We start from the raw sequence: 57,671 nt of genomic DNA on the forward strand, positions 1-57,671 counted from the left end.
GCGGTTGCGCATCTGGTCGCGCGAAATCCCGAACCACTCCTCGTACGCCTTGTTGACGCGGCCGTAGCGCTCGTCCGCGTTGACGTACGAGACCAGGACGGGAATCGCGTCGAGCAGCAGGGACTGCTCCGCCTCGCTCGCGCGCAGCTGCTCCGTGAGCGCCTCGTTGCGCTGGCTCACCTGCATCTTCTCGGTGACGTCGCGGAAGATGAGCACGGCCCCGGAGGGAGCGCTCGGTCCCGTGCGAATCGGCGCGGCGCTGTCCTCGATGGGGACCTCCGTCCCATCCTTGCGCAGCAGCAGCGCGGGCCGCGTGAGGTGCTGGACCGACTCGAAGCCGAGCGCCCGCTCGACGGGATTGTCCAACGGCTCCCGGGTGACGGCGTCGACGACGCGGAAGACCTCTGCGACCGGAAGTTGCCACGCCTCGGACGTGCTCCAGCCGGTGAGCCGCTCGGCCACCGGGTTGAGGAAGAGGACGCGGCCGACCGGGTCCGTGGTGATGACCGCGTCGCTGATGGAGGAGAGCGTCGTGGACAGGTGGGCTTCGCGCTCCCTCAGTCGCTCCCCCTGCGCCCGCACGCGCAGGAGGCCGGCCACCCGGGCGAGCATCTCCGCGTCGTGGAAGGGCTTGACGACGTAGTCGTTGGCGCCCGCCTCCAGGCCCTCCGTGAAGTCCTCGTGGGTCCCCCGCGCGGAGAGCATGAGGATGGGGAGGGTGACCTCGTCGTAGCGCTCGCGCACGTAGCGGCACGCGTCCAGGCCGGAGACGCCCGGCAACCGCCAGTCCAGCACGAGCACGTCGGGCGGTGGCCCCGAGGAGAGCCGCTCGAGCGCCTGCTCGGCGTCCTCGAATGTCTCCACCGCGTGGTGCCTGGCCAGCAGCTCTCGGGCCCGCGCGCGCTGGAGCGGGCTGTCCTCGACCAGCCACACGCGGGCGGAGGGCGCGGTGCGCGAAGAGCGCTCCTTCAAGGCTGGAGGAAGACCCGGGGGCTTGTTCAAGGCAGGGGGACGTCGGTGGTGCGCGGGGGCGCTTGCTCACCCAAGTTAGGCAGGACCCGACGCGTCCGTCGAGGGCTTCACCCCGAGGCCAAGGTCCCCTCTCTCTTCCTCCCGGCGCCCGAGCGCACCCGTGCGCGCGCCCGGAAGGCCCGGACCGCCTGGCTGCCTGGTCCCAGCCGAGGCCACCGGTCGCCACGGGCTCAATCCGATGCATTCCACGACCCCGAGATGAAATCCCATCCAACCAGGTTGGGATTGGGCCTGTGTGTGGGGCGGAAGACGATGCATGGCGTCATGAGGTTGCGGCTTGACTGACAGACTTTATCTCGTTTCAATGATTACTCCGGGTCCGCCAGTTCTTCTCGTGGCGTGAACCGGTTGTCCGTATCACTCACACAGGAGCAACCCATGAAGATCAAGACGCGCGTTCGTGCGGGCCCCATGTCGGCTGATGACGGTATCGGCGGCGGCGGAGGTCGCGGCTGTGGCGGCGGCATCATCATCGCCACGCCCCTCGACATCTGAGCGGCTTCCCGTCGTAGCGACTCGGCCGTCGGCGGACCGTGCACGGTCCGTCGGCGGTCGTTGTCTTTCCGGCCCCCAGGGCACGGCCCGTCTCGGACACCCAGGTCCCGAGGTGATTTTGGGACACCTGTTAATTCTCGATATTCAAGTATTGGTGACTTTGTGGCTGGAATTCCAGCACGCAGGACAGTGATTGCGGGGCATCGCGTCACGCGTGTCCGCAACCGGTGCCTGGATGGCTGGTGCAACTTGACCTCAAGATTCGGATTGGTTCTGATTACGACTCCGGGTCCGCGAGGTTTGTGCTTCGCGTGAATCGGAAATCACGTCTCACTCACACGAGGAGCAGTCCATGAAGATCAAGACGCGCGTTCGTGCTGGGCCGATTGCCGCGGGCAGCGGTGGTCGTGGCTGTGGTGGTGGCGTCATCATCGCCGCGCCCCTCGACATCTGAGGTGGAGTTGGTGAGCTGATCCAGTCGCTGGTGGCCCGTGCACGGGTCGCTGGCGGCTGTTTTTCTTCCAGGATCCGTCAGGAGCATTCGCGTGAGCCAGGACTCGGTGCCGGTGTCGGTGGACCCTCACGAGACGCTGTACGTGCCGTTGAGGCGTCGCTTCATCAAGGAGTACCTGACCTCGCCCGAGGGCGTGCGCGAGCTGCACATCTATTACGGCACCCGGGAGATCTCCATCGAGGAGCAGGACCTGCACTCCTTCGGAGAGCAGCTGTGCCTGGAGGACTCCTTCATGGCGGGCAACGCCACGAAGTGGACGACCGGTGAGCCGTATCCCTGGGAGCGGGTGAAGGAGCTGCTGGAGGCGCTGCTGGAGGAGGGCGTCGTCACGCGCGAGGCCCCGACGCTCGCCTTCGAGAGCGAGTCCCACCGCAAGTACCTGGCGATGGAGGCCAGGCGCGTCGCGCCCACCGAGCCCCTGTGGTGGAACCCGGACGCCCCGGAGGTGATGCGCAGGCTGACGGGCCGGCCCCTGGAGCTGGGGTTCCTGGAGGCGGTGCTGCCGGTGTACCGCATCGCGCACCCCGCGCTCGACACCGAGGGGCGGCACATCGGGGAGAGCAACACCTTCCCCGAGCAGATGCGCATGAAGATGGACACCGAGTTCAAGGCCTGCCACTTCGCCGGCAGCCGCTATCGGAACAACGCGCCCATGAACGTGACGGCGCTCAAGTCGATGATGCGGCACTGGAAGCCGATGATGCACGCGGTGCGCGCGGTGCGGCAGGCGTTCCTGCGCCCCGACACGGTGCTCCCGGACGGGCGCTGGCGGATGGGGGACCTGCACGCGGCGGCGTGCGCGGTGCTCGCGGTGCCCTCGTACATGCTGATGCGCGCCAACGACCCGGTGCCCAACGGGCAGCTGGACCCGGTGCTCTCCAACATCTACCGCGTGACGGACGGCGTGCGGATGGTGGCCGCGTACATGCTCTTCCTGCCGGAGGAGCCGCTCACCTACGACTCGCCCATCTCGTCCGCGGAGCTGTTGTACGTGACGGACCGCGACAACCACTACCTGTCCAACCGAGGCGTGTGCGCGGGGCCGCCGAACCTGGTGGACGAGTACTTCCAGACGCTGATGGACGGGCGGCCGGTGGCGAACGAGGAGCCCATGTCCTTCGCATGGGAGAAGGACATCGTCCCGGGCGTGGACTACGGGCAGCTGGGGCTGCAGCTCTACTCGCTCCAGTTCAACCTGTGGAGCTACATGTGCCGCGCGTACGAGCAGGTCCGCGCGGTGGCCGAGTCCGTCACGCCGACGGAGGGCGACTTCTGGAGCGGCCTGCGGGCGCGGCTGAAGAAGGACTTCGAGATGATGCGGCCCACGCGCCTGCACACGGCCACCCAGCGCGACTGGGCGGAGGCGCGCTACATCGAGATGTTCGACCGCGCGCAGCGGGGCATGAGCACCTTCAAGGAGGAGTCGCTGGTCCACCTCAAGGACATCTTCACGCCCGTGCACGACGCGGTGTTCGAGGCGACGCGCAAGCGGCTGCGCATGGTGGTGCGCGCGAAGGTGGGCGACGCGTTCGGGACGCAGGCGGACGCCATCGCGGACGCGGTGGCGGAGTACCTGACGCTGGAGCGCTCGGCGCTCCTGGCCCTGGAGAACGTGCAGCGGGAGACCAACGCGCTCCTGCGGCGGCCTCATCCGGAGCGGCGGTTCACCAACAAGGACCTGTCGCTCCACCACCGCATGCGCGCGGGCACCGTCGGCGTGCTGCCGTACCTGCTGGACGTGTTCCGGGACGAGTTCGGCGTGGACATCGACAACTCGCCGGAGGGGACGAAGCTGACGCCGGTGGGCGCCCCGCTGGCGGCCGAGGGCGCGGTGTGTCCGTTCACCGGGCGGACGGCGTCCGTCGCGTAGCCGCCCTGCTCAGTCCAGGAAGGGCTGGATGCCCCGGCTGCGCTTCGCGAGGCCGGAGGCGAAGAGCCCGCCGCAGTCCTCCCGGCGGGTGCAGCGCTCGCAGTCCTCGGCGTAGAGGTTCTTCCAGTCGGAGATGCTCTTGCGCGCGAAGGGGTGCAGCTCGCCGGGCAGGGTGCAGAGCGGGTGGTTGTAGAGGGACGTCTCCAGCCCCGCGAGGCTCAGCGTGCGGACCGCGGCGGTGAGCTGGGGCCGGTAGTCGAGCGGGTCCATCCAGAGCAGGCCGAGGTTCGCCTTGGCGAACCCCATCAGCTCCAGCCCCATCAGCGCGACGTGGTCGACGAAGGCCAGGTTGCGCGCGATGAACTCCGCCAGCTGGGGCAGGCGCGCGTACGTCTGCGCGTGGACCACGCAGCGCAGCTCCACGCGCACCCGGGCGCGCTTGAGGTGGAGGATGCCTCGGACGGTTTCATCGAAGGCGCCCAGGGCCTGGACGACGTAGTCATGCTCCTCGGGCAGGTCCGAGTAGAGCGGGATGCCCAGCATCAGGTCGGGGTGCTGGACGTCCGCCACCGCGCGCGCCAGCTCGGGGTTCGCGAAGCCGCGCCCGTTGGTCAGGAGGTGGACGGCGGTTGTTGGCAGGTGGTGCTTCATCTGCGCGAGCAGCGCGATGAGGCGGCCCTTGAGCAGGCTCGGCTCGCCGCCGGTGATGCCGAGCTCGCGCGTCTCCGGGGAGATGAGCGGGAGCGCCTGCATCAGCTCGTCCAGCAGCCAGGAGTCATCCTGCTTGCGGGGTGGCTGGGAGCACATCAGGCAGTGGTTGTCGCAGCGCTCCGTCACCAGGAACGTGTTCGACGGCGAGGCGCGGCGGTACAGCGTCGACAGGGCGTCGCGCTCGGGGTGGATGCGCACCACGTCCCCCTCCGCGAGGTAGCGCAGGTTCGGAGGCAGGACGTAGGTGTCCCCCGGGGCCGGGCTGCTCTTCACGAGGCCCTCGTCCCACAGGAGGTATCCCCGGAAGCCCGGGGGCAGTGACGCCGTGGGACGTCGGACGAGGAGCACCTCCCGCTCATGGGCGAGGGGCGCGTCGTCCAGGTGCTCACGGACGCGGGCGATGAACGGCTCAATGGAGCGCATGGAGAGCGCCTTCAGTCCGGCCGAGGAGAGGTCCAGGGCGGGCATGGCTCAGCGCCACCCCATGAGGATGTCACGCGCGCGGGCGTCATCCTCGAGCAGGCCGATGAGGTGGCGCAGCACGCTCATCTGCTTCTGGCAGAAGGCGCTGAAAGCCTTGTGTCCGACGGCGTCCTTCATCGTCGCCTGGTGGAAGACGGGGTCGGCGCCACAGTAGGGGAGGAAGGCGCAGTCGCCGCACATGGGCACGCCCTCCGGCATGGTGTCGCTCAGGTGGGCGAGGAGCGTGTCGGACGTCATGATGGACTCGTAGGAGTCGTGTGAGAGGTGCCCGAGCCGGAAGGAGAAGTCACCCATCTCCGCGAGCATCCGCCCCTCGTCGGAGGCGTACACCGCGCCGTCGTAGTTGTAGACGAGCGCGCCGATGCCGATGCCCGCGGGCGACTGGAGGTCGACGTACGTCGAGCCCCGGGGCGAGAAGAGCTTCTGCAACAGGATGGCGGTGTACTCCTCCTGGAGCGGATAGCCCTGCTCGTTGATGCGGAGGATGTGCGCGAGCCCGCGCCGGTAGAACTCCACCCACGCCCCGACGTCGTACTGGCGAGAGGCTCGCTGGCGGACGGCGAACCCGTAGGGGCTGATGTTCCTGAGGAAGATGCCGTGGAAGCCCTGGCGCACGTACTCGTCGATGATGTCCTCGACGCGCGTGAGGCTCGCCTGCGTCGTCGTCATCAACGCGGAGACGGAGTCCGGTCCGAGCGCCTGTCGCGCCCGGTGAATCGCCTGGAGCGTGCGTCGGTGGCTGTCCCCGCCGCGCACGGGGCGCTGGGTGTTGTGCAGGTCCTCGGGGCCGTCCAGGGAGGTCGAGAGCAGCACGCCGTGCTCGCGGCAGAAGTCGAGCACCTCGTCGGTGAGGCGGGAGAGGTTGCTCGCGATGACGAACTGGAGGTCGCGGCGGTGCACCTGGTTGAGGGCCTTGGCGCGCTCGACGATGTACCGGATGCGCTCGAAGTGGAGCAGCGGCTCTCCGCCCTGGAACTCGACCTTGAGCGTGGGCGAGGGGCTGCGGAACATGAAGTCGAGCGCCCGGTCCGCGTGCTCCTGTGACATGTCGAACTCGCGGGCACCCTCTGCCTGACGGGACACCTGACAGTACGCGCAGGAGTGGTCGCAGCGCAGGGTGACCACGAAGATGTGCAGCCCGGTGAAGTTCGCGAGCTGCTCGGCGCGGGTGCGGTACTTCAGCGCGAGCAGCTCCAGCGCCACGCGGGAGTGCTCGTCGAACAGGAAGTGCTTCGACTTGAGCGTCTTGTAGGCCTCGCGGTGCGGGGGCAGCGCGTGACGGACGAAGTCGACCAGCTCGTGTCGGGGGAGCACGACGTATTCGCCCACGTCGTTCGTCACGACGTAGCGGGCGTCGTCCAGCCGGCTGAAGCGCAGGGGCGCGAGCTGGTAGCCCTTCGTGGACTGGTACCTGGCGCGGTCATGGAACATGGCGTGCGTCGACCTCAGTCCTGGCGAATCAGGCCGGTGCGTGAGAAGGCCTGCGCGACAATCAACGCGCGCAGGGCCCGGGTCTCGTCGCCCACCTGCTCTCGCAGCTCCTGGTCCAACAGCTCCTGGAAGAACAGGCGCACCGTCTCCAGCGCGTCGCGCTCGGTGACGGTGGGGGCGAAGAGGAAGCGGACGGGAAGCCGGTCCGCGTCGGGCGAGCCGAGCACCGCGGTGCACAGGTCGGCGAAGCGGTACGCGGACTTCTGAATCGCCGCGAGTCGATAGACGCGCAGGTCGAGGACGGCCTGCACGGCGCCGTCGCGGAAGGTGAGGTTGGTGTCCATGGTCACGTGTCTGCTCCTCACCACTCGATGGTGACGTCGCCCGTCTGGCCGGCGACCAGGTCCACCTCGACGGTGGTGGTGCCGAGGAAGCGGTTCTCGATGCGGACAATGTGCTTGCCCGCCGCCAGCCGCATGAGGGCCGTCACATCCTGACCCGCGGGCTTGTCGTCGACGAAGATGCGTCCGCCGGGGAAGGCGACGAAGGACACCGTCGCGGGCCTGGGTGGCGGCTCGGGCGCTTCGTCGGGAGCGGAGTAGCCGCCGTAGCTGCGGCTCCTGCTGCCGGAGTAGTGGCTGCGGTGCGAGGAGTGGGAGCGGTGCGAGCGATGACCCGCGAGCAGTATCTGCCCGTGGGTGGGAGGGACGACGAGGAGCAGCTCGTCGCGCGAGTCCTCTTCGTTGCGTCGCCGCCACGTGGGTTGGGCGACCTGGAGCTCGATGCCGGGCACGAGCAGCCCTGATGGGGCCGCGCCTCCGAGCAGTCCCATGAGCGCCGCGCTGACGGAGAGCAGCCGGGGAGGTTTCGGGTTCATGGCTTCACCTCACCGATGCGCAGCTCCATCAGGTAGATGCCGTTCCATCTCGCCACGAGCGTCACGCGGCCATCCTTCCAGGTCGTCTGCGTGGGGGGCTTGCCTCCGCGAGGCTGGGGCGGCGCGGGCAGCTCGACCGGATGTCCCAGGACACGGGAGAGCAGCTCCTTCGTCACGGGCGTACGCTTCAGGTTGTTGAGCACGCGGGACTCCTTGTCCGCGCCGGCCAGGTACGCGCCCACGCAGCGGCCGTCCCGCAGCTCGCACGAGAGGGCGACGGACTCCGTGGTCTTCGACAGGATGTTCGGGTGGCTGCTGGCTGTCAGTTGGAGCAGGGAGATGGCCACCTCGCGCTCCGCGCCGATGAGCGGAATCCGCTCCCGTTCCTCGCGGGCCCACGTGGCGGCCTGTTTCGCGAGGACCGCCACCTGTGGGTCGTGCGGAGTGTCCGCCAGCTCGGTGGCGAGCGCGGTCGTCTTGTGGAGGTGGAGGACCCAGTCCAGGGTGACGGCCTTGGGACGCGGCCTGGGCGTCAGTTGCTCCTGGAGCGCGGTGCTCAGTTGTCCGATGAGCCGCTCGCGGCTCGGCGTGGGCTGGGCGGTGTACGCGGCGAAGAGCGCCTTCCATCGGCAGGGGTCCGTGGTGCAGGCCGCGTGCGCCGCGTCATGGAGGCGCCCGCGCAGCTCTCCGAGGTCCCCCGGGAAGCTCCGCGCGAGCACGGGCTGGGCGGAGGCCAGCACCGTCGAGGCGGAGGACACGTCCTTGCGCTCGAGCGACGCGACGACCTGCTGACGTGTGAGGGACAGGAGGTGTTGTTCGACCTTCGCCCGCTCGGGAGCGTTCGGCGCCATCGCGAGGGCATCCTTGGCGACCTCGTCCACGTTCTGCTCACGGAGCGCATGGGCCAGGTGGAGGTCCGCCCAGGCCTGCTGGAGCTCGGGTGATTCAGGCTCACCCAGTGCCTGCAGCTCCGTCTGTGCGTCATCGAGGCGGCCCTCCGAAATGTCTCGCCGTGCTTCGAACAGCCAGGGTTCGGCGAATAGCGCAACGACAATGGCGATGAGCGCATACACAGACATGCCAAATCGCCACTGGCGAATCTTCTGTCTCCTGCCCAGGGTCCAGTCCTGGACCAGGCGGTCAGTGACGACCGCGAAACCACCGAGGGAGAACAGCAGTGCCGCCAACCAGCCGTTCCAGAAGAAGGAGCCGCGGAGGATGTAAAGAAGTGGGATTCCCAAGGCCACGGCGATGAGGGGCAACCGTACCGCAAGGACCTTTCGCCCCCGAGCGGTGAGCTGCCGGTCCTCCTCGACCGGTGGCGCGAGCATTCGCCTTCCCTCGAACTGAACCGTGGTTGAGGGCGCGTTCATGATGCCGTAGGACACGCGCGCGGCGGGCACCTCGAACACCTGGAAGCGCTGGCGGGTGATGCGCTCGTTCACCTTCACGGGGACGCGGGTCTTTCCCCAATGCTCCTTGACCCAGTCTCCTGGGAGGTGCTGCGCGACCTTCTCCTGGGGGAGCACTCCATTCGCGCTGATCTCCCCCACGAGCTTTGCGTCCTGCTCCATGTCCTCATTCGTCCACACCAGTCGGCGCAGGTGCTCGTCCTCGGACATCACGAGGACGTCGGTGCGGACTGAGTCGACCAATTCGAGCCAGCGCTGTTCGCGACCGTGTCCCAGACAGGGTGCACAGGACACGCTCCCTGAGTTGCACCCACTACAGGAGACCCTCCCACTCGCACCGCACTGCCGGCAGTTCATGAGTCGTCGAGAATTGTCCTTGGCGTAGCCGTAGGCCTTCCGCGTGCCTCGACAGTTCCAGCATTGGACGTTCCCTCTCCCCTTGCACTTGGGGCAGGGGGTCGAGCCCACGCCTCCGCATGGGGAACAGGCGAGAACGGAGAGGCTGCTGTTACGAAGGCTCTCGGACGTTTCCGCCCAGAGGTCGACGCTGCTGGCTTGTCGCCTCAATCCTGTAACGGGCGGAGAGCCGTGAGTCGGACCTTCCTTCCACACGACCCTCCGCTCCGTGATGGTGGAGTAGATACGTGCGGCTCCGCGCGCCTTCGGCTCCACGGAGCGGATGAACTCTTGCGGATTCGGAGGCGGCACGGGCAGGCGCCGGGTCCACTCGACGAAGGCCTGGACGGCGGCCTTCTGGAGGGCCTCCGCGTCCGCGGGAGGCATCGGGTCGACAGCCTGGGGTTCCTGGGATGGAAGGCTCATGGGAGACAAGGCCTCGTCAGAAGACGCATCACTGCAACACCTGCCGGGCGACACGCCACGCACCCTCGACGTCCAGGTACCGGGCGGCGTAGTCGCGAGCGAGCAGGTCCTCCGGCACGAAGCCGTCATGTTTCTCGAGCGCCATGTTCTCCACGTGGCGCGTGAGGGACTCGGCCCGAGGTGGCCCCTCCGCCACGAGCGCACGCAGGGCGCCCTCCACGTCGGCCTGCTGTCCCGTCACGCTCAACACGGGACCCAGCGTCTGCACCGACAACCCACGGGCCTGGAGCGCGAGCGCCAGCGTGTGCACCACCGCGTCACCGGCCCACGGGAAGACATGGACCTCCATCCCCGAGGCCACGATGGAGCGCTCGCCGAGCCGCCATCGCTGGAACGTCGCCCGAGCCTCCGCGAGCAACTCCAGCGCCCGCGCATCCAGGTAGCGAGGCAGCCCCTCACCGGCATAGATGGCGCGCATCTGCTCCCGGACGCGGTCATGCACGCGGCCGACCCCGGTGGGCTCGAACACGGGCACGCGTCCGGCGGGCGCGGGCTCCAGCTCCACGACCTTCTCGTCGCCCCGCACGGCGAGCACGCGCCATCGTCGTCCACCGAAGATGAGGTACGTGCCGACGAAGAGCGGCTGGTCGATGGGCATCGTGCCCAACGTGCGACCCCCGGCCACCAGCCGGAACTCCTCCACCGAGGCGAAGGCCGCATAGAAGCCGTAGTGGTTGACGAGCCGCTCACCCACGCGGCCCAACAGCAGCGTCCCATCCGAGGACTGCGAGAGCAGCTCGCGCTGCCCCAGCCCGCGCAGGAAGCGCACGAAGTCCTCGCGTGACACCCGCGCGAAGGGACCTTCGTGGCACAGCGCCAGGAAGGCCTCGCCCGCCTTGACGCCGCCGTGCTGGGCGATGAGCGAGAGCAACTGCTGCACCAGCGTGGAGAAGTGGAAGGCGCCCGAGGCGGGGGGCTCGAACCAGTTCGTCAGCAGCAGCTCCAGCATCGCCACCGACTGGACCAGCCGCACCCGGAGCTGGTCCGGCAGGGGACTGGTGCTCGTCAGCTCCGCTTCTTGAAGATACAGCCGGAGCACGGAGGGGCCGCCCTTGCGCCCGCTGCGTCCCAATCGCTGACGGAGGCTGGACACCGAGGGAGGCACGCCCACCTGCGCGATGCTCTGCACGGAGCCCACGTCGATGCCCATCTCCAGTGTCGTCGTGCACACCAGGCTCACGGGCCGCTGCTTCGCCTTGAGCGCGGCCTCCGCCTCCTCGCGCAGCTCCTTGGACAGGTTGCCGTGGTGCGGGAAGAACTCGTTGGGCAGCCGCGCGTCTTCACACCTGCGACGCAGGAGGTCCGCGTACAGCTCGACGTTCGCGCGGCTGTTGGCGAACACCAGGTTGTGCGTCCCGCGCAGCGTCTTGAAGAGGTGCGCTCCCACGTCGTGCTCGTCCTCGGGCGGGCCGTCCGTGGGCTCCTCGTCTTCCTCCGGAGTGCGCGCATCGGGCGCGCGCTTGCGATAGCCCCGGAGCTGGAGGAGCAGCTCGCCGCCGCCCGAGTCGGAGTTGCACAGCCGCACCTTCGCGCCCGCGCCGGGACGGAGGAACTCCGCGGCCAGCGACATGTCGCCCAGGGTGGCGCTGAGGCCCACGCGGGGCACGGTGCGACGCAGGCTCAGCTCGACCCGATGCAGGAGCGACTGGAGCTGACAGCCCCGCTCGGTGCCGATGAAGGCGTGCAGCTCGTCGATGACGATGTGCTCCAGCCCGGAGAACAGCCCGGCGAGCGCGGAGCCCTGCCGGATGAAGAGCGCCTCGAGTGACTCGGGGGTGATGAGGAGGATGCCCGCGGGGGACTGGAGCAGCCGGGCCTTGTGGCCCTGGGACACATCGCCGTGCCACCGGTGCACGGGGATGTGGAGTCCGTCGCAGAGCCCGTCGAGCCGCTCGAACTGGTCGTTGATGAGCGCCTTGAGCGGGCCCACGTAGATGGCGCGCACGCTGCCGCCGGCGTCCTCCGCCAGTCGGCTGCAGATGGGCAGGAAGGCGGCCTCCGTCTTCCCGCTCGCGGTCGACGCGGAGAGGATGACGTCCTGGGTCCCTTCGAGGATGGGGACGATGGCAGCCTCCTGGATGCCGCGCAGCTCCTTCCACCCCTGGGTCCACACCCAGCGCCGCACCTGGGGGTGCAGCCGGTGGAAGGCGCTCGACGCGGCGCCGCCCGGGTCAGAGCTTGAAGGATGCGAGCTCATCATCCGCTCCGGCCGCGGGGGCTCCCGCCTCCGTCTCGCCCAGGGGCGCGAGGTCGGGATTGACGTCCGCGGCGAGCTCCACGCCGCCGAGCAGCTCCTTCCAATCCGCGCCCGGGTTCTGTTCGAGCACGGCCAGCAGGTTGATGAACGCCGTCACGGTGCTGCGGGGCGTGCGGAAGTACGCCTCTCCGATGCGCTCCGAGCAGTGGGTCATGAAGTCGTGGAGCCCCTCATCGGGCAGGCGCTGCGCGGACGCATCTCCCGCGGAGTAGACGTGCCGCAGCTTGGTGAGCAGGACGTAGAGGTCCTCGGGGGTGAGGTTCGCCAGCCGGAGGACCGGGGAGCTGTAGTCGACCAGGTGGCCCACGGCGAAGGTGTTCTGGGCGAGGCGCGACTGGAGGGCCTCGTAGCTGTAGAGACCGCGCCGGGTGTCCATGAGGAACTCGGGCGTTCCTCCCAGGATGAAGCCCAGGCCCTCGGCGCTGCCCTGGAGACAGTCATTGAGGATGCGGAGGATCTGCTCGTAGTTGGACGCGCGGGCCTTGGTGTTGGCCATCTTGTAGAGGTTGACCAGCTCATCCAGACACACCATCAACCCGTCGTAGCCGGACAGGCGGACGAAGCGGGCGAGGAGCTTCAACTGGTCGTAGACCTCCGCGTCGTCGATGATGGTGCGCACGCCGAGCGCCTTGCGGGCATCGGTGCGCGTGGAGAACTCGCCGCGCAGCCACTTCACGGCGTCGGCCTTGAGCACCTCGTTGCCCGTGTCATGGCCGCGCCAGTAGGCGGCGATGACCTCCGCGAAGTCGTAGCCTCCCACCAGCTCCGACAGCGCGGCGAGCTTCTCGCGGATGACCACCTCGGGGTTCAGCTCACGGCTCTTGGCGTCGGTGAGGGCGCTGGAGACGAAGCGCTCCACGACGCTGGCGAGCGCGCCGCCCTCGGGACGGGCCCGGGTGGACAGGTTGCGCATCAGCTCCGCGTAGAGGCTGCGGGCCTTGCCGTCCGTCGCGTGCAGGCGCCGGTCGGGGTTGAGGTCCGCGTGCAGGGTGACCAGCCGCTTCTCCAGCGCGATGGAGCGGATGAGGTTGAGGAAGAACGTCTTGCCGGAGCCGTACTCGCCGATGACGAAGCGGATGGCGCTGCCGCCCTCGGCGATGCGCTCCACGTCGCGGACCAGGGCGCGGACCTCTTCGGCCCGACCCACCTGGATGTGCTGCTGTCCCACGCGAGGCACGACGCCCGCGCGCAGCGACTGGACGATGGTGTCCCGGTCCTTCGGCCTGATGCGTCCCTGGGGCGTCGCGTCCGTCATGACATCATCTCCTTGACCGCTTGTTCATTGAGCTGAAGGGTTTCGTCGCCCTCGAGGATGGGCTCGCCGCACACCTCGAAGGCCGCGTCGTTGATGACATCCAGCGCGCCGTCCGGGAGCAGGCCGAGTCCGCTGGCCAGCTTCTCCACCTCCGCGCGAGGCCACTCGGGCTTCGCGACGAGCGCGCGCAGCAGCGACGTGTGAAGCGCATCGAGCCCCGCGACCCCTGGCTGCGCTGGCTGGGGCGCGGGAGGGACGGGTTCTTCGTCGGCGAAGATGCTCCCCAGGAGGCTGGAGACCGCGGCGGTCTCCGCGAGCTTCGCCTGGACGCTGCGCATGTCGAGCGCCACCCGCTCGCCCTTCCCTGGAGGTGGCGCGGGGATGGCGAAGCCCTGCTCGGGGGCGCCGGCCAGTCGCATGGAGACGGGCTCGGTCGCGGGTCGTGACGCGGTGGCGGCGTGGACGCGCGAGTAGACGGTGTCCTCGCCGAGCCCCAGCATGGCGTAGAGCTTCGACAGCGTCTTGAGCTCCTGGGGTGACACGTCGCCGTCGGCGACGGCGACCTCGACCAGGAGGTTGCCGAGCGACGTGCGGGCCTCGGGCGTCAGCGCCTCCACGCGCTTCTTGTGGCCCGCGCTGGAGGCGGGGCGCGCGAGCAGCCAGGACACGTGGGCGCGGAGCCGGACCTTCTCCGAGTCGAGCAGTCCCTGCGCGGCTTCGACGAGGGCCTCCATGCGGTGGACTTCATCCGTGGAGACGGTGCCATCGGCGGTGGCCACCGCGGCGGCGAGGTGCAGCATCGCGAGCGCGGACAGGTAGCTCGCGGAAGGGGCGCTGGGTGAATCGGGGGGCAGGGGGAAGAGCCACGCGGACTCGTCGGGGGAGAGCACGGCGCCGCCCATGCGAGGGTCGGGCTCCATGCCGTGGCCCAGCTTCTCGAGGGCCTGGGCGAGCCCCACGGCCTCCGCCTTGCTGAGCTTGCCGAGGGTCGCGGTGGGCCAGTGCCGCAGGAGTTCCGTCGCGGGCACGGGAGCGGAGGGGTTGTCCCCGAGGGATTGGCGCAAGAGGGCGCGGAGAGCCTGCACGTCCGAGCCTCCGTCGATGGACGCCGCGAGCTCGGGAGGAAGCAGGGCCAGGGCGCTCATGCTGTTGCGCGCGTCGGGGTTCTTGCCCACCCAGCGGCTGTAGGACTCGAGCGACTCGCAGCACTCCTCGATGAGCGCGCGCACGGGCTTGAGGGAGGTCTCGGAGGCCTCGTTGATGGAGGCTGAAGACAGCCGCACCGAGCCACCGAAGGATGCGCTCGCGGGGTTGTAGCGGGCCTCCACCTTCGCCTTCAGGGCGCGAGGGATGATGCCCGCGCCGTGGTCTCGCAGATAGCGTGCACGAAAGAGGGCCTGGAACTCCTCGGGACAACGCGTGGCGGGAGTTCGCAGCCGGGTGACATGGGTCTCCACGGCCCAGACAAGGGCCCAGTCCGCGGGGAGCGGAAGCGCGCGAGTGGCGGCGGTGCCCGCGGCCATGCGCACGTCGAACGAGGCGGAGCCGGCGCTGCGCAGCCAGAACTCGGGGGACTCCTTCAACAGTCCATCCTCGCCAGCGCGGTGCACGCGCAGGACGTCGAGGAAGGCCGAGGCGTAGCTGGCGAAGGAGCTGTTCTCGCCGTGGACGTCGAGGAGGCCTTGGACTTCGTCTTCGATGAGACGGGCCTCGGCGAGCGCGGCGGGCTCGGTGCCCAGGTCGTGGAGCACGCGCCGTTCCAGCCCGTAGAAGAACAGGAAGACGAAGCCGATATCGATTCCAGGCTGACGCCGTCCACCCGCGAGCCACGCGAGATAGCCCGCACGGGAGGCGGGCGAGAGGTCCGAGTACGAGGGCCAGTATCGCAAGCCCTGTCCACCGCGATTGGGGCGAGCGGCGACCTCGAGCCTGGGGTTGATGAGGGCCGGCTCGGTGTTTGGGGTCTTCACCGCGCGCAGGCGCGAGCCCACGTAGACCATTCCATCCTTGAGCGTATAACCGGCGACCTCGATGGACTGGCCCGGAGCAATCCAGGCCGTCTTCTGCGAAGCGGGAGTCGACGGCTCGGAATCATGCGCGGACGCAGGCTCAACGGACCGCGCGGGTACGATGCGCTGCACGGCCTCGGCGAGTGGCGCGGACGTGGGTTCGAGGGGTTGTGCAGGTGCGACGCGCTGCCCGTTCTCGACGGGCGGGGACTCAACGGGCTTCGGGGTTGGCGCGGGAGTCGACAGCACGCTGAGTTCGAGCGGCGTGGGCTCGACAGGCTTCGGGGTCGGAGCGGGAGAGGAAGGCGTGCGCGGTGCGGGCTCGACGGGCTTCTCGCTCGGGGTCGGCGGAGCGATGACGGCGCGCGCCGATTGCGCGGGCTCGACACGTGAAGCGGTCGGCGTGGAGGCGGCCTGTGCGAGCGGCTCGGCGGCGCTCTTCGCAATGGCCCGTGGCTCATCCGCGATACGGACCCTGAGCCCTTGTGAGAGCCGGGGCGCGCTCACGTTCTCGAAGCGCAGGGCGATGGTGGACGAATCGTGCGAGGCCGGGGACGAGACAGCCGCGAGCCCGACGCCAGCTCGCGCCTGCTGCGCGGCCTTCATCCGCGCATTGACCTTGTTGAGCCAGACGATGCCACCCCAGGCGCCCAGCCCGAGGACGACCACGCAGCACAGGGCGCCACGGGCTCCATCTGACTGAGCAGCGACCACGAGGGTCGGCAGCGCCCGAATCCATACCGCCATTGAGTTGCTCCCCGCCCGGCGCCAAAGGAAGGCGACCGCTCACGTCTGTCTCTACCCGTGAAGTGAATGGTAACGGGATACAGTCGCGAGCGTGAGGGAAAGGGCTCCCCGGAGTCTCACCCCGGAGTGGTATTTCCCTCGGGGCGGTCATGACCCAGCGTGGGTCTGAAGCGTGTCGCGGATTGCGACGCCTCGCTCATGGTTGGGTTTCATTGCCGAGGTGTGTGATGCCACTGCCGCTCATTCCCGCCGCGTTCCTCCTCGCGGGTCTCATGGGTTACGGCGCCAAGAAGGCGTACGACGGAATCGACAGTATGAAGGACGCCAAGGACCTTGGCGAAGAGGCCGAGGCGCGACATCGGGACGCGGTTCAGCGGTTGGACGGTGCTCGCGAGGTGCTGCAACAGCAGCTCGACGCCCAGGTCGCGTCCATCGACGCGGCCATCGCGCTGCTGGCACGGGCGTGCACGCGCGTGGAGGAGCTGAGCGGGGTGCTCGGCGCGCTCGATGAACGCGCGGGTCGAGCCCTCGACGCGCTGTGGGCGCTGGGAGGCCGGCTCGACGCGGAGGATGATGTCCATCTGGCCCGGTTCGCCACCGCGATGCAGCTGGTGAAGGCCCAGAGCGAGCTGATGCGGATGCCCCTCTTCGCCGCCGGCGGAGACCTGAACACCCAACTGGAGACCTTGCTGGAGCAGTCGCGTGGCCTGCTCCAAAGGGAGACGTCATGACGCTGAAGACAGAGCTGTCCCTGAAGGACGTACTGACGGGCATCCAGGTGGTGGCCGACTGCGTGCGCGACATCCAGAAGGAGCGCACGGAGCAGACCCGGCTGCGTGAGCAATCCCGGGTGGATGTCGAGCACATCCACGCCATGCGCGACGTGCTCATGGACTACCTGGACCGCAGCTTCGACGAGCGACGGGAGAACTTCCGCCAGCTCTTCGAGCGTCTGGACGGCGCCATCGCCAGCGACAACGTGGGGATGGCGGCCGCGGTCCTGGAGTCGGTCGTGAAGCTGGCCGACGCCTCGCCCTTCAAGGCGCTGCGGGATGTGGCGGCGACGCGCGCGGCGCTCGGCAAGCAGACGGAGTGGAAGTTCTGAGGCGCGAAGTCCACGTGGGGGAGGCATGCGCGCGGGGGGATGCCTGCCTGCCCCTGGACCTGTGAGGCCGGGGCGTGGGGACTCGGGGTTCTCGGCTGCCTGGAGCGTTCACATGTTGACGCGGAAGCAGCGGATGCGTCGGGTGTGTGGTTCCGGCTCTGGAACGACACGCATGGGGAGGCCGGGACGATGAACCGCAAACGCCGGGTCAGGGGGTGGGCGCTGGGGCTCCTGCTGGGCGTCTGGGGCGTGAGCTGCGAGCCTCACGAGGACACGGGAGGAGGCGGCGGCGAGGGCCTCCCCTCCGCGAAGAACCGTGAGCTGCGCTCGGCGTTCTGGCGGGACCTCATGGCCTCGCGTGAGAAGGCGCCGGACCCCGAGGCACTGAAAGGCCCGGATGCGCAGGGCGTGGGAGGCTCGGGGCGCGCCGAGCCCTCGGGCATCCTGCACGGCCGGGTGACGTGGGTGGGGGACAACGAGCTGCTCGTGCGCGACGGCGCGGGCGTGGAGCAGGACATCGAGGTCGTCCCCGATACACGGTTGAGGCTGAACGGGAACGCCGTGGGCCTGGCGTCGATGCGTGAAGGCGACACCGTCAAGGTGACCTACGACGACGGCCCTGGCGGCTGGGTCGCGCGCGAGGTGGACGTGGAGGTGAGCCCACCTCGGGACATCTCCACCGAGCGCGAGGGCCGCCGAGGACGAGCATCGGGCGAGCAGCGTGGAGGCGGCTCCTCCACGCCGTCTCGCTGAAGACGCTCACCCAGGGGCCGCAACGTCCGCTCAGAACGCCGAACCACTCGCGCGCCGTCCGGGGGACGCGCGGAGCGTGGGGTTGAGCTGGGGATGGCGGACGAAGGGCGCGCCGGCCTGGGCGTCGGGCGAGCGATTGATGGAGGTGTCGTCCTCGGTGGCCGTGTAGCTCAAGTCATCCACGAGGGCCGAGTCCAGCGCCCGCAGGAACACGGAGTCGCTGCTGTTGTTGAGCCCGAGCGCCCCGGACGAGGCGGACACGGTGTTCGGTGTACCGGGCGAGTAGCCACGATTCCCACCGAACACGACGTACGCCTTGCCCGCGGGGACGATGGTCCCGTTGGCGAAGACATGACGGACGCTGACGGAGTCCGACAAGGTCCACCCGGACACGTCGGCGGGGGCCGTTCCCAGGTTGACCAGCTCGATGAACTCGTAATCGGGGTCCGGCGTGGAGGTGCCGTCGCCGTTCGGGGTGGAGGGCTCGTTGGCGAGGACCTCGTTGATGATGACCCTCGGCGCAGCCGGCGGTGCTCCGCCAAAGGCATAACGGCTGACGACCGGGTAATGGTCGCTGACGACGCTGCCGTAGTTGGGAATCCCCGTGGGTCGGATGACCGTCAGCGAGCCCGGGACGAAGGTCCCGGCGACGCTCGCGTTGACGAGCGTGTGGTCGATGGTGTCGGAGTGGCTGGTGGTGGTGCTCTCCGGGCGACTCGACAGGGCCCCGGTGATGAAGGTGTAGTTCGAGTCGCTGGTGAAGTTCTCGAAGGGCGTGGCCAGCGGGACCCCGGCGACGGTGGTGATGGACACGTCCACGTCGTCATTCCAGTCTCCGATGACGAACACGTTCTGGAGCGCCTGGTTGTCGAGATAGGACTTGAGCCCGAGGCTCGCTTCCCGTCGCCGCCCGTATGAGGACTCATCGGCGAACGCCTTCATGTGCAGGACGATGACGGTCAGGGGCGTGGTCGTCCCTCGCAGGGTGAAGTCGACACGCAGGGGAGGGCGTCCGGCGAAGAGGGATTCGCTCTCCACGAGGATGAGCTCGGCGCTCTGGAACGTGACGCTGTCGTCGTAGAGGATGGCCGGCTTCTGCTCGTTCGTGGAGTAGTAGCCGCCGGTGTTGGGGACGCGGCTCCAGTCATTGGCGACGAAGCCCTGGTGGTTGGGGAGCTGCGCGAGCACGGTCTCGAAGTCCTGATTGTCCACGACCTCGACGAGCCCCCAGATGTTGGCGCCGGTGTCGCGGAGGATGTCGCGGGTGTGGGCGATCTGCAGGTCATCGGGTGCGCCACCCGGAGAGGTGGAGTTCGGAGGGCCCAGGGTGTCCGAGCCGAACCACTCGAGGTTCCAGTGGCCCACGGTGATTTCGACGCCCGCTGGGAGGATGTTGAGCGGCAGCTCGCGTGAGGCGAAGGAGTTCCGGTCGTCGGTCACCACGAACGTGATGCGCGGGGTTCCCGCCGTGGTGGGGGTGCCGGAGAGCGTCCCCGTCGTGGAGAGCGAGAGCCCCGCGGGCAGCGTGCTCGAGGTGCTCCACCGCAGGGGCGCCCTGCCACCGGACGCGGTGAGGGTGACGGAGTAGGGCTGGCCCACGGTGGCGTCGGGCAGGGTCGTGGTCGTCACCGCGGGAGGCGGCTCGATGGTGGTGAACGAGAGGCTCTTGTCCGCGAAGCGGCCGTTGGCGTCGGTGGCGCGCGCGGTGAAGGTGGTGGCGCTCGCGTTCGTGGTGCCGCTGATGAGGCCGGACGTGGAGAGGCTCAGTCCCGAGGGCAGCGTGCCCGAGGCGATGCTCCAGGTGATGGGCGCCTTGCCACCGGAGGCGGCGAGCTGGGTCGAGTACGGCTGTCCGAGCGTGGCGGGCGGCAGCAGGTCCGTGGTGACGCTGGGGAGCGCGTAGACGGAGACCGTGACCTGAAGCGTGGCGGCGCGGCTGGCGACGTCGGTGACGCGAAGGGTGACGGTGGAGGAGGCGGCGGTGGGGCCGAGGGTACCGGACACGAGCCCGTTGTCCGGTGAGAGGCTGAGTCCCGAGGGCAGCGTGCCCGAGGCGATGCTCCAGGAGAAGGGCGCGCGCCCGCCCGCCGCGGTGATGGAGCTGGAGTACGAGGTGCCCGCGTAGCCATCCGCGAGGGTGCCGCTCAGGGAGAGCGGAGCCTCGACGATGAGCGCGAGTGCGCGGCTGTCGGTGCGGCCATTCGTGTCGGAGACGCGCAGGGTGACCGCGTGGGAACCCGTGGTCGAGGGCGTGCCGCTCAGCGCGCCTTGGGTCGACAGGGAGATGCCCGGGGGGAGTGCACCGGAGGCGAGCGTCCAGGAAAGGGTGCCCTGGCCACCCGTGGCGCCGAGGGTGTGTTGGTAGGCGATGCCGCGAGTCGCCTCGGGGAGGCTCTGCGTGGTGATGGTGGGCAGCGTGGAGACGGAGACGGAGACGGAGCGCGAGACCGTGCGGCTGTTGGCGTCACTGGCGACGACATTGAAGGTGAAGTCGCCGCTCTGGGTGGGCTGGCCGTGGAGGAGCCCCTCGCGAGCGAGGGTGATTCCGGGAGGGAGGGGCCCCGTCGTGGTGAACAGGTACGGGGGCTTGCCCTGGGAGGCCTCGAGGGGGCGGGTGACGTTGTCGCGGACGTAGAAGCTCAGCGCGGGAACGGCGGCGAACGCGGGAGGCAGATAGGTCGAGACAGAGACCTCACGCGAGTCCGTGGCGCCGGCGGAGTCCGTGACGCGGAGGACGAGGGTGAAGTCGCCCGACGTGGTGGGCGTCCCTTCGAGGTGGCCCGAGTCGCGGAGGCTCAGTCCGGGAGGCAGCGTCCCGCTGACGAGCGCCCACGTGTACGGCGCCGTGCCGCCGAGCGCGGTGAGGGCCTGGGCGTAGGTCCTGTCCGTATAGGCATCGGGGAGGTGGGTGGCGGTGATGGTGAGGCCGTCGCGGACGGTGAGCTGGAAGGCGGCGGAGGCCGAGCGGTTGTTGGCATCCCGGACCTCGAGGGTGAAGGTCGACGTGCCCGAGGTGGTGGGGGTACCGACGAGGGACAGGGCGTCGAGGCGGAGCCCCGCGGGCAGCGTGCCCGAGGCGAGATGGAGGGAGAGGGGAGGGCGGCCGCCCGAGGCCGTGAAGTTGAACGTGTAGGGCGCGCCGACGACGCCGAGAGACAGGTTGGTGTTGGCGAGTGTCGGCGGGGTGAGGACGGTGAGCTCGAACTGCTTGGAGACGCGGGTGCCGGCGCTGTCCTCGACCTGGAGGGTGGCGGAGAAGGAGCCGACGGCGGTGGGGGTGCCGGCCACGAGGCCCTGGTTGGAGAGGCTCAGGCCCGAGGGCAGCTCACCGCTGGCGAGGCTCCAGACGAAGGGGGAGGTGCCGCCGGAGGCGACGAGGGGCGAGGCGTACGACTCACCGAGGTAGGCGTCGGGGAGCGCGGTGGACTGGATGGAGAGCGGATTGTCGCCGCCATCGGAAGGGCCGGGGCCCGAGTCGGGCGTGTCCGGGAGCTTCGGTGGCGGGGAACTGGAGCAGGCTGCGAGAGAGACAATGAGCAGCAGCGAAAGGGCGCGGCTTGACCGCATGGGGACTCCGGTCCGTCGGAGCAGGAGGTTGTGCTCCGTGGTGCAGTCAACACTGTAGTCACCGGGAATGACATGGATTCAAGGCCGCCCAGGCTGCGGCCAATAAAAAGGCCGCGGCCCCCGAAGGGACCGCGGCCGGTGTCTCAAGAACAGAGAATCAGACGACTACGGCGTCGGACCGCCCGGCGAGATGGGCAGGAACGCGAAGTCGGCGTCATTGTTGTTGGTGTCTCCACCGTTGGGAACGCGCTGGAGTGAGCCAGCCGCCGAGGTCGAATCCGCAGCAGTGGTTCGGGTGCCTTCGACGAAGCTTCGGTCCACGGCTCCCACGCCCGTTTCGATGTTGAACACGGGGTTCTGATTGCCAGGCTCATAGAAGACGGTGTCGATGATTTCTCCCGTGGAGAACTTGAGGAGACCCACGCCGTCGCCAGAGCCGTTCTGGATGATGTCCGTCTGCTGGTTCGAGGCAGACACGATGATCAAGCGGAGAACACCCGGGAGCGGGTTGGCCGCGAAGTAGTTCGCGGACGCGGCGACCAGGTATCCCCCAGCAGGCAGCGACGTCACCGTAGCGCCACTGGCATCGGTCACGGTGCTCAGCAGGAACTCCTTGTACGGGCGGCGCGGCGCGGTGGCAGGCGCATCGCCATTGACCAGGAGCAGGCGAAGGTCACTCAGGTCGGCGGCCGCGTTACCGCGGTTGTAGATTTCGATGAACTCCGCGTTGTCCGTGCCGACGTTGTCGTAGTCAATCTCGTTGATGACGAGAGAGGCGCCCTCGGGCGGAGGCGTGAAGCCGGTGAAGTTCGCGCTGTTGTTCGCGGGGTTGACCGGCTTGCCGCTGAGGTCGGTGACCTCGCCCGTGACAGTCGCCGTGTAGGCCGTCGCCGGCGTCTGCTCGTTGGTGGTGAGAGTCACGAGCGCTCCCTCGACCGAGGCACCCGAGACCGTCAGGTTGGCGATGGTGAAGTCCGCTGCCTGCACCGACGCAGCATCAATCTTACGGTCGAAGGTGAGCCGGACCTCCGTGGCGGACACGCCAGTGGCCGTGAGCAGCTTCGGTGCCGGGCAGTTGAGCGTGATGTCCGAAGCGGAGAAGGCCGAGGGCTGCGCCGTGGCGCCGAACCGCCACATGGGACCCACGAGGGTGAACTGGCATCCCTGCACGACTTCCAGCGCCGGTACGAGGCTCGTAGGCAAACGCAATCGGAGGCCATCGGCAGCCGTGGTGACACCTTCCGTGGTGAACCGATAGCCGGTGAAGCCAGTTCCCTGGCCATTCCCGGTATCAGTGATGGTTCCCGACAGCGAGATGAGCTCGTACGCGTAGGTGTCGAGTGCACTGATGAGGTCGGTCGCGCTGGAGCGGTTGACGACGAGTGAGCTCACGCTGTGGCCTTGGCTGAGACGGGCGAAGTTCGTGACGGTCTTGGCCTCCTTGATCTCGCTGGTGACCACCTTCTCGGTGACGGTCAGGCTGACGCGGTCTCCCACAGAGACTTGGCTCAGGGCCGCAGCATCGGTGACCAACATCGCGGGACCATTGGGCTCCGCCTGGAGGAAGAAGCCCACCTGCTCCGTGGCCGCCTGCCCCTGCACGGTGGGCTTGATGAACGTGACATACGCGCCGTTGACCGCCTGGTTGATGCCCGCGGGCTCCGCAGTCAGGAACGCCGTAATCTGGGCGCTGGTCTCCGCCGCCGTCGGGCCCGGAGCCGTCTCGCACGCGTTGGTCGTCGTGTTGCAGACCTGACCCGCCGAGCAGCTCGCGTTCGTCAGACACTGCACGCACGCCGTGCGGTTGTTGCAGACCGGCTTCGTCGGGTCCACACCCGCGCACTGCGCGTCGGTGACGCAGACCTCGCACTGGCCACGGCCGTTGTTGCCCGTCGTGTCGCAGAAGTCACGGGCGCTGTCCGGCACGCCGGCGCACTGCTCGTTCGTCGTGCAGCCGCACAGGTAGTTCGCGTTGCAGGCTGGCTTGGTCGCATCGCAGTGCGCGGTCTGGTCCGCGGTGCACTCGACGCACGCCGTCGGCGTGGTGTCCGTGCGGCAGACCGGGGTCGACGGGTCGCACGAGGCGTTGTCCGCGCAGCCCTCGCAGGCCGTGCCCGTGGCGTTGCACGTCTGCTCACCCTGGCAACCCTCGGTGGCGTTGCACACCTTGCACTCGCCCGCGCCGTTGTTGGCCGCCGTGTCGCAGATGTTGGTGGGCGAGGAGCAGCCCAGGTCGGGGCTCGTCGCCGAGTCCACGCAGACCTTGCACGCGCCCGCGCCGTTGTTGGCCGCCGCGTCGCAGATGGGCGCCGTGGCCGAGCAGCCGTTGTCCTGGCCGTTGCCCGTCGCGGAGTCCGTGCACGCCTTGCAGACGCCCACGCCGTTGTTGCCGGCGGTGTCGCAAACCGGCGTCTCGGCGGAGCAGCCGTTGTCCTGGCCGCTGCCCGTGGCCGTGTCACGGCACGCCGTGCACACGCCCTTGCCGCTCGCGCCCGTCGGGTCGCAGATGGGCGTCGTGGCGGAGCAGCCCTCGTCGGTGCCCGCGGCCGTCGCCGTGTCACGGCAGGTCTTGCACACGCCCGTGCCAGAGCTCACATCGCAAATCTCACCCGTGGCGCAAGCCGGGCTGCACGTCACGCCCGCGTCCGGCGTGCCCGAGTCGGGGGTACCGGAGTCCGGCGTGCCCGAGTCCGGCGTACCGGAGTCCGGCGTGCCCGCATCCGGCGCCGGCGGCTGCGTGATGGGCTCCTGCTTGCAGGTGCCATCGTCACAGACCCACTCATTGCCAGCGCTCGGCTGGCCGTTGTCGGCGCGACAGTCAAACTGGTCGACGCACTCGTCTCCACAGCCCGTGCCCAGCGTGACGAACACGGCGGTCATGAGAGCTGGAAGCCAATTTCGCTTCAGCATGCGGTCCCCTCCATTGGGATGCGGCAGGTAGTAGCCCCGCCCCCTTACACCCGAACCCGGAGAGGGTCCATTGCGGGGCCCGCGTGACACCGCCATGTCACGCGGGATTCCCTTGAAAAGTCAGGCTTTCACGGAGTCTTGCGGGGTGTCTGGCCGCGTTGACCCGCGTACAAGTCGATGACCTGTGAAATCGCGCTCTGACACACCGCGCAGAAGGGTACCCGGTCCCGCGTGAACATGACGCAGTCGAGCTGGGGTCGGTAATACCCACGCGCCTCGTAGTTCGCGCCCTCGAAGGCGCCCACTTTTCCCGAGTACTTCTGGGAGGAGAGGAACCTCTCCTCCCAGTCGCGCTGGGCGATGAACAGCGAGTCCATCTCCGACTCCGGCTTGCGCTGGGCGCGGACCTGGCGGCGGCGCTTCTGGATGTCGTTGGAGTGGTTCTCGTAGGCCTCCTTGCCCCAAGGGGTGGGCAAGGGTGTCCCAGTCGTCACCAGATGCTTCCACTTGATCTGCTCGGGGTCCTTGAGCGCGGTGACGTTCTTCTCCCACGGCTCCAGGCGGTCCTCGCTGGGGACGTAGACGGACTCGGAGGTGTAGTACTCGTCCGCGAGCCCCGCGAAGTGGTGGCCGAACTCGTGGACGAAGACGTAGGGGGCCCACAGACTGTCGGATGCCACCGTGCCATAGAGGCCGAAGATGCCTCCGCCTCCGTAGGTGTTGCCGTTGGAGAGGATTTCCACGAACTCGTAGGGCGCGAAGGCGGACAGCTCGCGGAACGCCTTGTTGTCGAAGGTGAGCACGTAGCGCTCGCTGCCGAACGCGTCATACGTGGTGCCCACGGGCGAGCGCTTGTGGACGCCGGTGGAAGGCCGGGAGATGCCGGACTGCGTGGCGGCGGGGACGAGCCCCCAGACGTTGAAGTCCGCCTTGCGCTCCTTGAAGGGCGAGAAGGTGAAGAGGATGTCCACCATCCGCCTGGCGTCCTTCTCGAACTTACCGCGCTCGGCCTGGGTGTAGCCGTCACCGAGGATGAGCAGGTCCACCTTCTGCTCCGGCGGCCCGTTCTCCAGGAGCTTCAGGAGCGGGCCCGGCGCGGGAGGCGAGGACGGGTCCACGAACATGCCCTTGGGGTCGACGACGAGCGACCACACCTCGCGGAAGGCGTTCTGTGCGTCGCGCTTCTTCACGAGCACCTGCACGGGGCGCTCGGGTGTGGGGAAGCGCAGGGACTCGTGGAAGGTGCGGTTCTCGCTCTTCGCGTCGGTGGTCAGCTCCCACTCGCCATAGATGGAGGCGAAGCCGCGGGAGAAGAGGAGCTGGTTCGTTTCACGGTCCCGGACCTCGTAGAGGTACTTGCCGAGGTTGGTGTCATCGATGGTCCGCTGGGGATGTCCCGGCCAGGGCAGCGGCTCGATGACGACCTTGTCGAGGCTGAAGCGCTCCTCGGTGGCGTTGCCGGTGTGGAAGTAATCCACCCGGAGGGTGCGAGGGGCCGCGGCGGAAGCGCTCGTGAACAGCAGCAGGAGGGCAAGTAGGGCTCGCGTCATGCGCGGCACTCTACGCCGCGGATGCGAGGCTGGCGCGCCACGTGCGCGAAAGCGCGGCCTTCCTGACGCAGAGAGGCACGGCAGGCCCACTCCAAGCGAGAGTGGGCCGTCGCCAGGTCATGAAGGCGCGAAAGTCAGAAGGTTCCGGAGAGGCTCGCGGAGAAACCGTCACCATCCGTGGCGACACCCACGGAGACAGGCGGGGGCGCCTCGGGTGAGGGCGAGAGCAGGAAGAGCACTGCGCCCGTCACGGCCGCGGCACCGCCTCCGACCAGCAGCCCCGTGAGGAGGTTGTTCTTCTGCACGAGGGAATCTCGCAGGCGCAGGGACTCCTGGTCCGTGGAGCGGATACGACCGTTCTCGAGCCGCTTCTCCAAGTCGTTCACGTCCTTCTGAGCCAGCAGTCGCACCACGCCCGCGCCACCCAGCGCGGCCACGCCCGCACCGAGCAGGACGTAGGACGCCACCCGCAGGCCGGGAGTGGACTGGGATGCAGTGCCTGTGACGCCCTCCGTCAGGCGGTCCGGCGCGCTGACATCCAGGCCGCTTGCCGGTGGAGTTCCGTTTTTGTCCGTGGTGCTGGGCTGCTCCCAAGGCGCGCGGCCATTGGAGTTCATCACCACGAGGTTGGAAGGGGAGCGCCCCGTGGTCACGAAGTCGACGAGCGCGGAGAGTGCTTCGGCGGGAGCGTCGAGGCCCTGGGTCTTGAAGCCGCCTTCACGCAGCTTCTGGCCGCCTTCGACATTGAGCACGGTGGCCGCGAACCACTTGGGTCCGCTGCTGGGGCGCTCCAGGCGCACGACGATGACCTCCTCGACGCCGAGCGTGCCTCCCAGTCGGACCGCGTGGCTCAGGGTCCGCTCGTCACTGCCGTCCGTCGTGGTGAGACAGGGGAACGGCGTGGCGATGATGGAACCCTCGTAGGCGAGGTCGACGAGCAGCGGTGTGTCCGCGCCTTGCGCCTGGATCTGCCGGGGGAAGCTGATGGCGTCGCCCTTCATCACGGTCAGGTCATACGTGCCCGCCGGCACATCGAGCGTCATCGGCGACTGGCCCACCTTGAGGCCATCCAGATAGACGTCCGAGGTCGGCAGCGTGGACCGAATCGAGAGCCTCACCTTGCGAGCCTGATTCATCTCCCGCCGCAGCTTCTCGAAGCTCTGCCTCACGGAGGGGGCGAAGTAGTCGGGGTCGAGCGTGTATGTGGGCTGAAGCCGCAGTACATTGCGGAACGCGGCGTCGCTCTCCTTCTGCCGAGACATGGCTCGGTAGTTGATTCCGTGCAGGAGCTGGGCGCTCACGAAGAGCTTCCGGCGTGCCTCTCCAACGGGGAGCCGGTTGATCTGCTGGAGCGCCTCGTCGACCAGTTGTGCCGCCTTGGCGTTGCGGTTCTCGTAGAAGTGGTCCTGCGCCGAGTCGAGCTGGCGTTGGAGGTCCTCGTAGCTCTTGCTGGGTTGAGGGAAGAGCCGCTCGCTGAAGCCCTCCGCGCTCAGGACGTCCTGCTCGGGGCGGGACACGAGGGCGCCCAGGAATGCATTGGCCTGGCTTCCCAGCTCTGCGTCCTTGCAGTCGCCACTCGCGACGACCATGCGCCGCGGTGCCGCGAGTCCGAGTACAGGAAGTGCCGTGATGAGAAAGATGAGGAGTCGGAGGGCTGACATCGGGAAGGTCCGTGGAGTGGTACCGGGTGGCTGCCAGGATTTGTGCCGAACGCGATGACGAGTTTTGAAAACTATCGATTGAAGCGACGCACGCGCATCCGGGTTCCCGTTCCAGTACTTTCCTGCCAGGAGAGGATGATTTCGCCAAGCTTCATGCTTTGAAGCGAATGGAAACTGGTGAGGGGCGCGCCGTCATTCGCCAAAGAGCTGTCGTCGAGGGACTCCCACTGCTGTCCGGTCCAACGGGCTGCGTGCAATCGGTGCTTCGGGGAACTGTGGCCGGTCCAGGCGATAAATGGGGTTCCAGATGCATCTGTTTGGAGTGCCGGGGCCATCATGGTCAGATCCCCTGACAGAGGCATTGTCGCGGGCCCCAGGAGCGTCCAGGCGGAGTCATGCCATCTGGAGGTGGTCACTGCTTCGTGACCATCGCCTGCAGTGTAGAGCCACGAGAGAATGGGAGTATCTGAGGGGCCAATGGCCAGAGAGACATACGGATCTTGGTTGAGTATCTCGAGATCCTCTTGAAAAAGAGGCTCCCATACGTCGTTGTGCAACTGGCCTGCATGGACGGCGTAGATGTTGAATGGGTTTTTTGCGATCCAGGCCATCGTGGGGATGTTGTTGCTCGCATATTTGAGGATGGGGGGATAGTAAGCCTCCTTCGTTTGCTCTTGAATGTTGAAGCAGGCACCTTGGATGTACCAATTGCCTGCACTCCACTCGGCAGCGCAGATGGTTGAGTTTCCGGAGGCATCTCGTTCTGCCCAGGTGATGGCTGGACGACCCGACGCAGTCCATGTGAGGTATGGTGCGGTCTTGTAGATCTTGGCGTCGTCCTCTTCGATACTTGATATCCCCATCGGGCTCCAATTTGTCCCGGTCCATTGGGAAGCGTGGATGCGCGCGCTGTATGGGCTTTGGTTGTGCTCCTGCATCCAGGCAACTATCGGATGGCCCTCTGGATTGAGAATGAGTGAGGCCTTGGAAATGCCTGAGATGGTTGAGGAAGCCACTCCTGATGAGCCATAGTCTATCCACTCGCCATTCGCAAAACGCCTGACACGAAGATAGCTGTATGAAGATCTTGTGTCGTGCCATGTTGCAATCAGGTTGCCGGTGGAGTCGAAGGCGTAGCTCCCCATTGTTTCGGCGCTGGAGAAGGACGTGCGCGCCCCATCTCCCGTCCCCCACGGAATCCAGAACGGAACCACCCAATCCCAGCCACGTGACTCGGGCACCAGACTGTTCCCCGCCAGATCCACCACGGACTCCGTGAGCACCAGTCGAACCGGGTTCGACGGCGCATAACCCTCGCCCGGGGACACCGTCAGCGTCTTCCCATCCCCCGACAGACCCACGGTCCGGGACACTTCCGAGTCACCCACCGTGAGCCGGACCGTGGTGCTCGTCACCGTGTCCACCCTCATCGGCTCCGAGAACTCCGCCTGGATGGGCGCCTTCACCCAGACCATCTGTGCGCCTGGCTCCGGTGTCCGCGTCACCAGCCTCGGCGGCGTCCGGTCCACCACCACTTCCCGCGACTCCCCCTCGAACACCGTCTCCCCGAACACCGTCCGGGTCCGCAGCGTGTGCTCCCCCTCCGCCTCCACCGTGGTGTCCCACGCATACACGTACGGAGGCTCCAGCACCGCGAGCACCTCTCCGTCCCGGAGCAGCTCCAGCCGGTCCGGGACATTCCCCGCGAGCTCCAGCCGGACCTCCAGGACGCCATTCGTATGGGCCACTCCCGCGGGCGCGACGATGCGCACCTCACTGTTCACGGGAGTGATTGCCGGCACCTCGATACAGGCCGGCGAGGACAGAAGGACAGCAGCCACCCAGGGCAGCAGGACAGGTCTTGGAGTGCGCATCACGAGACGTCGGTGCAGGCCCCATTCCGTTGCCCACAGGACAGTCCTCCGCACATAGCAGCCCTCCCTCACCCCCTTCAAACCCCCTGCTTTCAACTGCTTACCCTCGACTCCCTCCCCCTGTGCCCCAGGTGGAATCCTCACGGACCCGTCCCGCGCCGGGACCCCCGGTCCGGACGAGGAAACCGCTCCGCCGCCCGCCCTCCTGGGGAGCCCCACGGGGCACGGGGCGCCGCCCGCCTCCATCCCCATCTTGGTCCAAGGGGTCCGTCGCCACGGCCGCGACCACTCACCCACGGGAGACTTCGCACCCATGAAGCGTGCCTGGAAGAACCGCGTCGTCGTCATCACCGGAGCGTCCAGTGGCATCGGCCGCGCCACTGCCCTCGCCCTCGCCAAGAAGGGCGCCCACCTGGTCCTCGCCGCCCGCCGCGAAGACCCGCTCGAGGACCTCGCCCATGAGTGCGAAGCCCGGGGCGTCCGCGCCGTCGCCGTCCCCACCGACGTCTCCGACGCCACCTCCGTCCAGGCCCTCGCCCAGGAGGCCGTGCGAGCCTTCGGCCGCTTCGACGCGTGGATCAACAACGCCGGCGTCTACCTCATGGGCAGCCTGGAGGAGACCCCCGACGACGCCTTCCGCCAGCTCATGGAGACCAACTTCTTCGGCACCGTCAGCGGCACCCGCGCCGCCGTCACCCAGTTCCGCCGCCAGGGCTACGGCACCCTCGTCAACGTCTCCTCGTCCTTCGGCGCCGTCACCGCCCCCTACGTCAGCGCCTACGTCGCCTCCAAGCACGCCGTGCGCGGCTTCACCGCCTCCGTCCGCCAGGAGCTGCTCGACACCGGCATCCACGTCTGCACCGTCATGCCCGCCGCCATCGACACGCCCCTGTGGCACCACACCGCCAACTACACCGGCTGGCGCGTGCGCCCCGTCGAGCCCGTCTACACCCCCGAGCGCGTCGCCCGGAGCATCCTCCTCGTCTTGCGAAAGCCTCGCGCCGAGGTCCTCGTCGGCCCCGCCGCCCGCGCCTTCGCCGCCATGCACGGCCTGATGCCTCGCACCTTCGAGCGCACCATGAACGGCGCCACCGAGGCGCATCACTTCGAGGACGAGCGCCAGGGCGCCACCGCCGGCAGCCTCTTCCGCCCCATGCCCGAGGGCACCGCGGCGTCCGGCGGCTACCACTCGAAGGGCAAGCAAGCCCTGCGCCGCCTCCTCTTCGCGGGGGGCGTGGTCGCCACGGCCGCCTGGCTGGGGAGGAGGGAAGCCCGAGGGCGGCTCGGCGCACGTGTCGCCCACGCACTGGGCGTGTGAGACACACATTGTCGTCACGGGGCGAGTCCCTCGCGTCCCGTGACCGGGCCATGACACGGCCCGGGGAAAGTCCGGCCGCCATGACCGACATCGCCGTCCTCGTCAACTTGCGCGCACGCCGTGGCTCCGAGGGAGTCGGCGGCCTGGTGCAGCGCTTCCTCCCCCGTGCCCGCGTGGCGCTCACCCGCTCGCTCGACGAGGCCCGTCACTGGATTTCCGACCAGCTCCGGCCCAACCCGCCCTCGCTCCTCCTGGCTGGCGGCGGCGATGGCACCATCACCGGGCTGCTCAACGAGCTGCGCGCGGCGGGCGTGGCGCTGCCCGCCATCGGCGTGCTGCCCATGGGCACCGGCAACGCCTGGGCCCGGGTCACCGGCGCCCCGAAGCCCTCCGTGGCGCTCAAGCAGATCGCCGCGATGAAGAACGACCTGCCGCCCTTGCGGCCCTTCTCGCTGGTCCGCGTGGACGGCAAGGTGGCTCCGTTCGCGGGCACCGGCTGGGACGCGGAGATGATTCAGGACTTCAAGGATCAGCTCGCGGCCTCCGGCCCCCTGCGCAGCCAGCAGGCGGGGCTGCGCGGCTACCTCACCGCGATGTTCACCCGGACGGTGCCCCGGCACATGTTCGGCGGCGGCAACCCCCGCGTGTCCGTCTACAACCTGGGCGACGCGGCGCTCACCGTGGACGCGAAGGGCCACGTGGTCCCCGTGCCCAACAGCGAGAAGGGCGCGCTCCTGTACGAGGGCCCGGCGGGCGTGGCCGGCGCCGCCACGACGCCCGAGTGGGGCTTCGGCTTCAAGGCCTTCCCCTTCGCCCAGAAGGTCCCGCACCGGCTCTCCGTGCGCGTGTACGGCGCGGGCGTGCTGGAGGCCACGCGCAACATGTTCAAGCTGTGGCGCGGCGAGCACCCGCTGCCGCACATGAACGACTGGTTCGTGCAGAAGCTGCGCATGGACTTCGACCGCGAGGTGCCCTTCCAGATGGGCGGCGACGTCATCGGTCTGCGGCGCTCGGTGGAGTTCGACCTGGCCGAGGAGAGCGTGCAGCTGGTCGACTGGCACAAGCTGTCGCGCATGGTGAAGGCCTGAGCCTCCCGCCGGCGGCGCGTTGACTCGGGTGTGCTCCGGACACTATGCCCGGTGTCCGTGAGCCACACCTACGAGTACCCGAGACCGGCGTTGACGGTGGACTGTGTCGTCTTCGGCCTGGATGACGACGACCTGAAGGTGCTGCTCATCCAGCGCGGCGTGGAGCCCTTCCAGGGGCGGTGGGCCCTGCCCGGCGGCTTCGTGCGCATGGACGAGTCGCTGGACGAGGCGGCCCGGCGCGAGCTCGAGGAGGAGTCCGGCATCCGCCCCGGGCACCTGGAGCAGCTCTTCACGTTCGGCGCGCCGGAGAGAGACCCTCGGGGTCGCGTCGTCACGGTGGCGTACTTCGCCCTGGTGAAGCTCAGCGCGCACACCCTGCGCGCGGCCACGGATGCGCGCGAGGCGGCGTGGTTCTCCGTCTGGGACACGCCCAAGCTGGCGTTCGACCACGCGGACATCCTCAACACCGCGCTCCAGCGCCTCAAGGGCAAGGTGCGCTACCAGCCCATCGGCTTCGAGCTGTTGCCGCCCAAGTTCACCCTCACCCAGCTCCAGCGCCTGTACGAAATCGTCCTCGAGCGCGAGCTCGACAAGCGCAACTTCCGCAAGAAGATCCTCGCCATGGACCTGCTCGAGGAGCTGGACGAGGTGGAGCAGGACGTCTCCCACCGCGCCGCTCGCCTCTACCGGTTCGACCACAAGAAGTACCGGCAGTTGGAGAAGGCCGGCTTCAACTTCGAGCTCTGAGCCCCCTGGAAGGCCCCTCCCCGGAGGGCGAGACGCGCTCGCGTTGACATCGTGTAGTTTAGACACTATGTTGGTGTCGTAGGTACACGAACAGGGGCCATGAGGCTCCGCGAGACCACGTCCGTGTCTGCCATTGCCCGCGTCGCGGGCCAGGGGAGAGCCATGTCCTCGTTGCCCTTCGAAGTCGCCGCGGGCTCGGTGCTCGGCCGGGAGCATGCTCGGGCGGGCCGCAACAACCAGGATGCGTGGTGTGTGCGGACGAGCGAGCACGGGCTGGTGGCGGTGGTGGCGGACGGGTGTGGCAGTCAGTCGTGCAGCGAGCTGGGGGCGCAGCTGGGGGTGCGCCGGGTGGCACAGGCGGCGCTGACGCGGTTGGCGGAGGACGAGCGTGTGGATGAAGCCGGGTTCCTGCCCGGCCTGCGAGAGGACGTGTTGTGTCTGCTCAGCGAGCTTCGGGGGGAGCTCGGTCGCGACACACTGGGGGATTTCCTCTTCACGGTGGTGGGCGCGGTGATGACGCCCTCTCACACGCTCGTCTTCTCCGCGGGGGATGGGGTGTGGGCCCTCAACGGCGAGGTGCATGCGCTGGGGCCCTTCCCGAACAACGCGCCGCCGTATCTGGCGTATGCCTTGTCGCGCGGCGAGGAGGACACTCCGCTCGTGCGTCAGGCGCTGGTGCCCACGGAGGACGTGCACGCGCTCCTGCTCGGCACGGACGGCGTGGCGGACCTGGCGAAGCTCGCGGACGTGGTGATGCCGTCGGGGGATGAGCGGGTGGGGCCGCTGTCGCGCCTGTGGACGGAGGCGCGCTACTTCGAGAACCCGGATGCGCTCCGGCGCAGGCTCGCGATGCTCAACCGCGAGTCGGTCCGCGCCGACTTCGATGCGCGACGGCTCGTGCGCACGCCGGGATTGCTCCCGGATGACACGACGCTGGTGGTGCTGCGCCGTCGCATGGGGAGGGCGTGAGGCCATGGACGTCTGGCTCGAGGGGAAGAAGGTGCGGTTGGACCCTGCGAAGGCGCTCGGCAAGGGCGGCGAGGCGGACGTGTTCGACCTGGGGGACGGCCGCGCGCTCAAGGTCTTCAAGCCGCCTGAGCACCCGGACTACACGGGGCTCGCCGTGGAGCAGGAGGCCGCGCGGGCCCGCATCGACGAGCACCAGCGCAAGCTGCGCGTGTTCCCCACGGGGCTGCCCGGGCGCGTGGTGGTGCCGCAGGCGTTGGCCACGGACAAGAAGGAGCGCACGGTGCTGGGGTACGCCATGCGCAAGCTGGATGGCGTGGAGTCGCTGCGGCGCTTCGGTGAGCCCTCGTTCCGTCGCGCGGGCGCCACCTCGGCGCGCGCGGTGGAGGTGCTGCGCTCGCTGCACCACACGCTCGCTGGAGTCCACGCGGCGGGCGTGGTGGTGGGGGACTTCAACGACCTCAACGTGCTCGTCACGGGCGCGGCGGACGCGCACCTCATCGACGCGGACAGCTTCCAGTTCGGAGGGTTCCTGTGCGCGCTGTTCACCGAGCGCTTCGTGGACCCGGTGCGGTTGAACGGGAAGAGCCTGGTGCCCACGCGCCCGGCGTCGAGTGAGAGTGATTGGTACGGCTTCACCGTGGCGGCGATGCAGTCACTCTTGTGCGTGGGGCCGCATGGCGGCGTGCACCGACCGAAGTCCCCGTCCGCGCGCACGACGACCGCGGGGCGGCTGCTCCAGCGCATCACCGTCTTCCATCCGGAGGTGCAGTACCCGAAGCCCGCGCTGCCGATGCGGACGCTCCCGGATGACGTGCTCCACCACCTCCACCGCGTCTTCGTGGAGGACCTGCGCGGCGCCTTCCCGCTGCCGCTGCTGGAGGGGCTGCGCTTCACGCAGTGCGCGTCGTGTGGTGTCGAGCACGCCCGGCGCGCCTGTCCCACGTGTCAGCCGAACGCGGTGGCGCAGACCACGTCCGTCACCTCGGCGCGAGGTCAGGTGACGGCCACGCGCCTGTTCGCCACGCGCGGAGTCCTGGTGCACGCGAGCGTGGAGGACGGTGTCCCGCGCTGGCTCTACCACGCGGATGGCGCCTATCGCCGAGGGGACGGCCGTGTGGTGATGCGAGGACCGCTGGACCCCTCGCTGCACTGGGCGCTCCAGGGGGACGTGACGCTGGTGGGGCGGGACGGCGTGGTGGCGGTGATGGGGCCGCTGGGCGAGCGGGAGCGGTTGGGGGTGGACGCTCCCGAGGGACGCCCGGCCTTCGCGGCCAACGCGAGACATCGCTACTGGGCGGTGGGGGGCGGACTGTGGCGGGACGGCGTGCACGGGCCGGAGCGCATCGGCGATGTGCTGGAAGGGCAGACGCGGTTGTTCGTGGGACCTCGCTTCGGGCTGGGGTTCCATCGCGCGGGTGGACTCCGAGGCGCGTTCGTCTTCGACGCCGAGCGTCTGGGACTGCGCGACGGGCTGACGCTGCCGTGGCCGTCGGGGCAGCTCGTGGACGCGGACTGTCTCTTCGACGGGTCGCTGGCGTGGTTGTTCCTCGCCGAGCAGACGCAGGGGCGCACGGTGCATCACTGCGTGGTGCTCGGCTCGGATGGCGCGGTGCGGGCGCAGGCGGTGGCCGAGGCGAATGACGGTTCGTGGCTGGGCGGCGCGCTCGGGACGGGACGGTGCGCGGTGGGCGAGGCGCTGTTCTGCGCCACGGACGCAGGGCTGACCCGTGTGGAGCTGCGACAGGGGCGCCTGGAGGCCGTGCGGGACTTTCCCGACGCGGAGCCCTTCGTGGACGCGGGAGCCCGGCTCCTGCTGACGCGTCAGGGATTGGTCGTGGTGGGGCGACAGGAGCTCACCGCGCTGCGGATGGCTTGAGCCGGGTGGATGTCTTTACATGACAGGGGGTCGTGCGATGAGGAAGCAAGTGAAGGAGCTGCCGGTACCTGGGTTCTATCGGGCGGAGCACGCGGGGAAGTACAGCTACGGGCCGGACGCGGGGAAGCTGCAGATGGAGGCGGGCACCTGGCGCAGCGCGAACGGTGTCACCGCGGCCGCGTCGGATGGATTCAACCTGCACCTGCTGCTCATCGACGTGCAGAAGGACTTCTGCTTCCCGGAGGGCTCGCTCTACGTCGCGGGGCGCAGCGGGCGCGGCGCCGTGGAGGACAGCCGCCGCATCGCCGAGTTCATCTACAAGAACCTGGGCACGCTCACGAACGTGACGGCGACGCTCGACACCCACTTCGCGTACCAGATCTTCTTCCCGTCCTTCTGGGTGGACCAGGATGACCAGCCGCTGACGCCGTACCGCGAGGTGACCCGCGAGCAGATTGAGCGAGGACAGGCGAAGCCGAACCCGGCGATGGCGAAGTGGCTGTGCGGTGGCAACTACCCGTGGCTGCTCAAGCAGGTGAAGTACTACTGCGAGGAGCTGGAGCGCGCGGGCAAGTACACGCTGTACCTGTGGCCGCCGCACTGCCTGCTTGGTGGGGACGGGCACGCGCTGGCGGGGGTGGTGCAGGAGGCGCGGCTGTTCCACTCGTACGTGCGCGGCATGCAGTCCTGGGCGGAGGTGAAGGGCGGCAATCCGCTGACGGAGAACTACTCGGTGCTGCGTCCGGAGGTGATGAGCCGGCATGACGGACAGCCGCTGGCGCAGCGCAACACCCAGTTCCTCAAGACACTGCTGACGGCGGACGCGGTGGTGATTGGCGGACAGGCCGCGAGCCATTGCGTGAAGAGCTCCATCGACGACCTGCTCGGCGAAATCGTGGCGCAGGACGCGGCGCTGGCTCGCAAGGTGTACCTGCTGACGGACTGCATGTCGGCGGTGACGGTGCCGGACGGGAAGGGTGGTTTCGCGGCGGACTTCACGCCGCAGGCGGATGCGGCGCTCAAGCGCTTCGCGGACGCGGGCATGCACCTGGTGCGGTCCACGGACCCGCTGGCGAGCTGGCCGGACCTGCGCATCGGCTGAGCCGCGGTGGTGTCGTGAGTTCGATGACCGCGCCTGTCTCAGGTGGGGCGGGGCGGCGGAGCCATGCCCTCGCGATGAGGGAGAAAGAGAGAGCAGGACATGAGCAGGACGACGAGTGGAGGCCCCCGGACGGCCACGCAGCTCTTCGAGGATGCGCACGCCGAAGGGGTGCTGAGCCCCGCGGGACTGCAGGCGCTGACGGTGGTGGACCTGGGCGCGCAAATCCAGGCGGGCCTGGGCGTGCGGGTGGAGGACGTGCAGGCCAGCGAGGTGGTGCTGGTGACGGTGATGCCGGACGACTCGGGGAGCATCTCCACGTCGGGGCACACGAAGACGGTGTGTGACGGGCACAACCTGGTGCTCGACTCGCTCCTGGCGAGCAAGCAGAAGGACGGCGTGCTCTTCCACACGCGCTACCTGAACGGCCAGGTGCTCAATCCCTACCGGCCGCTGGAGGACGTGGTGCGGATGCACTCGGGCAACTACCGCGCGGACCAGGGGACGCCGCTGTATGACCAGGCGGTGGTGTTGCTGGGGACGGTGCTGGCGAAGTCCCAGGAGTTCAGCGCGAACGGCGTGCCGGTGCGCACGGTGACGCTGTTGATTACGGACGGCGCGGACATGCACTCGAGCCGCGCGCAGGCGAAGGACGTGGCGGCGGTGGTGAAGGACCTGCGGCGGGCGGAGAACCACATCGTCGCGGCGATGGGCATCGACGACGGGAGCACGAACTTCCGGCGCGTGTTCCAGCAGATGGGCATCGAGGACGCGTGGATTCTCACGCCGGGCCAGTCCGAGCGGGAGATTCGCTCGGCCTTCCAGGTGTTCAGCCAGTCCGCGGTGAAGGTGAGCCAGGGCGGCGCGAGCTTCAGCCGCACGGCCCTGGGTGGCTTCGGGCGGTGAGGCTTGGAGTGGAGGTGGGGCCTGCCAGCCCTGCGGGCTGGCGGGTCAAGACGGGCCGACGGCGACTGAACGCGCTATCTTCCGCGCGTGGACGATTACCTCAAGGTCCTCCTCCTGGTGGGGAGCAGGCTGGAGCAGGCAGGCATCCCGTACATGCTGAGTGGCTCCACGGCCATGAACTTCTACGCGCGTCCTCGCATGACTCGCGATGTGGACATCGTCGTCGAACTGGAGGCTCCGAAGGTTCCAGTCCTTCTCTCGCTGTTCCAGGCCGACTTCTCCATCGATGAAGAGGAGATTCGCGAGGCGCTGTCACACCAGTCGCTCTTCAACCTCATCCACTTCGAAACGGTCGTGAAGGTCGACTGTGTCATCCGTAAGAGGTCGGCGTATCGACAGGAGGAGTTTCGCAGGCGGCGAACAGTCGAGCTCCAGGGACAGCGCATCTGGATTGTCTCGCCTGAGGACCTGGTACTCTCGAAGCTTTACTGGGCGCGGGACAGTCTGTCCGAGATGCAGATGGGAGATGTGCGGAACATCGTGGATGCTACGTCCTCGATGGACTGGGCCTATCTGATGCACTGGGCTCGGGACCTGGGAATCGAGTCCTTGTTGGAGACGGTGAAGCCATGAAGGACACCCTGCCTCGTGCCGAGGCTCTCGTTCGCTCGCTGCTCCTGCGCAAGTCAGGGGAAGAGCGTCTCGTGATGGGGGCCGACATGTTCTCCGCCGCGCGTGCGCTGGTCTCAGCCTCGCTACGGGAGCAGGGGCTGACGATGGGTTCCGCCGAGTGGAAGCTCGGGCTCCTCGACCGGACCTACGGCGCGGAGATCTCGCCCGCCCATCGGCGTCGCTTGTTGGAGCGATGGCGTGCCGAGGCGACGCCTGGCTCCACCTCGACATGAGCCGCCCGGGGGCGAAGTCGCGCTCCGGACGGCTCGGGTCCTCGTGCTTCAGTGCACGCGGGCGCGCGGCAGGTTGGAGGGCGCCAGGCCCACCGACTTGAGGCCCGTGGTGGGCGCGCACACCAGCGCCTTCAGGTCCTCGGCGCGGCGCGTGAGGTCGTCGAACGTGCGAATCGACTTCGTCACCGGGTCCGTCACCGTGGTGCCTCGCAGATAGGGTGACAGCGTGGACGTCCTGCCCGAGGCCCGCGCGGACACGTGGACGAACTCCGTCTGCGTCTCACCCGCGTGACACCCGCTGCACGTGTTGAGCGAGAACTTGTGCCGCACCTCGTTCGACACGTTCGGCGCGCGCCAGAAGAAGTCCAGCGGCACCAGCGAGTGCGCCCCCAGGAACGGGATGCCACCCATGCTGTCAGGCACCGTGTGCCGCTCCTCCAGCACCGCCGCCGAGTTCTCCGTCAGGTAGCTGGCCAGCATCTGCGTGTTCTCGAAGTGGTTCGCCGGCGTGAGCTTCATCGTCGTCGGCATCAGCCCCAGGGGTGACAGCACGAACTCGCGCAGCTCCCACGGCTCCTCCAGCTCGATTTCGTTGGTGCGAATCTGGTTCAGCGCGCTGCCCTGGTGCCGACCCGTCATCACTCCCGCCTTCACGAAGCGGTCCGTGAGCGCCTGCAGCTTCGCGTTGTAGCCCGCGTTGCCCACCTTCACCGCGCCCAGCGCATGCCAGTCCGAGGCCCAGCGCTGGATAGCCTCGGGCGTGGTGCCCGGCAGCGCGTACTCCAGGATGACGGTAAACTCGAGCGGCTCGCCGTTGGGCGCCACCACGCCGTAGATGAAGCGCCCCTCGCCCGCCGTCACCCCCTGCTCGCGCAGGTCGATGCGGTTGACGATGGCCAGCAGCCGGAACGGCGCCGAGTTGAAGTCCAGCGGCTTCGACGGCCCGCCGCTGCGCGTCTCCCACGGCCCCAGCACCTTCGTCTGCATCTCCGGACGCGGCGGAATCGTCAGCCCGTTCACGTGCTGCTTCTCCAGCCACGTCTTCAGCCACGCGCGCACCAGCTCGGACGGGTCCTGTCCGCCGTTCAGCTCGCGCATCACCGTGCCGAAGTGCCACGCGCCTCCCGGCGCCGTGCGCACCGGGTCCTCCACCACGGACAGGTGGGTGATCATCAGCTCGCTCGGCTTGTCGATGGTGCACGTGTTGGTGGGCTGGCACACCGTGCGCGACTCGCAGCCGTTGGACGCCTTGCCGTCACAGTCGTAGTAGCCCGGCACGCAGGTCTGTCCGCACGTCGCCGCCACGCAGACGCCGTCCGCGTAGGGACCGTCCTGGCACGAGTTGCCGCACGTGCCGCAGTGATTGGGGTTCGCCGTGAGGTCCACCTCGCAGCCGTTGGACGAGCGGCCGTCACAGTCCGCCGTGCCGGGCGGGCAGCGCAGCTCGTACGCGGGACCCTCGGCGCACGTGGACACGTTGCCGCACGCGTCCTTCGCCGCCAGGAACACGCGGTGGCTGCCACCGGGACCGAACGGGGCCACCGTGCTGAAGCGCCCCTGCGCGTCCGCCTGCACCGTGCGCGTGGGCGTGCCCGTGCAGGCCACGTCGACGAAGATGCCCACCGTGGCGTGCGGCTCCGCGGTGCCCGTGATGACGAGCTGCTGGCCATCGTTCAGGTACTGCCACTTCACGTCCGTCACGCGCGGCGGCTCGGGCGGCTCGCCGTCATGCTGGTACTCGAGCGGGTTGGAGCAGGTGGACGCGGAGTCGTAGCCGCCCGCGGCTGTCGCCCGGGCGGACACCGTCACCTTCGCGTTCTTCGCCACGCTCACCTGGGCGTAGAACAGGCCGATGTCGTCAGTCGTCACCGTCTTCTCCACCGGGCCCTGACAGTTGGCGGTGCGGAAGACCTCCACCGTGACGCGCGGCTCGGCGCGACCGTGGAAGACGGGCTGCAGGCTCCCGCCCGGGGACGTGGGCGAGGTGCTCAGCAGCACCGGCGCCATCCGGGGCGTGCCCGGGCCGTAGGGGTAGTCGACGGCGGGGCTGCACTGGGAGCCGTTGCCGACGGCGTCGTAGGCGCGCGCGGAGTAGCGGGCGCCCGGGCCGTTGGGGACGGAGACGGGGACCTCGCAGTAGTTGCCCGCGTTGGCCACGGTGGAGCCGACCTCGGCCCCGGTGCAGCCGGGGCCCTGGTACACGCGGACCGTGGCGCCGGCCTCGGTGTGGAGGGTGAGGGCGCGGGTGGAGCCGGTGCCCGCCTGGGCCCAGGTGGGCGCGGGGGTGGGCGGTGGCGTGCGGTCCACGAACACCGGGTTGCCGAGGCGCACGTTGTTGCCCTCGCTGTCCTCGGTGACCAGGCCATCCGGGTCCACGCGGGCGCTGAGGAAGTAGTCGCCTTCGGGGATGGCGCGGGCGCTGACGGACGCGGAGACCTCGCGACATTCGCCGGCGCGCAGGGAGAAGCGGGGGCTTGCGCCCAGGTGGAACTCGGAGGCGCCGGGGGCGGAGGAGGCGGTGAGGAAGAAGGCCGCGTCCGTCATGCCGGAGCCCGCGCCGTCGTTGCACAGGCGCGCCTGGACGCGCTGCTCACCCGTCCCCAGGGCGGAGGGACCCGAGACGAGCTCCACCCGGAAGTCGGGGGCGCTCGGCTGGGGCCTGGGGGTGCTGGGGTCGGGCCTGGGCTCGCTGGGGTCGTCGTCCCAGTCGGGCGGGTCGTCCAGCCCGGACTCGACGATGCAGCCCGCGAGTGTCCCCGCGAGCGCGATTGCCCACCACGGGCGCGCGTGCATGTGTGGAATGCCTCCGGAGGAGCCTGTAGGGGTCCGGCCCTGGGGTAGGGGTGGATCCTCCGTGCCCCTGGACGGGGGCTCGCGGGAATTATTCACGGAACGGCGTCAGGAGGGTGCGTCCTCCTGACGCCGGGTCATGTGGTTGTGGGGCCTACTGGACTTCTTCGCTCAGGAGGTTCCTCACGGGAGTGACCCCCGTGGAGGGTTACGTTTCGTTGCAGGGCTCAGGAGGCCATGGCCAGGGAAGCATGCTGACCTGGCGCTCGTGGTCAGCCGTCTCGGGCGTGAGGCAGTGCGTGCCGCCTCCGCACCCTTCATCGGCAATGCCAGAGCAGTTGTTGTCGAGGCCGTCGAGGCAGAGGTCCACCTCCGCTGGATTGATGTCGAGGTTGTTGTCGTTGCAGTCCGTGTTGTTCACCACGTAGCCGCCGGGCTGGCTGCAGGACTGCACCGGCTGGCTCGCGTTGCCGTAGCCATCCCCGTCCGCATCGCGGTACCAGGTGGTCACCGTCAGACCTTCATCGACGGAGCCGTTGCAGTTGTTGTCCTGGCTGTCACAGAGCTCTGAGGCTCCGGGGCGGATGTTCGCGCTGCCGTCGTTGCAGTCGCTCGCGTTCGTCACGTAGCCGGACGGCTGTGAGCAGGCCTGGGTGGAGCTCGACGCGCTCCCGTAGCCGTCGCCATCAGCGTCCCGGTACCAGGTGGACATCAGGCCTTCGTCCACGGAGCCGTTGCAGTTGTTGTCCACACCGTCGCAGGACTCGGAGGCACCCGGGCGGATGCCGGCGTTGCCATCATGGCAGTCCGAGGCGTTGCTCACGTACCCCGACGGCTGGCGGCAGTTCTGCGTGGAGACGCTCGCATTGCCATAGCTGTCGCCATCCGCGTCTCGGTACCAGGTTGAGGTGGTGAGGCCCTCGTCGGCGCCGCCCGCGCAGTTGTTGTCGATGCCGTCGCAGACCTCGGTGGCTCCGGGGTGGATGGCACCACTGCCGTCGTTGCAATCCCCCGCGTTGGAGACATAGCCCGCGGGCTTCGTGCAGGCCTGGGTGCTGGCCGAGGCGTTGCCGTAACCGTCGCCATCCGCGTCGCTGTAGTACGTGGAGGTGACGCCCTCGTCGGTGGAGCCGTTGCAGTTGTTGTCCACGCCATCACACGTCTCGGAGGCGCCGGGACGGATGTTGGGATTCGCGTCGTGGCAGTCCGAGGCGTTGCTCACGTACCCCGACGGCTGTCGGCAGTACTGCGTGGCGTTGTTCGCGTCGCCGTACCCATCGGCGTCCACGTCCCGGTACCAGGTCTGGGTCGTGAGGCCCTCGTCGACTCCTCCCGCGCAGTTGTTGTCCACGCCGTCGCAGACCTCGGTGGCGCCCGGGTGCGTCGTCGGGTTGGAGTCATCGCAGTCCGAAGCGCTCGCCACGTAGCCCGTGGGCTGACGGCAGCTCCGCGTCGACAGGGTCGACCGACCATATCCATCCCCGTCTCCGTCCAGGAACCACTCCTGCGTGGGGACTCCCTCATCGACGCCACCCGCGCAGTTGTTGTCGACACCGTCGCAGACTTCCGCGGCTCCCGGGTGGATGGACGCATCCGTGTCCAGGCAGTCCGAGGCGTTCGTGACGTAGCCCGTGGGCGCCGCGCACGCCTGCGTCGACTGGCTCGCGCTGCCGTAGCCATCGCCATCCGCGTCCCGGTAGTACGTGCCCAGCACGCCTTCATCCGTCAGGGAGTCGCAGTCGTTGTCCGCGCCGTCGCAGACCTCCGCGGCTCCAGGCTTGATGGAGGCGTTGCCGTCGTTGCAGTCGCCCGCCACGGCCGCATAGCCCGCGGGCTGCCGGCAGTCGCTCACCGTGTCGCTCGCGACGCCGAAGCCGTCACCGTCCGCATCGCGGTACCACGTCTGTCGCGTCAGGCCCTCGTCCACCTGGCCATCACAGTTGTTGTCCACGCCGTCGCAGGACTCGGGCGCGCCGGGGTTGAAAGCAGCCCGCGTGTCGTCGCAGTCACCCGCCTGGGCCGCGTGGTTCACCGGGCGCGCACAGGCCTGCATCGACTGCGAGGCGACACCGTAGTCGTCGTGGTCCTGGTCCAGGTACCACGTCGCGAACGTCAGCCCGTCGTCCGTCTGGCCGTTGCAGTCGTTGTCGCGGTTGTCGCAGGTCTCCGCGGACGGGGCGTACTTCTGCACGCACTCCAGGGCGCCGTGGGTGCAGTACCTGACGCCCTCGCCGCACACGCCGACGCCGCCCGTCTCGCACGCGACGAGTCCGCCCGGGTTGCCGTCGTCCACCTCTCCGTCACAGTCGTTGTCCAGGCCGTCGCACTGCTCGTCCGATGCGGCCTGGTTCTGCTCGCACACCACGAGGCCCTGCGTGCAGGCCGTGGTGCCCTTCGCGCAGACACCGAGCGCGCCCGTGGCGCACTCGTCGCCGCCACTCGGGTTGCCCTCGTCGACCTCACTGTCGCAGTTGTCGTCGATGCTGTTGCACGTCTCCGGCGCGCCTGGGTACGTGGTCGACGTGAAGTCGTCACAGTCGATGTCCTCCACGAAGCCATCCACCGGGGCACAGGCCTCCATGGACACATACTCGTCGCCGAAGCCGTCCATGTCGCTGTCGTAGTAGTAGGTGTTGAGGATGAGCGTCGTCACGGGCGCGGAGGTCGCCGTGGTCGTGTACGCACCCGTGCCGAGCTGCCCCTGGCTGTTGTTGCCCCACGTCCACACCGGGCAGCCCGGACGCACCGCCAACGCATGGTGGTAGCCCGCGGCGATGGCCGTGACGTCCGTGAGTCCCACGGCATCCACGGGAGCTCCGCTCGTACCTCCCGGGGCGCCATGCCCGAGCTGGCCGGAGGCGTTGAGACCCCACGCCTTCACCACGCCATTGCCCATGATGATCATCGAGAAGGCAAGACCCGCGCGCACGTGCGTCGCGGCGAACACGCCCGGGACGGCCGTGGGCGCGAGCACCGGTGTGGTGCTCGTCGTCCCGGTGCCGACCTGCCCGGAGGAGTTCTGCCCCCAGGCCCAGACGTTGCCGAACTGCTCATCGATGGCGAGCGAGTGCGCTGCTCCCGCCGCGATGGCCTTGGCCCGAGGCAGCGTCGTCACCACCGTGGGCACGAGCACCATGGCGGGCGAGGTGCTCCCCGTGCCGAGCTGCCCGAAGTCGTTCTTGCCCCACGCCCACACCTTGCCGTCCGCATCCAGCGCGAGCGCGTGGTTGTGACCCGCCGCGATGGCGCGGATGGTGGGCAGGCTGTTCACCTGGCGGGGCGTGGACTCCGCGGTGCTGACCGCGCCCTTGCCCACCTGCCCGGAGGCGTTCTGTCCCCAGGCCCAGACGCGGCCGTCCTGCCCCAGCGCGAGGGAGAAATTCCCGTTCGCCGAGATGGCTTGGATACCCGACAGCCCACTCACGCGCGTGGCGGCGTTCACCAATCCACCCGTGGTGCCGAGGCCCACCTGGCCGAAGTCGTTCTTGCCCCAGGCCCAGACATTCCCATCCACATCGAGCGCGAGCGAGTGCGTCTGTCCCGCGGCGATGGCCTTGCTGGGAGGCAGACCCACGGGCTTCGTGGGGCTCGCCACCGGCGTGGTGCTGGTGTTGCCCGTCCCCAGCTGTCCGACGGAGTTCTGTCCCCAGGCGAAGACCTCGCCGTTCTTCTGCAGGAACAGGGAGTGGTAGGCACCGGCCGCCACGGCCCGGTCCACCTTCACCTGGGCGGACAGCTTCTTCTGGGTCGTGGTCGTCTCCGACCCATTGTCAGACATGGGCTCCGGCTCGCCGCAGGACAGCAGGGCCAGGAGGAGGGGAATCACGGAGTGGATGCGAGGTACGAATGACCTCGGCTGACAGGGGTGTCTCAAGCTGCGCTCCAAGGATTTTCTCCGGCGACCGGCCTCTCGTGCGCGGAGGAGTGGGGACGAACTCCCGTCGAAGGATGTGGGGCGGTGATGACACCCGGTTGCGGTGAGGGAGCGCGTCCCAACCCGGCTGGGATTGAGTCACGGACCGCGAGCCGGGGGGAGTGAGGGCGAAGTCATGGTGTGAGTGATTCGCCAGGGGTGTCCAATCAATTCGTCTGGCTTTGTGCGTCGTGATGACCGGTTGTTGTGTGGTGAGTGATGGCTCGACCGGGGCTCGTGAGATTCCACGAGGGTGAAGCAGCCCCAGCCGGGTAGATTCATCCCCATGGCTGGCTCACCTCGTGTCCTTCTCCTTGCTGAACGCTTCCCGCCTGATATCGGTGGTCTTGCTCGCAGCGGTGCCCGCACCGCGGGAGCCCTGGCTCGACTCGGGGCTCGGGTGGAGGTGCTCGCCTGGACCCGCACGGCGGCCCCCGGCGCGTTGAGCACACTGGACGATGCGGGCGAGGTGACGCCGTTGGCTCGCGGTGTCACGTTGCATCGGCTGGGGCTCTTCGGGAGCAGCGACCTGTCCATGCAACACACGCTGGACGTGCTCGGGTATCTGCACTCGCGTCGACGCTATGACCTGGTCTGGGGGCACTACCTGTCACCGCCCGGGTTCCTCGCCGTGGTGTTCGCCGCGTCTGTCGGCATCGCCTCCACCGTGAGCGCTCGCGGCAATGACGTGGACCAGCACATGTTCCCGCCCGGGGACTTCGCTCGCCTGCTGTGGACGCTCCAGCGCGCGGATGTGCTCACCGCGGCCTCCGCCGACCTGGGCCGGAAGATGAGCATGCTGCTGGGCAAGGACGGCCGCGTGGAGGTCATCCCCAACGCCGTCGACACCGAGATGTTCTCACCCGGCCCCGCGGAGGTCTCGCTGCGCGCGCGGCTTGGCATCGCTCCGGATGAAGCGGTGCTCGGTTTCTCCGGTGAGCTGCGTCACAAGAAGGGGCTGCCGTTCCTGCTCGCCGCGCTCTCGGAGGTGCGGCGCACCCGGCCCGCGTGTCTGCTCGTCATTGGTGAGGTGCGGCCTCGGGATGCCGAGCACCTGGTCGCCTTCCGCGCCGAGCACCCCGAGGACGGGGCTCGCATCCTCGTCTCCGGCGCGCTCGAGACGCCTGAGTCCATCGCCGCGCACCTTCGCCTGTGCGACGTGTATCTCCAGCCGTCCCTGTGGGAAGGAATGCCGAACGCGCTGCTGGAGGCGATGTCCTGCGGCCTGCCTGTCATCGCCAGTGACGCGGGCGGCATCCCCGAGGCCGTGGACCATCAGCGCAACGGTTTCATCGTCTCCAAGGCCCTGCTCAATCACCTCGGGCAGGCTTGTCTCGACGTGCTGTCGCTGTCCTCGGAGCACCGCGCCGCCATCGGTGCCGCCGCGCGCCGTCGCATCCTCGAGCGCTTCCAGTCCGAGGCCGAGGCGGAGGTGCTGCGCCGGGTCCTCACTCGCGCTGTTCCTCGCGTGGGGTGACGTCCGGGGCCTTGCGCGTCATCCCGAGCCCTGTCTCGTACGCGCTCACCAGCGCCTCACGGGCCTTCGCCCAGCTGAAGTCGCGCTCCACGCGGGCCCTCGCCCTGTGGCTCAGTGACGGACCCAGCTCCGCGTTCGCGCACAGGTCCTTCACCGCCTCCACGATGGCCTTCGGCGAGCCCGGCCTCACGAGCAGCACCTCGTCCGGCCCCGCCAGCGTCCTCACCACCGGCAGGTTCGACGCGATGACCGGGGTCCCCGAGGCCATCGCCTCCAGCAACTTCAGCGGACAACACCCCTGCACGCAGTTGCGGTCATTCACCGGCAACGGCACCAGCACCGCGTCACAGGCATGATGCAACGCCGCCAGCTCCGCCTGGGGCAGGGGCTCCCGCAGCTCCACCGCCCCCTCCAGGAGCAGGTCCCCACACCGGTCCATCATCACCTTGCGCTGGTGCTTGCGCAGCGGCCCCACCAACGTCAGCACCGCGGGCATCTGCTCGCGCAGGAGCCGCAGCGCCTCGATGGCGTGATGCACTCCCTGCCACGACGTCATCGTCCCGCTGTACAGCAGCCGCACCGGCTGCCCCGGTACTCGAATCCTCGGCGGCGCGTGGCGGAACACCTCCAGCTCGACACCATTCGGAATCACCTGCACCTTCGACGCCCGCGCGCCGCGCTTCACCAGGTACTCCGCCGTCACCTCGCTGGGCGTCACGAGCAGGTCCGCGCTCGCGATACACGCGTCCTCCTGCGCGACGAGCTTGAGCATCAGCTCCGCGTCGTCCGCCACGTCCGGGTGGTGGTACTTCAGCTCGATGGACGGCAGCCCGTTCACCTCGAACACCAGCGCGTCCGTCAGCGCGGCCTTCCGCGTCGCCACCGGATAGCCCTCGAAGATGGAGCGCACGTGGACCACCCGCGCCCTCGGCCGGTTCCTCCACCACGCCGCCAGGTGCGTGCGGAACGACAGCGCCTGCGCCACCAGGTCCCGCCCCCTCGCCTCCAGGGGGTGGTACGTCACACCCTCGACCAGGGGCCTCGGCTCCGCGCTGGCCGTGGGGCCGTCCCGGAGCGCGAGCAGGTCCACCCCTCCGAACGCCGTGCCCAGCGCCTCCACGAAGGCCCGGATGTGCACGGCTGCCCCCTTGGGGGCCGGGAAACGGTCGAACGATGCGTAGACGATGCCGGACGCGGAGGCCACGTCATGCGTGCTATCGCGCCTGGCCATCCCCGGCCAACCTCCTCGTTTGCCCCGCCCCCCGCCGACCCATACACTCAGCGCCTCCGTACCGTGGCTCCGAGGGGGAGCATCCCACCGTGTCCTTCGACATCGACCGCTTCCGCGTGGAGAAGCGCTACCGCAACACCGCGCCCGTCTCCGTGTTGATGGAGGACCTGGACCAGCTCGGGCACCTCGACGAGCACATGGCCGAACAGGCCCGCCTCTGGCGTCGTCGCCGCGGATGGGCCCTGAGGGGCTTCGCGGGCCTCGTCGGCCTGTCCTTCATCCTTCGCGGCTTCACGGAGGTCTCCTGGCTCGGCGGGTGGGCGTGGTGGCTCGGCTGGCTGTCGCTCGTGGGCGCGGTTGGCCTGCACCTCAAGGCTTCCGGCTACGCGGGGTGTGACCTGGAGGACCGCCGCTACCAGCTCCCCGCCCGACTGCTGCGCCCGCTGCTGCGGGACATCGATCCCCAGGAGCGCGTCACACTGGAGCTGGACTTCCAGCCCATCGACCACTCCTCGAAGTTCGTCCGCCAGGGCAGGACGGCCACTGGCTGGGAGACCAACGAGTTCGAGGATGCGTGGATGTCGCTCCAGGCCCGCCTGCGTGATGGCACCCACCTGCGCCTCTCCCTCACCGAGTGGCTCCAGAAGCGTACGCGCAGCCGGCGAAACCCCCGCGGCAAGTTCAAGACGAAGCACAAGCGCAAGAGCGCCACCTTCCTCCAGGCCCAGCTGCGCGTGAAGCCCGAGCGCCACCCCGGCCTCGCCCAGATGCGCGCGCAGGCCCAGCAGGCCGTGAAGCTGCCGCCCCAGGTGAAGCTGTCCCGGCTCGACGTGACGGAGGACAAGCTCGCGATGCGCGCCCACATGGACTCCGAATGGAAGGTGGAGCCGGACGCGACGCGGGCCTGCCTGATGATGCTGTTGAGCCTCTTCCAGGTGCTCCACGCCTCCTCGGCGCGCGGCAAGCACCTCACCTCGAGGGCTTCATGAGCCGCCTCCCACTTCTCCTGTGCCTGTTGCTCGCCTGGGGCTGCTCGCGCCCCTCCGGCTCCGAGCCTCCCCAGGCCCCCACGACCACCGCCGCCTCCGCGGAGGACGTGCCCCTGCCGGGCAAGCTCAAGTTCAAGGACGGCGACGGCCGCGAGCGCTTCTCCCTCAAGCCCAAGGACGATGGCGCCAAGCTCGTCGACGGTGACGAGCGCGAGCTGGCGCGCCTCAAGTGGAAGGGCGCCTCCCTCAAGGTCTCCGGTCCCGATGACGTGGCGCTGGGGTACGTGCTCGGCTCGTCCGGTGGCGCCATCATCGTGCGCGACGGCGAGCAGCGCCAGGTGCTCTACACCCTCGCCATCCAGGGGCCAGGCTGGCGCCTCACCGACTCGAAGGGCGCGTTGCTCTACACCGTGCTCCCGGAGGATGACGGTGCCCGTGTCTATGACGCGCCGGGCGCGGAGATTGCGCGCGTGAAGGTGCGCGAGGGCAAGGTGTCCCTGCGCGATGCCCAGGGCAAGACGACGCTCTCCACGCATGCGCTCGTGCGCGCGGACGCGGCGGCGTGCCTCGCCTTCGAGGCGGTGTCCTTGCCCTTGCGCGTGGCGCTGCTCCACCAGCTCCAGCAGCCGCCTTCCGGACCCACGCCATGAGCCCCGCTTCCGCGAATCCTGGCTGTCAGGTGCGGCTGGGCTTCCTGCTGCCCCACGAGTGTGGGGCGCCCGCGAGCATCCCGTGCGAGCTGTGCGGCAAGCTTGCTTGTGAGCTGCACCTGACGTCGCAAGAGGACCAGACGGTCTGCACGGGGTGCGCGGGCGTGCTCTCCGGAGAGTCGGACGAGGCGAGCACCTACTACGACGACTACGGCTACTACGGCCGGGGCGCGTCGTGGGGGGGCGGCTCCTCGAGGGACCCGCATGACTTCACCGAGGCGGATGGCGAGAGCCTGCGCCACGAGGAAGATGCCTCCTTCGAGGAGGACCTGGGCGGAAGCTGATGACTCCCGCGCGCTGGCTCATCTACGCCCTGGGCGGTGGCATGGGGCACTTCACCCGTGCCTCGGGGCTCGCGCGCAACGCGGCTCGGAAGGGCCATCACGTCACGCTGGTGACGAACAGCCCCTTCGCGCCCGATGTCCCGCTGGAGGCGGTGCTCGGTCCGGAGGTGCATGTGCACCGCTTGAGCCCGGAGCTGGGCAAGGCCGCCATGCGCGAGACGGTGGACTGTCTGCTCGAGGGCGTGCGCCCGGACCTGCTCGTGGTGGACACGTTCCCTCGCGGGCTGGTGGGAGAGCTGGCGCCGCTGTTGCCCTCGCTGCGCATGGGCAAGGTGCTGGTGCATCGCGACTTGAACCCCACGTACGTCGCGCGCTTCGACATCGCCGCCGCGGTGGAGGACTTCCACCTGTTGCTCGTCCCGGGTGAGGACGCGCCCTTCGCGGGGCATCCGCGCGCGGTGCGCACGGAGCCTTGGTTGCTGCTCGGCCGCGAGGAGTGGCTCGGGCGTGAGGAGGCTCGTGAGCGGCTGGGCGTTGCGCCCGATGACACGCGTCCCCTGGTCGCGGTGATGGGGAGTGGCAACGCGCTGGAGGTGGAGGAGGCGGGGCTCATCGCCGCGCGGCTTCAGGAGCGGCTCGGTGCGAAGGCGCCGGTGCGGTGGCTCGCGCCTCCGGGGCCTTGGCTCTCCGAGAAGGCGCCCCGGAAGAAGAACGTGGTGCGAGACGGCGCGCCGCGTCCGTTGCGCGTGTGGCCCGCGCTGGCGGTGATGTCCGGTGTGGACGTGCTCGTCGGCGCGGGTGGCTACAACACCGTGCAGGAGGCCCGGGTGACGGGCACCCCGTTGGTGGCTCTCGCACGGGCGCGGCGCTACGACCGACAGGCGGTGCGGCTGCGCCCCGAGGAGCTGGCGCGCACGCCCGAGGAGCTGGTGGAGCGCGCGGTGGAGTTGGTGGACTCGCGCCCCAGGCGCGACCCTCCGAGCTACGCGAACGGCGCTCGGGACGCGGTGGCGCTCATCGAGCGCGTCCTGCTTGGTGCTCGGGGTGCCTGAGCCTCGGTGTCCGTGGCGAAACATCTCGAACCCCGGCGCCGTGCTCCGCGATGAACGGAGCACACGGCGCAACGGCGCTCAGTGCTTGAGGTCCTTGTGGCCCGGCGCGGGGTCGATGCCGTGCGCCATGATGAAGTGGTAGAGCACCTGCGGGTCCTCCTTCGGACCGCCTATCAGCTCCACCAGGAAGTGGCCCTGGGTGCCCGAGTCCGGGTCCGGCGCCACGTTCACCTCGGTGACCTCGCGGCCCGCCATCACCAGCTCGCCCACGAGCACCTTGCCCTTGAGCACCTGGATGATGTGCTGGCGGTCCTCCTCGAGCACCACCCAGTGGAAGTCGTCGTGGTCATACAGCATCGCGTCGACCGAGCCGCACCGGAGGATGCACTGCGTGTGTTCCTGGAGCCAGCGCCAGAAACCATCGAACTTCAGGGTACGACTCGGCTGGGGGAGCATGTCCATGGTGGTGACCTCACGCGCGGCCAGCAGGCTCTCGCCCGCCCGCCTCGCTGAAACCTCCCTAGCACGATTGCCCGCCGCCAGCGCTGACACCGTGCGGGGAACCCACCCCCGCGCCGCGCCGTTGTCCACTCGGTGAATCCCCCACCTCCTGGGCTTGTTCCTCCAGTCAGGTAGGGGGCACCGCCGTCTCACCCGTCCCCAGTCCAGGAGGGCTTGAACCGTGACCCGTCCCGCCCTCGCCACTCTCCAGGAGACACCATGAGCCTGCGTGCCTGGCTGGCCGCCACCATGGGCGGACTGGCCCTCCTCACCCTCATCGCCGCCGTCGCGCTCATCGTCCTCACGAACGCGCAGACCCACTCGGCCAACACGCTCGGCAACTCCGTGGATGGGCTGCACATGGCGGAGGAGCTGGAGATCGACCTGCTCAACCACTTCCGCCTCAGCGGCGGCGCCGGGCCGCAGGACACCCGCTCCCAGCTCATCCGCGGGCGCTCCGTGGAGAGCATCGAGGCCTCGTTCCCCCTCCTGCTCGACGGGCTGGAGCGCAACGCCGTCAGCGACGCCGAGCGGACCCTCATCCAGGAGGTGGAGGAGGACTTCGAGCGCTACCTGCAGGCCCAGCGCGAGGCCGCACGCCTGCCCGCGCGCACGCGGCTGGCCCCCGTGGTGCCCGCGATGGACGCGGCGCTCGATTCGCTCGAGCGACTGGTGCAGCTCAACGTGGAGGAGGCCCGCGTGGCGCGGGAGGCCTCGGCGGACCTCAGCCGCCTGGGCAACACCGTGGGCCTGTCGCTGTGCGGCCTGCTCCTGATGGCCTTCGTCGTGGGCTCGCTCCTGTTGCAGCGCATCGCGCTCCAGCCGCTGAAGGACATCAGCCAGGCCATGCGCCGCTTCGGCGTGGGCCGCAAGCGCACGCGCGCCCCGGTGGCCGGGCCCACGGAGCTGCGGGACATGGCCAGCACCTTCAACGAGATGGCCAACGGCCTCACGCACCAGCAGGAGCAGCAGCTCGCCTTCCTCGCCGGCGTGGCCCACGAGCTGCGAAACCCCCTGTCCGCGCTGAAGCTGTCCACCGCGCTGTCCGAGCGCAGCCAGGCCCAGCTCACCCCGGAGCGCATGCAGCGCACCCTGGCGCTGGTGGGACGTCAGGTGGAGCGGCTGGACCGCATGGTGGGGGACCTGCTCGACGCCACGCGCATCGAGGCGGGCAAGCTGGAGCTGCGCCCGGAGGTGAGGGACGCGCGCGAGCTGGCGCGCGGCGTGGTGGAGCTGTACCGCTCGAGCGACAGCGGACACGTGCTCCAGCTGGACGTGCCGGACGCGCCGCTCTTCGTGCGCGCGGACCCGGACCGGCTGGAGCAGGTGATGGCCAACCTGGTGAGCAACGCGCTGAAGTACTCCCCGGCGGGAAGCCGCGTGGAGGTGGCGGTGCGAGGGGAGGCGGAGCACGTGCTCCTGGTGGTGAAGGACCAGGGCATCGGCATCTCCGAGGAGGACATGGCCATCCTCTTCGCGCCCTTCCAGCGGCTGGGCAGCCCGCGCGGCAAGCGCGCTCCAGGGGTGGGGCTGGGGCTGTCCGTGGCCCGGCGAATCGTGGAGGCGCACGGCGGCGACATCGAGGTGCAGAGCGCTCCCGGGGCGGGGTCCTCCTTCTGTGTCCGGCTGGCGCGGGTGAGCGGCGAGAAGGCGCACGGCGCCGAGGGGCCGGCCGCGGAGGCCCGGGGCGGGGGCCCGGACGCCCTGCACTAGACGCAAAGCGTTGCGCGCGACGCTCGTGTCGTGGAGGCTGGGTGCGCCGGACGCTCGTCGGACGTACCTTCCGGGCCACATGCCAGGAGTCGCAGGGATTATGAAGAATTCGCGCCGGGTCGCGTCGCTCGCCATCCTGCTGTCCGTGGGAGGATTGGGGGCGTGTGCCTCCCGCCAGACGGCGCCCGAGACCCCGGTGGCCCCGTCGGCCGCCGCCAGGGCTTCTGTCGTCCAGTCCACGGAGGGAGGCTTCTCCGTCGCGCTGCCGGGGCCGGTGAGCGAGGAGCGCCGCTCGCAGCTGACGGATGTGGGCGAGGTGACACTCCATACGTTCATCGCCGAGCGCAAGGAGTCATCCACGGCGTACTACGTCTCGTACACGGACTTCCCCGCGTCGGCCGTGTCGCAGGCCAGGCCGGGCGACGTGGTGTCTCGCGCGAGCATGGGCGCGCTGGAGGCGCTGGGGGCCACGGGCGTGTCCTCGCGGCCGCTGACGCTGGAGGGCTTCCCGGGCTGGGAGGTGGAGGGCATCTCCGGGCCGCGCCGGCTCAAGGGCCGCTTCTACCTGGTGGGGCCCCGGCTCTATCAGCAGCTCCTGCTCCACCCGGAGGGCCAGCCGCCCGCCGACGCGGAGGCGTTCTTCGAGTCCTTCCGCCTGGACCCCCAGGTGGCGGCGATGTTGTCGGGCGCGCAGCGCTCCTGAGCGTGCCGTCATGAACCTGTCCGCCATCGACCTGAACCTGTTCCTCGTCCTGCACGCGGTGCTGGAGACGGGGAGCGCCACGGACGCGGCCAAGCAGCTCCACGTCACGCAGTCCGCGGTGAGCAACGCGCTCGCCCGGCTGCGGGAGATGTTGGGGGACCCGCTCTTCGTGCGCAGCGGTCGAGGCCTGGTGCCCACGCCTCGCTGCGAGGAGCTGCGGCCGCTCGTGGTCAACGCGGTGGCGCAGCTGCAGGTGGCGGTGGATGGACAGCGCTTCGTGCCCGCGGAGAGCACGCGCACCTTCACGCTGTCGTGTGGCGACAACCAGGATGTCTGCGACGTGCCCCGGGTGGTGGAGGCCTTCGCCCGGAAGCTGCCCCGCGCGCGGCTGCGCGTGGTGAGCATCGACTTCCTGATGGCCTCGGACGGGCTGACCACGGGGGAGGTGGACGCGGCGCTGGCGCCCCAGATGGTGGCGACGCGGGATGGCTACTTCTGCGAGGACCTCTACCTGGAAGAGGTGGCCTTCCTGGTGCGCAAGGAGCATCCGCGCCTGCGCGGGTCGACGTTGACGAAGGAGGAGTTCAACGCCTCCCGGCACATCGGCATGGTCATCGCGCAGGGGCGTCCGGGCATCGGCCACCGCTACTTCCAGGAGTTCTGCAAGGAGCACGGCCTGGAGTTCAACCCCGCGCTGTCCGTCTCGCACTTCATCGCCGCGGGCATGGCCGTCACGCGCACGGACTACGTGGCGGGGATGCCGGGGCGCACCGCGGACGCGCTGTGCGCGATGCTGCCCGTCAAGCGGCTGCGCCTGGCCATCAGCACGCCGCCCATGACCATGTCGCTGATATGGCATGAGCGCACGCACACGGACCCCGGCGCGCGCTACTTCCGGCAGTTGATGGTGGAGGTGCTGAAGGAGCCGTCGATGACGCGGGCGGCGGAGCCCCGCGTGAAGCCACAGGCCGCCGCGCGTCGGGCCCGGGGACGCTGAGCGCCCGTCGGAACACAAGGGTCCGACGGGCGTCGCGCTGAATCTACGGGGTGGCGCCGGGCGAATCCTCGGGGATGTCGCCGAAGCGGCCCATCTCGAAGTCATGAATCGCCTGGAACAGCTCGCGCTGGCTGTTCATGACGAACGGGCCCATGTGGAAGATGGGCTCGCGGATGGGCTCGCCCGCGAGGACCACCAGGTGCGTGTCCTCCTCGGCGAGGAGCGTCAGGTGCTCGCCGTCGTTGGCGAACACGGCCAGCTCCCCCTCGGTGGCCCGCTCACCGCCGGACGACACGCGGCCGGAGGCGACGAGCACCATGGCGTTGTAGCCACGGGGCAGGGGGACTTCGAGCTTCGTCCCCGCGCGCACGTTGACGTCGAGCAGGGTGATGGGTGTGAAGGTCCGCGCGGGGCCTCGGGTGTCGGCGAAGTCGCCCGCGATGACGCGCACCGTGCCGCCCTCGATGGGGACGGTCGGAATCTGGGCCGCGGTGATGGGCTGGTAGCCCGGGGCGGCCCGCTTGTCGGCGCGAGGGAGGTTCACCCAGATCTGCAGGAACTCGAAGATGCCGCCCCGCCGGGAGAAGGACTGCTCCTGGTACTCCTCGTGGAGGATGCCGGACGCGGCCGTCATCCACTGCACGTCGCCCGGGCCGATGACGCCCGAGTGGCCCGCGTTGTCACGGTGCGCGACGACGCCCTGGAAGGCGAGCGAGACGGTCTCGAAGCCCCGGTGCGGGTGCCAGCCGACGCCGCGCTGCCCCTTGGCGAGGGCCGGGTACTCGTACGGAGGATGGTGGTCCAAGAGCAGGAAGGGGCTGACGCGCTCCTGGGTGAGGCCGCCACTGGGGACGAGCGTCTTGACGCGGAAGCCGTCACCGACCCAGTGCAGGGGCCCGCCGCCGTGGACGCTCTCGAGCGTCCGCGCGCGGGGAGGCGCATGGGGAACGGTGGGGGGAGGAAGTGTCTGGGTCGTGGTGCTCATGACCCAAACAGTAAGGCTGGGAGTCGACGTGTAAATCGCCGCTGCCCATGATGCTTGGCATCACGTCGTGTGATGGTCCGCGGACAGCGCGAGCTGACACAGGTCCGTGAGCCGGTTCGAGGCCCACGTGGCCACCGGGCCCAGCGGCACGCCCTTGCGGCGCACCAGGGCGAGCGGGCGCCGGGGCGGAGGGCCTCCCTCCCACGCGGCGAGCCGCAGCTGCACGAGCCTGCCGGCATTCAGGTCCTCGCGCACCAGGTGCTCGGGCTCGTGGCCCCAGCCCAGGCCTCCGAGGATGAGGGCATGTTTCGTCATCAGGTCCGCGACGCGCCACTGCTTCGGCGACAGCACGCCCCGGTCCGTCGTGCCCGCCTTGCCCGTGGGCAGCCGCTCGCTCAGCACCAGCTGCGTGGCGGAGGCGAGGTGCTCCTCGGTGATGACACCCTTCACGTGGGCCAGCGGATGCGAGGGCGCGGCGACGGGCAACATGCTCAACAACGCGATGGGCCGCTGCTCCAGGCCGGTGAGGTCCAGGTCCGCGCCGGCGATGCCGAGCGTCGCCTTGCGCTCGCGCAGGCGCTCCGTCACCGCGGAGAGCAGCTCCACCTCCAGCGTCAGCTCCACGCCCGGATGTGTCTGGGCCAGCTCACGCACGAAGGAGAGCAGCGCGGGAGTGGGGAACATCGCGTCGACGACGAGCGCGAGCTTCGTCTCCTCGCCACTCTTGATGCGGCCCACCACCGACTGGAAGGTGGCCAGGTCTTCATGGAGACGGCGCGCGGCGGCGACCACGGCCTCGCCCTTGGCCGTGAGCCGGGGGACGCGGCTGCTGCGGTCGAAGAGGCGCAGGCCCAGCTGCTTCTCCAGCCGCTGGATGGCCTGACTGACGGCGGGCTGGCCCAGGCCCAGCTTGCGCGCCGCCGCGGAGAAGCTGCCCTCCTCGGCCACCGCGCGGAGCGTCCGGAGCTGGTCGATGGTGACGCTGTCGAGCACCGCGCGACTGCATCACATCGACGCGGGCGGTGCTACTTGCGCGAGGTCAACCAGGAGACGATGAGCGACGCGAGCGTGTTGGCCGCGGTGCCCTCCGCCACGGCCCCGCGCAGCACGTCGCGCGACAGGGCCTCCGCCGCGCCGATGATGGCCACGCAGCGCTGGCGCAGGGCCTCCCGGGGCAAATCGCAGAAGGGCGCGAGCGTGCGCTGGTAGAAGTCCACGTACTGGTCCAACAGGCCCTGGTGGAAGGCCTCCATCTGCCCGTCCCCCTTGAGCGCGGCGGCGATGGCGAAGTGCTCGGGGCCGGACGTGGTGTAGCAGCTCATGTACGCGGCGCTCATCACCCGGGCCACGTCCTCCAGCTTGCGCCGCGTGCGCTCGAGCGCCTCCTGAAGCTGGGCCACCTGCCGCGCGTCGGTGCGCTCGTACAGCGCCATCAACAGCCCGGCGCGCGTCTGGAAATGCTCGTAGGTGATGGGCTTGCTCACCCCCGCGCGCTCGGCCAGGTGCCCGAGCGTCAGCGCGTCCGTGCCCTCCTCACGCACCACCGCCACCGCCACGTCGAGCAGCTGCTCGCGTCGCTGGGCCTTGGGCAGCTTCTTGGAAGAGGTCTCACTCATGCGCGTCACCACGGCTCTTGAGGGCTTAGTCGCCTCGCCCCTGGCGCGCAACCGACGGGGTCCTGGTCGAAATGGTTGCGGACCTACTTTTGGTAACTTACTTCCTGTAGGGTCGTCGGAATTCCCGTCCGCGCCGGTCCTCCGGCCCTCTCGACCACTGCCTTCGCTGGCAGGGGAGCGCACCCGTCATGTCTTCACCCACGCAGAAGCCCGTCCTCATCATCGGAGGCTCGGGCGTCGTCGGCTCGATGGCCGCCCAGACGCTTCGTCGTTTCCATCCCGAGCTGCCCATCACGATTGGCGGGAGGGATGTGGCCCGCGCGGAGGCAGTGGCCCAGAAGCTGGGGCACGCGGACGCGGTGCGCGTGGACTTGTCGCGCGGGGATTTGGGATTGCCCGAGGGGCGC

At 69.1% G+C, this 57,671-nt stretch carries 43 protein-coding genes (2 of these 43 cut by a window edge); 22 read left to right on the forward strand and 21 right to left on the reverse strand.

The genetic code is table 11. The features are described from left to right. Positions 1-972, reverse strand: the 5' portion of a protein-coding gene (locus tag OWM54_RS22975) for a PAS domain S-box protein (protein ID WP_267698865.1). The gene continues 936 nt to the left of window position 1, outside the view; only the first 972 of its 1,908 coding nucleotides appear in the window; its start codon is at positions 970-972; its stop codon lies beyond the left edge, outside the window. Between the two features lie 1,100 nt (positions 973-2,072). Between OWM54_RS22975 and OWM54_RS22980 the strand changes: the two genes are divergently transcribed. Then, positions 2,073-3,911, forward strand: coding sequence for a hypothetical protein (locus tag OWM54_RS22980; RefSeq protein WP_223750475.1), 1,839 nt, complete (start codon positions 2,073-2,075; stop codon positions 3,909-3,911). A 9-nt stretch (positions 3,912-3,920) separates the two neighbouring features. Here OWM54_RS22980 and hxsC read toward each other — a convergent pair whose 3' ends face one another. The 8 genes from hxsC to OWM54_RS23020 form a co-directional block, all read right to left on the reverse strand. Continuing rightward, entirely contained in the window at positions 3,921-5,090 is a 1,170-nt protein-coding gene (hxsC, locus tag OWM54_RS22985) for a His-Xaa-Ser system radical SAM maturase HxsC (RefSeq protein WP_267698866.1), read from the reverse strand. Positions 5,091-5,093: 3 nt separating this feature from the next. Beyond that, positions 5,094-6,536, reverse strand: a complete 1,443-nt coding sequence (hxsB, locus tag OWM54_RS22990) for a His-Xaa-Ser system radical SAM maturase HxsB (protein WP_267698867.1) — start codon at positions 6,534-6,536, stop codon at positions 5,094-5,096. Positions 6,537-6,550: 14 nt separating this feature from the next. After that, positions 6,551-6,880 carry a His-Xaa-Ser system protein HxsD gene (hxsD, locus tag OWM54_RS22995; protein WP_267701161.1) on the reverse strand — a complete coding sequence of 110 codons (330 nt, stop codon included), beginning with the start codon at positions 6,878-6,880 and terminating at the stop codon, positions 6,551-6,553. A 17-nt stretch (positions 6,881-6,897) separates the two neighbouring features. After that, a complete protein-coding gene (locus OWM54_RS23000) occupies positions 6,898-7,413 on the reverse strand; it encodes a hypothetical protein (protein WP_267698868.1) in 516 nt (171 codons plus the stop codon). Next, positions 7,410-8,987: a hypothetical protein gene (locus OWM54_RS23005; RefSeq protein ID WP_267698869.1), complete on the reverse strand. Its 1,578-nt coding sequence runs from the start codon at positions 8,985-8,987 to the stop codon at positions 7,410-7,412. The genes OWM54_RS23000 and OWM54_RS23005 overlap by 4 nt, the downstream gene beginning before the upstream one ends. Before the next feature lie 688 nt (positions 8,988-9,675). After that, positions 9,676-11,904 carry a DEAD/DEAH box helicase gene (locus OWM54_RS23010; protein WP_267698870.1) on the reverse strand — a complete coding sequence of 743 codons (2,229 nt, stop codon included), beginning with the start codon at positions 11,902-11,904 and terminating at the stop codon, positions 9,676-9,678. Continuing rightward, entirely contained in the window at positions 11,879-13,219 is a 1,341-nt protein-coding gene (locus tag OWM54_RS23015; RefSeq protein ID WP_267698871.1) for an ATP-binding protein, read from the reverse strand. Before OWM54_RS23015 ends, OWM54_RS23010 begins: the two co-directional genes overlap by 26 nt. Then, positions 13,216-15,975, reverse strand: a complete 2,760-nt coding sequence (locus OWM54_RS23020; RefSeq protein ID WP_267698872.1) for a TerB N-terminal domain-containing protein — start codon at positions 15,973-15,975, stop codon at positions 13,216-13,218. The genes OWM54_RS23015 and OWM54_RS23020 overlap by 4 nt, the downstream gene beginning before the upstream one ends. A 227-nt stretch (positions 15,976-16,202) precedes the next feature. Between OWM54_RS23020 and OWM54_RS23025 the strand changes: the two genes are divergently transcribed. From OWM54_RS23025 to OWM54_RS23035, 3 genes are all read left to right on the forward strand, one after another. Next, positions 16,203-16,706 (forward strand): hypothetical protein, encoded by a 504-nt coding sequence (locus OWM54_RS23025; protein ID WP_267698873.1) that lies wholly within the window; start codon positions 16,203-16,205, stop codon positions 16,704-16,706. Further along, entirely contained in the window at positions 16,703-17,080 is a 378-nt protein-coding gene (locus OWM54_RS23030) for a hypothetical protein (protein WP_267698874.1), read from the forward strand. The genes OWM54_RS23025 and OWM54_RS23030 overlap by 4 nt, the downstream gene beginning before the upstream one ends. 189 nt (positions 17,081-17,269) lie before the next feature. After that, on the forward strand, positions 17,270-17,833 hold the full coding sequence (locus tag OWM54_RS23035; RefSeq protein ID WP_267698875.1) for a hypothetical protein: 564 nt from the start codon (positions 17,270-17,272) through the stop codon (positions 17,831-17,833). Between the two features lie 30 nt (positions 17,834-17,863). Here OWM54_RS23035 and OWM54_RS23040 read toward each other — a convergent pair whose 3' ends face one another. The 5 genes from OWM54_RS23040 to OWM54_RS23060 all read right to left on the reverse strand — a co-directional run bounded on the left by OWM54_RS23040 (position 17,864) and on the right by OWM54_RS23060 (position 29,305). Then, positions 17,864-21,400, reverse strand: a complete 3,537-nt coding sequence (locus OWM54_RS23040) for a putative Ig domain-containing protein (protein ID WP_267698876.1) — start codon at positions 21,398-21,400, stop codon at positions 17,864-17,866. A 165-nt stretch (positions 21,401-21,565) separates the two neighbouring features. Further along, a complete protein-coding gene (locus tag OWM54_RS23045) occupies positions 21,566-24,310 on the reverse strand; it encodes a lamin tail domain-containing protein (protein WP_267698877.1) in 2,745 nt (914 codons plus the stop codon). A gap of 128 nt (positions 24,311-24,438) precedes the next feature. Beyond that, complete coding sequence (locus OWM54_RS23050; protein WP_267698878.1) at positions 24,439-25,860, reverse strand: IgA Peptidase M64; 1,422 nt, start codon at positions 25,858-25,860, stop codon at positions 24,439-24,441. A 134-nt stretch (positions 25,861-25,994) separates the two neighbouring features. Then, complete coding sequence (locus OWM54_RS23055; protein ID WP_267698879.1) at positions 25,995-27,449, reverse strand: PEGA domain-containing protein; 1,455 nt, start codon at positions 27,447-27,449, stop codon at positions 25,995-25,997. A gap of 143 nt (positions 27,450-27,592) precedes the next feature. Further along, positions 27,593-29,305 (reverse strand): Ig-like domain-containing protein, encoded by a 1,713-nt coding sequence (locus tag OWM54_RS23060; protein ID WP_267698880.1) that lies wholly within the window; start codon positions 29,303-29,305, stop codon positions 27,593-27,595. Positions 29,306-29,708: 403 nt separating this feature from the next. Between OWM54_RS23060 and OWM54_RS23065 the strand changes: the two genes are divergently transcribed. The 9 genes from OWM54_RS23065 (at position 29,709) to OWM54_RS23105 (ending at position 38,303) form a co-directional block, all read left to right on the forward strand. Next, on the forward strand, positions 29,709-30,713 hold the full coding sequence (locus OWM54_RS23065; protein WP_223783790.1) for an SDR family NAD(P)-dependent oxidoreductase: 1,005 nt from the start codon (positions 29,709-29,711) through the stop codon (positions 30,711-30,713). Between the two features lie 80 nt (positions 30,714-30,793). Further along, positions 30,794-31,801 (forward strand): diacylglycerol/lipid kinase family protein, encoded by a 1,008-nt coding sequence (locus OWM54_RS23070; protein ID WP_223750459.1) that lies wholly within the window; start codon positions 30,794-30,796, stop codon positions 31,799-31,801. Between the two features lie 57 nt (positions 31,802-31,858). Further along, positions 31,859-32,548: an NUDIX hydrolase gene (locus OWM54_RS23075; protein WP_141332218.1), complete on the forward strand. Its 690-nt coding sequence runs from the start codon at positions 31,859-31,861 to the stop codon at positions 32,546-32,548. Positions 32,549-32,710: 162 nt separating this feature from the next. Next, positions 32,711-33,517 (forward strand): protein phosphatase 2C domain-containing protein, encoded by an 807-nt coding sequence (locus OWM54_RS23080; protein ID WP_267698881.1) that lies wholly within the window; start codon positions 32,711-32,713, stop codon positions 33,515-33,517. 4 nt (positions 33,518-33,521) lie between these two features. Then, positions 33,522-35,393, forward strand: a complete 1,872-nt coding sequence (locus OWM54_RS23085; protein WP_267698882.1) for a hypothetical protein — start codon at positions 33,522-33,524, stop codon at positions 35,391-35,393. Positions 35,394-35,430: 37 nt separating this feature from the next. Next, positions 35,431-36,495, forward strand: coding sequence for a nicotinamidase (locus OWM54_RS23090; RefSeq protein ID WP_141332215.1), 1,065 nt, complete (start codon positions 35,431-35,433; stop codon positions 36,493-36,495). A 99-nt stretch (positions 36,496-36,594) separates the two neighbouring features. Beyond that, on the forward strand, positions 36,595-37,398 hold the full coding sequence (locus OWM54_RS23095; protein WP_046716976.1) for a hypothetical protein: 804 nt from the start codon (positions 36,595-36,597) through the stop codon (positions 37,396-37,398). 87 nt (positions 37,399-37,485) lie between these two features. Continuing rightward, positions 37,486-38,031: a nucleotidyltransferase family protein gene (locus OWM54_RS23100; RefSeq protein WP_141332214.1), complete on the forward strand. Its 546-nt coding sequence runs from the start codon at positions 37,486-37,488 to the stop codon at positions 38,029-38,031. Further along, positions 38,028-38,303, forward strand: coding sequence for a hypothetical protein (locus OWM54_RS23105; RefSeq protein ID WP_141332213.1), 276 nt, complete (start codon positions 38,028-38,030; stop codon positions 38,301-38,303). The genes OWM54_RS23100 and OWM54_RS23105 overlap by 4 nt, the downstream gene beginning before the upstream one ends. A 48-nt stretch (positions 38,304-38,351) precedes the next feature. Here the strand turns inward: OWM54_RS23105 and OWM54_RS23110 are convergent, their stop codons facing one another. Next, on the reverse strand, positions 38,352-41,096 hold the full coding sequence (locus OWM54_RS23110; protein WP_267698883.1) for a CARDB domain-containing protein: 2,745 nt from the start codon (positions 41,094-41,096) through the stop codon (positions 38,352-38,354). A gap of 205 nt (positions 41,097-41,301) precedes the next feature. Beyond that, on the reverse strand, positions 41,302-44,871 hold the full coding sequence (locus tag OWM54_RS23115; protein ID WP_267698884.1) for a MopE-related protein: 3,570 nt from the start codon (positions 44,869-44,871) through the stop codon (positions 41,302-41,304). A gap of 421 nt (positions 44,872-45,292) precedes the next feature. On the opposite strand from OWM54_RS23115, the gene OWM54_RS23120 reads away from it, so the two are divergent. Next, the gene (locus OWM54_RS23120) at positions 45,293-46,483 is read left to right on the forward strand and encodes a glycosyltransferase (protein ID WP_223750454.1); all 1,191 of its coding nucleotides are present in this window, start codon (positions 45,293-45,295) and stop codon (positions 46,481-46,483) included. Here OWM54_RS23120 and OWM54_RS23125 read toward each other — a convergent pair. After that, positions 46,455-47,714 carry a glycosyltransferase family 4 protein gene (locus tag OWM54_RS23125; RefSeq protein ID WP_267698885.1) on the reverse strand — a complete coding sequence of 420 codons (1,260 nt, stop codon included), beginning with the start codon at positions 47,712-47,714 and terminating at the stop codon, positions 46,455-46,457. The two genes, OWM54_RS23120 and OWM54_RS23125, sit on opposite strands and share 29 nt — an antisense overlap. Before the next feature lie 89 nt (positions 47,715-47,803). Between OWM54_RS23125 and OWM54_RS23130 the strand changes: the two genes are divergently transcribed. Genes OWM54_RS23130 through OWM54_RS23145 form a run of 4 tightly spaced genes read left to right on the forward strand, consistent with a single transcriptional unit; the run spans position 47,804 to position 50,749 of the window. Further along, complete coding sequence (locus tag OWM54_RS23130; protein ID WP_223750452.1) at positions 47,804-48,703, forward strand: hypothetical protein; 900 nt, start codon at positions 47,804-47,806, stop codon at positions 48,701-48,703. Then, positions 48,700-49,353 (forward strand): hypothetical protein, encoded by a 654-nt coding sequence (locus OWM54_RS23135; RefSeq protein ID WP_223750451.1) that lies wholly within the window; start codon positions 48,700-48,702, stop codon positions 49,351-49,353. The genes OWM54_RS23130 and OWM54_RS23135 overlap by 4 nt, the downstream gene beginning before the upstream one ends. After that, complete coding sequence (locus tag OWM54_RS23140; protein WP_223750450.1) at positions 49,350-49,697, forward strand: hypothetical protein; 348 nt, start codon at positions 49,350-49,352, stop codon at positions 49,695-49,697. Before OWM54_RS23135 ends, OWM54_RS23140 begins: the two co-directional genes overlap by 4 nt. After that, a complete protein-coding gene (locus OWM54_RS23145; protein WP_223750449.1) occupies positions 49,697-50,749 on the forward strand; it encodes a hypothetical protein in 1,053 nt (350 codons plus the stop codon). Before OWM54_RS23140 ends, OWM54_RS23145 begins: the two co-directional genes overlap by 1 nt. A gap of 78 nt (positions 50,750-50,827) precedes the next feature. On the opposite strand, the gene OWM54_RS23150 is transcribed toward OWM54_RS23145, so the two are convergent. Next, positions 50,828-51,211 carry a serine/threonine protein kinase gene (locus tag OWM54_RS23150; protein WP_223750448.1) on the reverse strand — a complete coding sequence of 128 codons (384 nt, stop codon included), beginning with the start codon at positions 51,209-51,211 and terminating at the stop codon, positions 50,828-50,830. A 258-nt stretch (positions 51,212-51,469) separates the two neighbouring features. Between OWM54_RS23150 and OWM54_RS23155 the strand changes: the two genes are divergently transcribed. From OWM54_RS23155 to OWM54_RS23165, 3 genes are all read left to right on the forward strand, one after another. Then, positions 51,470-52,963, forward strand: coding sequence for a sensor histidine kinase (locus OWM54_RS23155; protein WP_267698886.1), 1,494 nt, complete (start codon positions 51,470-51,472; stop codon positions 52,961-52,963). A gap of 100 nt (positions 52,964-53,063) precedes the next feature. Continuing rightward, positions 53,064-53,666: a hypothetical protein gene (locus tag OWM54_RS23160; RefSeq protein ID WP_267698887.1), complete on the forward strand. Its 603-nt coding sequence runs from the start codon at positions 53,064-53,066 to the stop codon at positions 53,664-53,666. 10 nt (positions 53,667-53,676) lie between these two features. Then, on the forward strand, positions 53,677-54,663 hold the full coding sequence (locus OWM54_RS23165) for a LysR family transcriptional regulator (protein WP_223750445.1): 987 nt from the start codon (positions 53,677-53,679) through the stop codon (positions 54,661-54,663). A 43-nt stretch (positions 54,664-54,706) separates the two neighbouring features. On the opposite strand, the gene OWM54_RS23170 is transcribed toward OWM54_RS23165, so the two are convergent. From OWM54_RS23170 to OWM54_RS23180, 3 genes are read right to left on the reverse strand one after another with little or no spacing between them, the layout of a single operon-like run. After that, positions 54,707-55,648 carry a pirin family protein gene (locus OWM54_RS23170; protein WP_223750444.1) on the reverse strand — a complete coding sequence of 314 codons (942 nt, stop codon included), beginning with the start codon at positions 55,646-55,648 and terminating at the stop codon, positions 54,707-54,709. Positions 55,649-55,708: 60 nt separating this feature from the next. After that, a complete protein-coding gene (locus OWM54_RS23175) occupies positions 55,709-56,641 on the reverse strand; it encodes a LysR family transcriptional regulator (RefSeq protein ID WP_223750443.1) in 933 nt (310 codons plus the stop codon). Between the two features lie 32 nt (positions 56,642-56,673). Continuing rightward, positions 56,674-57,264: a TetR/AcrR family transcriptional regulator gene (locus OWM54_RS23180; RefSeq protein WP_223750442.1), complete on the reverse strand. Its 591-nt coding sequence runs from the start codon at positions 57,262-57,264 to the stop codon at positions 56,674-56,676. A 188-nt stretch (positions 57,265-57,452) separates the two neighbouring features. On the opposite strand from OWM54_RS23180, the gene OWM54_RS23185 reads away from it, so the two are divergent. Then, positions 57,453-57,671: the 5' portion of an NAD(P)-dependent oxidoreductase gene (locus OWM54_RS23185; protein WP_223750441.1), read on the forward strand. Its footprint extends 795 nt past the window's final position; the window shows 219 of its 1,014 coding nt (coding positions 1-219); the start codon lies at positions 57,453-57,455; its stop codon lies beyond the right edge, outside the window.

The sequence above is a fragment of the Myxococcus sp. MISCRS1 genome (assembly GCF_026626605.1).
Taxonomy (GTDB): Bacteria; Myxococcota; Myxococcia; order Myxococcales; family Myxococcaceae; genus Myxococcus; species Myxococcus fulvus.

Bases quoted from the DNA above. Each gene is read 5' to 3' on its own strand.
- OWM54_RS23040 (WP_267698876.1), bottom strand. From the start codon at position 21,400: ATGCGGTCAAGCCGCGCCCTTTCGCTGCTGCTCATTGTCTCTCTCGCA.
- OWM54_RS23030 (WP_267698874.1), top strand. From the start codon at position 16,703: ATGACGCTGAAGACAGAGCTGTCCCTGAAGGACGTACTGACGGGCATC.
- OWM54_RS23015 (WP_267698871.1), bottom strand. From the start codon at position 13,219: ATGACGGACGCGACGCCCCAGGGACGCATCAGGCCGAAGGACCGGGAC.
- OWM54_RS23135 (WP_223750451.1), top strand. From the start codon at position 48,700: ATGAGCCGCCTCCCACTTCTCCTGTGCCTGTTGCTCGCCTGGGGCTGC.
- OWM54_RS23090 (WP_141332215.1), top strand. From the start codon at position 35,431: ATGAGGAAGCAAGTGAAGGAGCTGCCGGTACCTGGGTTCTATCGGGCG.
- OWM54_RS23025 (WP_267698873.1), top strand. From the start codon at position 16,203: ATGCCACTGCCGCTCATTCCCGCCGCGTTCCTCCTCGCGGGTCTCATG.
- OWM54_RS23105 (WP_141332213.1), top strand. From the start codon at position 38,028: ATGAAGGACACCCTGCCTCGTGCCGAGGCTCTCGTTCGCTCGCTGCTC.
- OWM54_RS23045 (WP_267698877.1), bottom strand. From the start codon at position 24,310: ATGCTGAAGCGAAATTGGCTTCCAGCTCTCATGACCGCCGTGTTCGTC.
- OWM54_RS23070 (WP_223750459.1), top strand. From the start codon at position 30,794: ATGACCGACATCGCCGTCCTCGTCAACTTGCGCGCACGCCGTGGCTCC.
- OWM54_RS23085 (WP_267698882.1), top strand. From the start codon at position 33,522: ATGGACGTCTGGCTCGAGGGGAAGAAGGTGCGGTTGGACCCTGCGAAG.
- OWM54_RS23000 (WP_267698868.1), bottom strand. From the start codon at position 7,413: ATGAACCCGAAACCTCCCCGGCTGCTCTCCGTCAGCGCGGCGCTCATG.
- hxsC (WP_267698866.1), bottom strand. From the start codon at position 5,090: ATGCCCGCCCTGGACCTCTCCTCGGCCGGACTGAAGGCGCTCTCCATG.
- OWM54_RS23140 (WP_223750450.1), top strand. From the start codon at position 49,350: ATGAGCCCCGCTTCCGCGAATCCTGGCTGTCAGGTGCGGCTGGGCTTC.
- OWM54_RS23095 (WP_046716976.1), top strand. From the start codon at position 36,595: ATGAGCAGGACGACGAGTGGAGGCCCCCGGACGGCCACGCAGCTCTTC.
- OWM54_RS23035 (WP_267698875.1), top strand. From the start codon at position 17,270: ATGAACCGCAAACGCCGGGTCAGGGGGTGGGCGCTGGGGCTCCTGCTG.
- OWM54_RS23145 (WP_223750449.1), top strand. From the start codon at position 49,697: ATGACTCCCGCGCGCTGGCTCATCTACGCCCTGGGCGGTGGCATGGGG.
- OWM54_RS23005 (WP_267698869.1), bottom strand. From the start codon at position 8,987: ATGGAGCAGGACGCAAAGCTCGTGGGGGAGATCAGCGCGAATGGAGTG.
- OWM54_RS23055 (WP_267698879.1), bottom strand. From the start codon at position 27,449: ATGGTCGTCGCGAGTGGCGACTGCAAGGACGCAGAGCTGGGAAGCCAG.
- OWM54_RS23050 (WP_267698878.1), bottom strand. From the start codon at position 25,860: ATGACGCGAGCCCTACTTGCCCTCCTGCTGCTGTTCACGAGCGCTTCC.
- OWM54_RS23150 (WP_223750448.1), bottom strand. From the start codon at position 51,211: ATGGACATGCTCCCCCAGCCGAGTCGTACCCTGAAGTTCGATGGTTTC.
- OWM54_RS23155 (WP_267698886.1), top strand. From the start codon at position 51,470: ATGAGCCTGCGTGCCTGGCTGGCCGCCACCATGGGCGGACTGGCCCTC.
- hxsD (WP_267701161.1), bottom strand. From the start codon at position 6,880: ATGGACACCAACCTCACCTTCCGCGACGGCGCCGTGCAGGCCGTCCTC.
- OWM54_RS23180 (WP_223750442.1), bottom strand. From the start codon at position 57,264: ATGAGTGAGACCTCTTCCAAGAAGCTGCCCAAGGCCCAGCGACGCGAG.
- hxsB (WP_267698867.1), bottom strand. From the start codon at position 6,536: ATGTTCCATGACCGCGCCAGGTACCAGTCCACGAAGGGCTACCAGCTC.
- OWM54_RS23125 (WP_267698885.1), bottom strand. From the start codon at position 47,714: ATGGCCAGGCGCGATAGCACGCATGACGTGGCCTCCGCGTCCGGCATC.
- OWM54_RS23120 (WP_223750454.1), top strand. From the start codon at position 45,293: ATGGCTGGCTCACCTCGTGTCCTTCTCCTTGCTGAACGCTTCCCGCCT.
- OWM54_RS23115 (WP_267698884.1), bottom strand. From the start codon at position 44,871: ATGTCTGACAATGGGTCGGAGACGACCACGACCCAGAAGAAGCTGTCC.
- OWM54_RS23110 (WP_267698883.1), bottom strand. From the start codon at position 41,096: ATGCACGCGCGCCCGTGGTGGGCAATCGCGCTCGCGGGGACACTCGCG.
- OWM54_RS23080 (WP_267698881.1), top strand. From the start codon at position 32,711: ATGTCCTCGTTGCCCTTCGAAGTCGCCGCGGGCTCGGTGCTCGGCCGG.
- OWM54_RS23010 (WP_267698870.1), bottom strand. From the start codon at position 11,904: ATGAGCTCGCATCCTTCAAGCTCTGACCCGGGCGGCGCCGCGTCGAGC.
- OWM54_RS23160 (WP_267698887.1), top strand. From the start codon at position 53,064: ATGAAGAATTCGCGCCGGGTCGCGTCGCTCGCCATCCTGCTGTCCGTG.
- OWM54_RS23065 (WP_223783790.1), top strand. From the start codon at position 29,709: ATGAAGCGTGCCTGGAAGAACCGCGTCGTCGTCATCACCGGAGCGTCC.
- OWM54_RS23020 (WP_267698872.1), bottom strand. From the start codon at position 15,975: ATGGCGGTATGGATTCGGGCGCTGCCGACCCTCGTGGTCGCTGCTCAG.
- OWM54_RS23170 (WP_223750444.1), bottom strand. From the start codon at position 55,648: ATGAGCACCACGACCCAGACACTTCCTCCCCCCACCGTTCCCCATGCG.
- OWM54_RS23165 (WP_223750445.1), top strand. From the start codon at position 53,677: ATGAACCTGTCCGCCATCGACCTGAACCTGTTCCTCGTCCTGCACGCG.